The sequence below is a fragment of the Streptomyces sp. PKU-EA00015 genome (genome assembly GCF_013387495.1).
Classification (GTDB): domain Bacteria; phylum Actinomycetota; class Actinomycetes; order Streptomycetales; family Streptomycetaceae; genus Streptomyces.
On sequence record NZ_JABZEE010000007.1, the window covers coordinates 1 to 54,733 of the forward strand.

Consider the following 54,733-nt stretch of genomic DNA (forward strand, 5'->3'; position numbering starts at 1 on the left):
TTCCGGGGCTTTCCTGCGTTCCGGGGTCGCATAAGGTCGGCGGCATGCGCTACGACCTCGTCATCTTCGACAACGACGGCGTGCTCGTCGACAGTGAGCCCCTCTCGAACACGATCCTCGCCGGCTATCTCACCGAGCTCGGCCACCCCACTTCGTACGAGGACTCCCTGCGCGACTACATGGGGGCCGCCGTCCACCGCGTCCACGACCTCGTCCGGGAGCGGACCGGGCAGGCGCTGCCGGCGGACTTCGACGAGACGCTGCACGCGCGTGTCTTCGCCGCCTTCGAACGGGAGCTGGCCGCCGTCGACGGCGTCACGGACGTTCTGGAGAAGCTCACGGCCGACGGTGTGCCGTACTGCGTCGCGTCCTCCGGAAGTCATGAGCGGATCCGTGTCGGGCACCGCACCACAGGGCTCGACCGGTGGTTCACCGACGACGTCCTGTTCAGTGCCCAGGACGTGGGCCGGGGCAAGCCCGCGCCCGATCTCTTCCTTCACGCCGCCGCGCGCATGGGGGTGGCGCCCGAGCGGTGCGTCGTCGTCGAGGACAGCCGCCTGGGGGTGCAAGCGGCCCTGGCGGCCGGTATGGACGTGTACGGGTTCACCGCCATGACGCCCGCCGACAGACTCGCCGGGGCCAGGGGCTGCTTCGATGCAATGGCGGAGCTGCCCGCATTGCTCGTGTGACGTGTCTACCCACCGGTAGTTCACGTCCGTACGCTGTGCCGCCATGACGGATGCGCGGTTGGGCCACGGGCGGGCCTCCTTGGCGTTCAGCTTCTTCTCCCAGGGTGTCGCGTTCGCTCTGCTCGTGACGCGTATCCCCGCCGTGCAGGACCGCTACGGGATATCCGACGGGCTGCTGCCGCTCTTCCTCGCGGCCGTGCCGATCCTCGCCGGGGTGGGCAGCGTCCTGACCGGGCGCATGGTCCGCCGGGTCCCGGCGAGCGCGGTGCTGCGGTGGTCGCAGCCGCTCGTGCTGCTGTCGCTCCTCGGCGTCGCCGCGGGCGACCGGATGTGGCAAGTGGGCGTCGGTCTCGGGGTGTTCGGGCTGGCCGTCGGTGCGCTCGACGCCGCGATGAACATGCTGGGCGTCAGTCTCCAGCGCGCGTACGGGCGGAGCGTCATGCTCGGCTTCCACGCGGCGTACAGCCTCGGCGGGATCGCGGGCGCGTCGCTGGCGTGGGCGGGTGCGCACTTCGATCTCGCGCTGGTCGTGTCGTATCTGCCGGTGGTCGCGGTCCTGATGCCCGCGGTGCTCGCCGCGAGCCGGTGGTACGTCGACGGCGAGCAGGCTCCGGAGCCCCGCCGGGCGGAGGCTGCCGGGGGCGGGGTGGCCTTCAAGGTGCTGGCGCCGCTGTGTCTGGTCATGACCTTCGCGTACATCGGGGACTCGACCGTCTCCAACTGGAGTGCGAAGTACCTGCAGGACGTCCTGGGAAGCTCCGAGGAGCTGGCGACCGTGCCGTACAACGCGTACATGGTGACGACGCTGATGGGCCGGGCCGTCGGGGATCTCGCGGTGCGGCGCTTCGGGGCCGTGGCCGTCGTCCGGGGCGGGGCGGTGCTGGCGGCGGCCGGGTTCGCGGTGGTCGCGGGGGCGCCGGGTGCGTGGGCCGGGATGCTCGGGTTCACACTGCTGGGGTTCGGGCTGTGCGTGATCGTGCCGCAGACGTTCGCGGCGGCGGGCCGGCTGGCGCCGGGGGACAGCGATGCGGCGGTGGCGCGGCTCAACGTGTTCAACTACGTCGGCTTCCTGGTCGGGTCGCCGTTGGTCGGGGCGCTCGGGGACGTGTGGAGCTACCGGGGCGCGATGCTGGTGCCGATGGTGATGGCGCTGGTCACGTTGGCGTATGCCCGGTCGTTCGGGGCGGAGCCCGCCCGATACGGTGGCGGGCATGAGCGGCCGCGGGTTGTTGATGTGGGACGAGGCGGTAACGAAGTATGACTTCGGAAGCAGCCATCCGATGGATCCGGTCCGGCTCGCGCTGACCATGGGGCTGGTGCGCGCGTACGGGCTGGACCGGGCCATGGACGTGGTGGCCGCCAGGCCGGCGGGCGACTCGACGCTCCGGCTCGTGCACCGCGAGGACTACGTGGCCGCGGTACGGGCGGCATCCGAGGACCCGGCGAGCGCGGACCAGTCGTACGGACTCGGCACGGTCGACGACCCCGCCTTCGCGGGGATGCACGAGGCGTCGGCGCTGATCGCCGGGCAGTCGGTGGGCGCCGCCGAGGCGGTGTGGCGGGGGGAAGCCGCGCACGCCGTCAACTTCGCCGGCGGCCTGCACCACGCGATGCCGGGAGCCGCGTCCGGGTTCTGCATCTACAACGACGCGTCGCTGGCCGTCGCCCGGCTGCTGGAGCTGGGTGCGGAGCGCGTCGCGTACGTGGACGTGGACGTCCACCACGGCGACGGGGTCCAGGCGGCGTTCTGGGACGACCCGCGCGTGCTGACGATCTCCCTGCACGAGCATCCGCGCACGCTGTTCCCGCAGACCGGCTGGCCGGAGGAGACGGGCGGCACCGGGGCCGCCGAGGGCTCGGCGGTGAACGTGGCGCTGCCCGCCGGGACGGGCGACGAGGGGTGGCTGCGCGCGTTCCACGCGGTGGTGCCCGAGCTGCTGGCCGGCTTCCGGCCGCAGGTGCTGGTGTCGCAGCACGGCGCGGACACGCACTTCGAGGACCCGCTCGCTCATCTTGCGGTGTCGCTCGACGCTCAGCGTGCGGTGCAGGAGGCGTGTCACGAGCTCGCGCACGCGCACGCGGACGGGAAGTGGGTGGCGCTCGGCGGCGGGGGCTACGAGGTCGTGTACGTCGTTCCCCGGTCGTGGACGCACCTCGTGGGGATCGCCGCGCACCAGCCGGTGGCCCCGGAGTCGGTGATCCCCTCGACGTGGCGCGACGAGGTGTACGCGCGGACGCGCCAGTTGGGGCCCGCGCGTATGACGGACGGGCGGTGGCCGGTGCGCCTGCGGTCCTGGGAGGACGGCTACGACCCGGCGGACCGGCTCGACCAGTCGATCCTGGCGACGCGTCGGGCCGTGTTCCCGCTGCGCGGGCTGCTGGCGTAGCGGCGGGCACCGCAGGGGCGATTACGCCAACTGTGCGGAGCACACGCGTTTCGGGCCTGCCGCAGGGCCCGGTGCGTCAGCATCGGAAGGGTGTTGAGCACCGGAACGCCGCGGGTACAGCTGCGGGCGCATCTGCTGGCGTCGGGGTTGGCGGGGGACGTGGCGACCTCGCGGGAGGCCGCCCTGCGCAGTTATCGCGCGTTCGCCGCGCGGGACCCGCGGGTGACCCTGGGGCTCGATCCGCGGTGGTCGTGGAGCGAGCGGGACCTGATTGCGCTGATGTCCAGGAGATGCGGGGTGTCCGCCGATCCGGCGTGTGTGGGCGGAGGCGACGTCATCGACCCGGAGCTGACGCTGTGTGCACTGGACGCGTTCGCCGGGCGGTTGGGGGACGTGGCGCGGCGGCGGGCTCCCGTGCTGTTCGGCACGGGGCATCCGCACCGGTTGCTGGGGTTCTACGCAGACCTGGCAGACGCGGTGTCGGCGGCGGGGTGTTCCGTCCTCACCCCCGCGCAGGGGCGATGTGTCGACATAACGACCCGGTTCGGCGTACGCACGCACCGACTCGTGTACGTACGGGGGGTGGCCTCGCTGTACGAAAAGGGAGCGCGCGAGACGGGCGCGCACAGCCATTCCCCTCTGCCGGTGAGGGTGGCGCTCCAGGCCGCCGCGGAAGCGGGCGGCCCTCTGCCCGAGCTCGTCGTCGGAGACCACGGCTGGGTCTGCGGGGCAGGTCAGCTGGGGATCGAGGCCATGGGCCTCGCGGACACGGACGATCCCGCGCTGTTCGTCGGCGAGGCGGAGGGGCGGGTGTCGGTCGCGGTTCCGCTTGATGACGCCGTTCGGCCGGAGTACTACCGGCCTCTGACGCGCTATGTACTCAATCGAGCGTGTCTGTCACAGTAGGCGGCCGATTGCAGCTCCTCTTCCCCACTCGCACCACCCGCCCCTAGTCTGGGCAGTGAGCGCACAGCGACGAAGAGTCACCGGAGGGGAAGCCGGTGCGCGTCGGGTGCGGAAGGTACAGGTGGGTCATGGCTGCTGGCAGCGAGAGGCCTCTGAACGAGGTCAAGTTCCTTACCGTGGCGGAGGTTGCCTCGGTGATGCGGGTGTCGAAGATGACCGTGTACCGCTTGGTGCACAGCGGTCATCTGCCGGCGATCCGGGTGGGGAGGTCCTTCCGGGTACCGGAGCAAGCGGTGCACGAGTATCTCCGCGAATCCTTCGTGGGGGTGGAATCCGCGTAACGGGGACCGGGACGGTCGCCCTCGGATTACAAGCTCGGCGCTCTGGCGGGTAGGCTAGGCCGACGTAGGTCGTGTGGGCCCAGACGCCCCGCACCGAGTGAAGAGAAGTGAGCGAGGGTAGTCGTGGGCTCTGTTATCAAGAAGCGGCGCAAGCGGATGGCGAAGAAGAAGCACCGCAAGCTGCTCAAGCGCACCCGCGTTCAGCGTCGCAACAAGAAGTAGGCGACAGCTGTACGTGTTTTCTCGGCCCTTCCACCAGCCTGGTGGAGGGGCCGAGGTGCGTTGTTGGGCCGGTGTGGACGAGAAGTGGGGGCGGGAGAAGGAAGCACGTGGCAAAAGTGCGCCGTGCGGTCATCACAGTGCAACACCGACGCGCTACGGTGACGCCAGGACCTGGACCTAGGGGAAGGCGCTGATCTTGGGCAAGGTCGTGCTCGTCACCGGTGTGGCCCGGCAGCTCGGTGGCCGTCTCGTGCGGCGCATCCAGCGCGATCCCGAGGTGGACCGCGTGATCGGTGTGGACGCGGTGGGGCCCGGACATCATCTGGGCGGGGCCGAATTCGTGCGTGCCGACATCCGCCAGTCGGCCATCGCCCGCGTCCTGGCCGAGCACGCCGTCGACACGGTCGTGCACATGGACGTGACGGGTACGCCGCTGGGCGCCGGGGGACGCACGGCCGTCAAGGAGACCAACGTCATCGGCACCATGCAACTGCTGGGAGCCTGCCAGAAGTCGCCGACGGTCAAGCGGCTGGTGGTCAAGTCCAGTACGAGCGTGTACGGCTCGGCCCCGCGCGACCCCGCCGTCTTCACGGAGACCACCCCGCCCAAGTCGCTGCCGAGCGGCGGCTTCGCGAAGGACGCCGTGGAGGTCGAGGGCTACGTGCGCGGGTTCGCCCGGCGACGCCCGGACGTGGCCGTGTGCGTCCTGCGGTTCGCGAACATCCTCGGCCCGTGCGCCGACTCGCCGCTCGCCGAGTTCTTCTCCCTGCCGGTCATGCCGACCGTCTTCGGCTACGACCCGCGTCTGCAGTTCGTCCATGAGGACGACGTCATCGACGTGCTGCGGATCGCGCTGCACGAACCGCGCCGCGGGACGCTGAACAGCGGCACGTTCAACATCGCGGGCGACGGTGTGCTGACGCTGTCCCAGTGCTCCCGGCGACTGGGGCGGCCGACCATGCCGGTGCCTCTGCCCGCCGTCACCTGGGTCGGCTCCGCGCTGCGCACGGTCGGCATCACGGACTTCTCGCCGGAGCAGATCCGGCTGCTCACCCACGGCCGCGTGGTCAGCACGGTCCAGATGCGCGAGACACTGGGGTTCCGTCCGCGGTTCACCACCGCCGAGACGTTCGCGGACTTCGCACGCAGCCGGGCTCCCGGGCTGCTGCCGCCCGAGTCCGTGGCCAGGGCCGTGGACCGGGTCGCGGCGGCGCTGCCCGTCGGCCGGGGCGCGGGACCCGCCGTGGAGACGACGACCGGTGAGACGACGCGCGGCGAGACGACGCACAGCGCCGGATGAGCCCTGAGGGGCCCGGATAAGGAGCGCAGCCAACGATGGCGGACGCCAAGGTCATTCCGTTCGACGACGACCGTTCGCGCGGTGGTGCGCAGCGACCGGCGCGGCGGCGCCCCGGCGGGTCCGCGCGCCGCATGGCCGACCCGGCCGCGGCGGGCGACTCCGTGGTGCGCGAGGCGCCGGACCCGGCGGCACGGGAGACGGCGATGTCGGAGGCGGCCGTGCGGGACGCCGCCGTGAGCCCGCTGCCGGACCGGGGCGTCGTGGCGGCAGCCCGCGACACGGCCGCCGGGGAGCCGGCATCGGCGGGCGGGGGGAACTGGGACCGCCGGATCGCGGGCGGACTGGCGTTCCTGCGCCGACGGCTGACCGGTGACTACGAGGTCGACGAGTTCGGATACGACGCCGAGCTGACCGACAACGTCCTGATGTCGCTGCTGCGGCCGTTGGCCGACAAGTACTTCCGTGTCGAGGTGAAGGGCATCGAGAACATCCCGTCGGACGGCGGCGCCCTGGTGGTGGCCAACCACTCGGGGACGCTGCCGCTGGACGGGCTGATGCTGCAGGTCGCCGTCCACGACAACCACCCGGCCGGACGCCACCTGCGGCTGCTCGCCGCCGACCTGGTGTTCATGCTGCCGGTGGTGAACGAGCTGGCGCGCAAGGCCGGGCACACGCTCGCGTGCGCGGAGGACGCGGAACGGCTGCTCCAGGGCGGCGAGGTCGTCGGGGTGATGCCGGAGGGCTTCAAGGGCATCGGGAAGCCGTTCAGCGAGCGGTACAAGCTCCAGAGGTTCGGGCGCGGCGGCTTCGTGTCGACGGCGCTGCGGGCGGGCGTGCCGATCGTGCCGTGCTCGATCGTCGGCGCGGAGGAGATCTACCCCATGCTCGGCAACGCGAAGACACTGGCGCGGCTGCTGGGCTTCCCGTACTTCCCCATCACCCCGACCTTCCCGTGGCTGGGGCCGCTGGGGGCGGTGCCGCTGCCGACGAAGTGGACGATCCAGTTCGGCGAGCCGATCGCCACGGACGGGTATCCGCCCGAGGCGGCCGAGGACCCGATGCTGATGTTCAACCTGACGGACCAGGTGCGCGAGCAGATCCAGCACACGCTGTACAAGCTGCTGGTGCAGCGCCGCTCCGTCTTCTTCTGAGCCGTCCTCTTCCGAGCCCGTGCACGTGTGAGGGGCGCCCCCGGCCGGGGGCGCCCCTCACACGCGTGTCCTGGACGTCGGTCCTATTCGTCGTCGCTGTCGATGCCGAGGCCCGGGAGGATCCCCGGCAGCAGGGGCGGGATGGTGACGTCCGGAGCAGTCGACTCCGAGTGCCTGCCGGACGCGGAGGGGTCGGCGTCCTGCGCCGGCGGGTCGAACAGGCCGCCGGTGTTTCCGCCGAGCAGCCCGTCGTCGGCGGCGGAGCTGGAGCCGGACGGACGGGGGCTGCTGTCCTGGCCCGTGTGACCGCCGCCCGTGTCGGGCGCGGACGGTGTGCTGCTGCCCGCGCCCGTGGTGCGCCCGTCGTCCCCGGGAACGTCCACGTCCCGCGAGCCGCGGTCGTCGGTCTCGGGTGCGCGCGGCAGCAGCGACTCCAGCGGGCCGACCTGTTGATCTATGGCGTCGAACGCCGAACTGACCTCTTCGCCGACGTCGGTGAGCTGGGCGGGAAGCCGGTCGCGCAGTCCGTCCCATGCGTCCCGGTGGGAGCGGGAGAAGGAGTTGAGCGTGGCGATCGGACCGAGCGAGCCGTCGCGCTCGTAGGCGGCGCTGAGCAGTCGGTGGCCCTCGCTGACGTCGTGCCGCATGCCGGTGAGCGTGCGGCGGACCTCACCGAGCGATTCGTGGTCCAGGTGACCGGAGCGGCCCCGCTCCATCAGGCGGCGGGCCTCGCTCAGGCGCGTCGACGCCTGGTCGAGGTAGAGCTCGCCGCGGTCGGATGCGTCGTCCGCCATGCCGCGCTTGAGGTCCTCCATGCCGCGCTTCAGCCCGTACAGCGAGTCACCGGGCAGGGCGTCGGAACTGGCAGCGGCCACCCCGCTGAAGGCGCCCGCGGCCACACCGACGGTCAGGCCGCCGGCCGCGAGCCCCTTCGACCAGCGGGAGCGCGGTCGCAATTTCCGGAGCCGGGAGGCCCGGTGGGCACCGCGGCCATGGGTCCGCTGCTCCGGCACCGTAGGGCCCGCGGATGCACCTCCCTGCGCCGTGCCTTGTTGAAGCATCGCTTCCATGGCGGCCACGAGCTGGGCCCGCTGCACCACCTTGACCTCGGGGTCCAGCTCCGGCTTCGGCAGTTCGCCGAGACCGTGAGCCAGACTCAACAGCCTTTCCTGCTCGGTCGATTCGACCGACTCCGCCTGCTGATCGGCCGCCTGGTCTTCCAAGGCCTGGGCGAAGGCGCTCGCCCGCCGGTGCGCCGATACGTTCGCGATCACTGGCGGCACCTCCTCTCGTCATGACGATCGACTCCCCTGGGCGTCTGGAGGGTTGCACGCCTTGAGCACATCCACACGAAAGAGTGAGTGTCTGCGGGCATGGCGTGTCCACAGGGAGTCCGCATTCCGCACAACGAGCGGCGCGGCACTTGGGTTACGCGCGAAAGATGATCGGACCAGTGCGTCATCGAGGCGTCACCGAGGGTGAGTTGGGTGCAGGGTCGCAGGGGGTGCGCGCGGGGCTCAGCGTGCGTCGTCGGGGAGCAGCCGGGCGAGGGTGCGGACGGCCCGGTACTGCAGGGTCTTGATCGCGCCCTCGTTCTTGCCCATGGCCCTGGCGGTCTCGGCGACGGACAGGCCCTGCAGGAAGCGGAGGGTGACGCACTCCTGCTGCTGGGGGTTGAGCTTGCGTACGGCTTCGAGCAGTGCGGCGTTCGACAGGGACTCCAGGACCGAGTCCTCCGGGCTGCGCTCGACCTCGTTGGCGTCGAGCATCTCGCCGGTGGTCACTTCCAGGCGGAAGCGGCTCGACTTGAAGTGGTCGGCGACGAGGTTGCGGGCGATCGTCACGAGCCAGGCGCCGAAGTCGCGCCCCTGCCAGGTGAAGGTGGAGATCCTGCGCAGCGCCCTGAGGAAGGTCTCGCTGGTCAGGTCCTCGGCGGTCGCCTTGCCGCCGACGCGGTAGTAGATGTAGCGGTAGACGGTGTCGCTGTACTGGTCGTAGAGCCGCCCGAAGGCCTCGGCCTCACCCGCCTGGGCGCGCTCGACGAGCTCCATCATGCGCGCGCTGTCGCTGTCGGCGGTGGGCCGGCGGGCGGTGGCTGCGCCGGAGCTGCCGCGTCCGCCCCGTCTGCCGACGGCCGTCCGCCCGTCGTCCTGGCGCCGCCCGTCATCGACGGCGCTTCGGGCCGGTCCCTTCTGCATGCCGTTCGGGATGCCGTCGGCCAGGGCATAGCAGGGGGCGGCCGGGCCGCTGACGGCGAGGCCGGACGTGGCGAGTGCGGGGACGGCGTACGCGGTGGGGACAAAGCCGCGCAGGTGGTCGAGGACCGCCGCGCGCAGCGTAGCCAGGCCCGAGGCGTCAACCCCGACGTGTGGGTACACGGGACTCCCAGAGGCAGAGCTTCCATCACGTGCAGTGCGGGACCGTTCACCCGTCGTGATGACTGGTGGGGTCCGTCATGCGTCTGAGGAGAATAACGCTTCGTACAGGCAGCGCTACACCGAGTTGCTCAAATCGCCGTTTCCGTCGCTTCTCTTATGAGTTGACGACTGATCACGTGGCACATTGTGAGCGGTTGTTGATCGAATTACTTCGTGATCTGTCTGATCGCGGGGTGACTTGTGGTCGCGGCGGGGGAACGGGACTGGCCGGGGGTGTGGAGGGGTAAGAACGGCGGAATGCCCGCCGACACGCGGGGGCGTGCGTGGGGGCTCTGGGGGCGCTGCCTGTGGGGCGCTGCCCCCGGCCTCGCGTCTCGAGCGCCGGCGGGGCTGGATGTGACCCGGCGGGCGCAGGTGGCCGGTGGCGCGGGCAGGTCGGCCTGGGGCGTGCGGCGGTCCTGCGCGGGGCGCTGCCCCCGAGCCCCGCGCCTCGAGCGCCGGCGGGGGCTGGAGACGCCCGGCGGCCGGGGACCGTGCCTGATCTGCCGGCGATGGGTGTCGCCGGGCGACCGCGGTCGGGCCGGTCCGGTGTGCGCGGCGGTCCTGCGGGGCGCTGCCCCGGGCCCCGCGCCTCGAGCGCCGGCGGGGCTGGACATGGCCCCGCGTCGTGTCAGCGGCGGCGGCGGTGGAGGGCCACTGCTGCTGCCGTGCCGCCCGCCAGGGCTCCCACGCCCGCTGCCGCCGGGATGCCGACCTTCGCCGCCTTGCGGCCCGTCCGGTAGTCCCGCAGGCGCCAGTCGCGTTCGCGCGCGTGCTTCCTCAGCTTCGTGTCCGGGTTGATCGCGTACGGATGGCCGACCAGCGACAGCATCGGGATGTCGTTGTGGCTGTCGCTGTACGCCGCGCAGCGGGCCAGGTCCAGGCCCTCCGCCGCCGCCAGCGCCCGTACCGCCTCCGCCTTCGCCGGGCCGTGCAGCGGTTCGCCGACCAGTTTGCCCGTGTACACGCCGTCGACCGACTCGGCGACCGTCCCGAGCGCGCCGGTCAGCCCCAGCCGGCGGGCGATGATCGTCGCCGTCTCGACCGGCGCGGCCGTCACCAGCCAGACCTTCTGGCCCGCGTCCAGGTGTGCCTGGGCCAGCGCCCGGGTCCCCGGCCAGATGCGGTCCGCCATGTACTCGTCGTAGATCTCCTCGCCGATGCTCATCAGCTCCGAGACCCGGTGGCCCTTGACGATGGACAGGGCCGACTCGCGGACGTCCTGCATGTGGTCCGGGTCCTCGACACCGGCCAGCCGGAACCACGTCTGCTGCCAGGCGAACCGCGCCAGTTCGCGGCGCTGGAAGAACTTCCGTTTGTACAGCCCGCGGCCGAAGTGGAAGATCGCCGCGCCCTGCATCACGGTGTTGTCGAGGTCGAAGAACGCGGCGGCGCGGACGTCGCCGGCGACCGGGAACTCCGGTTCCCGGGCACGGGGTCCTTCCTCGAGTGCTTCGAGTGCCTCGATGGTCTGCGAGGACTTGCGCGCTGCCTCGGCGGCGGCTTCGCCCGCCAGCACGCTGCGAGCGGTGGCGGAGCGCCTACGCGGGGTGAGCCATCCCAGAGCGGCCATGACGTGAGCATAGCCAGTCTGTCAGGGACTTCCCGACTCACCGGGATGCGACGACGTGAACACTCCGCGACCGCGGTGTTAAACGGGCCGGCGGTCGGCGGGGCGAGAATGGGCTCATGAGTCCTGTGCTGCGGCGTACGAAGAAGAAGCCCGAGGAGCGCGTGGTGACGCTCATCGGCAAGCCCGGCTGCCATCTGTGCGACGACGCGCGGGCCGTGGTCGAGAAGGTCTGCGCCGAGACCGGCGCCTCCTGGGAGGAGAAGGACATCAACCAGGACACCGAACTGCACCGCGCCTACTGGGAGCAGATCCCCGTCGTCCTGGTGGACGGGGAGCAGCACACCTTCTGGCGTGTGGACCCCGACCGGCTGCGCCGCGCGCTCGGGAGCTGACGCCCCGGAAGGCGGGTACCATCATGGTCGTTTTGCTTGGATTTCTCCGCCGCGCACGCCTCTTTCGGGGCCGGACCGTGACAGGGCAGAGTGGGCGGAGTCAGGCGGTCTCGGGGGCGTAGATCGTAAGGAGTGTGTACGACTTTGCCCCCTTTGGCGCCTCAACGGACCGGGGTGGTCCGCGGTTCCAGGATCCGTCCACCGGATTGCGTGACCCCGGTCACTTTGCACGGACAAAGCGGACACAATCTTTGTGCACGCGTTCACAAAGACATAGCCTGCATTCGACGGGGCGGTCTTGGGACACTCGGCCGCCTGCAGCCTCGCTCATCCCGCAGGAGCACCGTGGCAACTGGCCGAAATCACCGACCGGCGACCCGTAGCCGAGGAATCCCCGAGGCCACCGTCGCCCGGCTTCCGCTCTACCTGCGCGCCCTGACGGCGCTCTCGGAGCGGTCCGTGCCGACGGTCTCCTCCGAGGAGCTGGCCGCTGCCGCGGGCGTCAACTCCGCGAAGCTGCGCAAGGACTTCTCGTACCTCGGCTCGTACGGGACCCGGGGTGTCGGATACGACGTCGAGTACCTCGTCTACCAGATCTCCCGCGAGCTCGGTCTGACGCAGGACTGGCCGGTCGTCATCGTCGGTATCGGAAACCTCGGCGCCGCCCTCGCCAACTACGGCGGCTTCGCGTCCCGCGGTTTCCGGGTCGCCGCGCTGATCGACGCCGACCCGACCATGGCCGGCAAGCCCGTCGCCGGCATCCCCGTCCAGCACACGGACGAGCTCGAGAAGATCATCCGGGACAACGGGGTGTCGATCGGCGTCATCTCGACGCCCGCCGGCGCCGCCCAGCAGGTGTGCGACCGCCTGATCGCGGCCGGCGTCAGCTCCATCCTCAACTTCGCCCCCACCGTGCTGTCCGTGCCGGACGGTGTCGACGTGCGCAAGGTCGACCTCTCGATCGAGCTGCAGATCCTCGCCTTCCACGAGCAGCGGAAGGCCGGCGAGGAGGCCGAGGCCACGGGCCGGAAGGGACCCGACGGGGACATGCCCGCCGTGATGCCGGTATGAGTCTCCTTGTCGTCGGCCTGAGCCACCGCAGCGCTCCCGTGAGCGTGCTGGAGCGTGCCTCGCTGTCCGCCGATGCGCAGGTCAAGCTGCTGCACGACACCCTCGCGGCGGAGCCCGCGACGGAGGCGACGGTCCTCGCCACCTGCAACCGCATCGAGCTGTACGCGGACGTGGACAAGTTCCACGCCGGTGTCGCCGAGCTGTCCACGCTGCTCGCCCAGCACAGCGGGGTCGGGCTCGAGGAGCTCACTCCCTATCTCTATGTGCACTACGAGGACCGGGCCGTCCACCACCTCTTCTCGGTGGCCTGCGGCCTGGACTCCATGGTCGTCGGCGAGGGCCAGATCCTCGGCCAGATCAAGGACGCCCTCGCACGCGGGCAGGAGCTGCACACCGCGGGACGGCTGATCAACGACCTGTTCCAGCAGGCGCTGCGCGTCGGCAAGCGCGCCCACAGCGAGACCGGGATCGACCGGGCCGGGCAGTCGCTCGTCACCTTCGGTCTCGAACAGCTCGCCGCGGGCGAGTCCGTCGAGGCGTGGGCCGCTGACAAGCGTGCCCTGGTGATCGGCGCCGGCTCGATGTCGTCGCTCGCCGCGACGACGCTGGCGCGCCTGGGCGTACGCGAACTGGTCATCGCCAACCGGACGACGGAGCGAGCGGAGCGGCTGGCCGCGGTCCTCTCCGAGTCGGGCGGCGTGCGCGCCCACGCGGTGCCGATGCGGTCCGTCGCCGATGAACTGACACGTGCCGACGTGGCCGTCTCCTGCACCGGCGCGACGGGTCTGGTCCTGACCGCCGAAGCGGTCGCGACGGCACTCGCGCAGCACGTGGTGCCCGAGGCCGTTCCGGGCAGGGACCTGCGCGCCCCCGGGGGCAGCGTGGTCGCCCGTCTGGCCGCGGTGGCGGCCCGCGACGGCCGCGTGACCGAACTCCCCGTGGACGGCCCCGAGGTGGTCCCGGCCGCCCCCGGCACGGTTCTGGACGCGCCCGAGGCGGGCGCCGGCACGGCACAGGCCGGTCCGACCGCCGCCGGCCGGGTCGTCGGCGAGGACGCGGTCTTCGACGGCGCGGACGTTGCCCCAGGCTCCGAGTGCCCCGTCGGGCTCGACGACTCCCTCGCGCAGCACGGCGCCTGGGTCGACAACGCCTCCCGCACCCGCGCCGCCTCCGCCCGCACGGCCGCCGTGCGGCACGCCGACGGCAACGGCCCCGTCCGGCTCGCGCTGCTCGACCTGGCCATGCCCCGGGACATCGACGCCGCCGTCCACCGCCTCGCCGGCGTACGGCTCGTGGACATCGAGTCGCTCGCCGAGGCGTCCGCCGACGCGCCCATGGCCGCCGACGTGGACCAGGTCCGCTCGATCGTCTCCGACGAGGTCGCCGCCTTCGGCGCGGCCCAGCGCGCCGCCCACATCACCCCGACCGTGGTCGCCCTGCGCACCATGGCCGCCGATGTGGTCTCCAGCGAGATGGCCCGTCTCGACGGCCGGCTCACCGGCCTCGACGAGAAGCAGCGCGCCGAGATCACCCAGACCGTGCGCCGCGTGGTGGACAAGCTCCTGCACGCGCCCACCGTGCGGGTCAAGCAGCTCGCCAGCGAGCCCGGCGGCGCCGGGTACGCGGACGCGCTGCGGACCCTCTTCGACCTCGACCCGGAGACGGTCGCCTCCGTCAGCCGGGCCGACCTGAATGACGCAGACGTCAAGAACCGAGGGCGAGTATGACCGAGAGGGCACTGAGGCTCGGGACCAGGCGCAGCAAGCTCGCCATGGCCCAGTCCGGGCATGTGGCTGAGGAGGTGCGCCGGCTGACCGGCCGCGACGTCGAGCTCGTCGAGATCACGACGTACGGGGACGTCTCCCGCGAGCACCTGGCGCAGATCGGCGGCACGGGCGTGTTCGTCGCGGCCCTGCGCGACGCGCTGCTCCGCGGCGACGTGGACTTCGCCGTCCACTCGCTGAAGGACCTGCCCACCACGCCGCACGAGGGTCTGACACTGGCCGCGACCCCCAAGCGGGAGGACCCGCGCGACGCGCTCGTCGCCCGCGACGGCCTGACCTTCCACGAACTGCCGGACGGCGCACGCATCGGCACCGGTTCGCCGCGCCGGATGGCGCAGCTGAACGCGTACGCCCGCTCCCACGGGCTGCGCATCGAGACCGTGCCGATCCGCGGAAACGTCGACACCCGGATCGGATACGTACGCAGCGGGGAGCTCGACGCCGTCGTGCTCGCCGCTGCCGGACTCCACCGCATCGGCAGGATCGACGAGGTCACCGACTTCCTGTCGGTCGACTTCGTCCTGCCCGCCCCCGGCCAGGGGGCCCTGGCGATCGAGTGCAGGGCCGGGGCCGACGGCCACGACACTGCCCTCGCCGCCGCGCTCGGGCAACTCGACGACCCGCACACGCGGGCCGCCGTGACCGCCGAGCGTTCCCTGCTCGCCGCCCTGGAGGCCGGCTGCTCCGCACCCGTGGGTGCGCTGGCCGACCTGCTGGCCGACGGCCAGGTTGCCACCGAAATGCGCCTGCGGGGGGTCGTCGGCACACCCGACGGCTCCGCGCTGGTGCAGCTGTCCACCACCGGTCCCGTACCCACGTCGCACGGCGACGCCATCGCGCTCGGTCGCGAACTCGCGTCCGAGATGCTCGCCAAGGGTGCGGCCGGTCTTATGGGGGAGCGAGCACTTTGAGCCCCACCACCTCGAACCTTCCGGGCCTCGCGGCACACGGGCACGTCACCTTCCTGGGTGCCGGTCCCGGCGACCCCGGTCTGCTGACTCTGCGCGCCGTCGAGGCGCTCGCCGACGCGGACGTGCTGATCGCCGAGCCCGCTGTCCTCGATGTCGTTCGCGGCCATGCGCGGGCAGGCGTAAGCACGCCTGAGCTGACGGTTGTTGACGACGCGTCAGCCTCCGCCGGGATCCCGGTCCTCAGGGATGCGGCCAATCTTGTCATGGAGGCCGCGAGGGGCGGCAAGCGGGTCGTCCGTGCGGTGACCGGCGACCCGGGCATGGACACCGACGCCGGCCGGGAGATGCTCGCGTGCGCGTCCGCGGGCATCCCCTTCGAGGTCGTGCCCGGTGTGGCGACGGCCGTCGGCGTACCGGCGTACGCCGGTGTCCCGCTCCGCGACGAGCAGGGCACCGACGTCCGTTTCGTCGACGCCCGCACCGCGTCCGACCGGTGCTGGACCGAGGTCGGCGCGAGCGACGGCACGGTCGTCGTCTCCACGACGCTGGAGACGGTCGCCGCCGCCGCGGGTGAACTGGTCGCCGCGGGCCGCAAGCCCGACACCCCGCTGACCGTCACCGTCGCCGGTACGACGACGCGCCAGCGCACCTGGACCGCGACGCTCGGCACCATCGCGCAGACGCTGAAGCAGGCGAAGGTGCTGCCGTCCCCCGAGGGGCACCAGCCGGTCATAGCCGTGGTCGGTGAGCGCAGCGCCGCCGCCCAGCGCGACCAGCTCGCGTGGTTCGAGTCCAAGCCGCTGTTCGGCTGGAAGGTGCTCGTGCCGCGTACGAAGGAGCAGGCGGCCTCGCTCTCCGACCAGCTTCGTTCCTACGGCGCGGTGCCGCACGAGGTCCCGACGATCGCGGTCGAACCGCCGCGCACGCCGCAGCAGATGGAGCGCGCGGTCAAGGGACTCGTGACCGGACGCTACGAGTGGATCGCCTTCACCTCGGTGAACGCGGTGAAGGCCGTGCGGGAGAAGTTCGAGGAGTACGGGCTCGACGCCCGCGCCTTCGCCGGGATCAAGGTCGCCGCGGTCGGCGAGCAGACGGCCGCCGCGCTGGTGGACTTCGGCGTGAAGCCGGACCTCGTGCCGAGCGGTGAGCAGTCCGCGGCCGGGCTGCTGGAGGACTGGCCGCCGTACGACCCGGTCTTCGACCCGATCGACCGCGTCTTCCTGCCGCGTGCCGACATCGCGACCGAGACGCTGGTCGCGGGCCTCATCGAACTCGGGTGGGAGGTCGACGACGTGACCGCCTACCGGACCGTGCGTGCGTCGCCGCCGCCGGCGGAGACCCGCGAGGCGATCAAGGGCGGCGGTTTCGACGCGGTGCTGTTCACGTCGTCGTCGACCGTGCGGAACCTCGTCGGCATCGCGGGCAAGCCGCACAACGTGACCGTGATCGCGTGCATCGGCCCGGCGACCGCGAAGACCGCGGAGGAGCACGGGCTGCGGGTCGACGTCCTGTCGCCCGAGCCGTCGGTGCACAAGCTGGCCGAGGCGCTGGCGGAGTTCGGCGCGCGGCGGCGGGCGGCGGCCGTGGAGGCGGGCGAGCACGTGACGCGCCCGTCGGAACGGCGTCCCGGCGGACGGCGGCGGCGTACGACGACGTGACGTACGCGGTGACATGAGGTGACCGGCGTGGCCGGGCGGGAGAGGCTCCCGCCCGGCCACGCCGGGTTCCCGGGTGTTCGACATGAGGGCCGCCGAGGCGTACACCGGAAGCACGGTGGTGCTACACGAGTGGGTGACGGTCATGGGCTCCAGGACTCTGCATGTCGATCCTTCCAACGCCGAGCAGGCGCGGACCTGGGACGGTGACCAAGGGGCGTACTGGGCGGAGCACGCCGCGGACTTCGACCGGGCGGTCCACGCCTACCAGCAGCCCTTCCTGGACGCGGCGCACCTCCAGCGCGGTGAGCGGGTCCTGGACATCGGCTGCGGGGCCGGGCTGACCTCGCGTGCCGCCGCACGGCTCACCGCGGGCGGGCCCGTGCTCGGCGTCGATCTGTCCGGGCCGATGCTGAGGGTCGCCCGCCGCGAGGCGGAGCGCCAAGGGCTCGACAGCGTCCGCCACGAGCAGGCCGACGCGCAGACCTACCCCTTCGACGAGGCGTCCTTCGACGTCGCGATCAGCCGCGCCGGTGCCATGTTCTTCGCCGACCCCGTGGCCGCCTTCCGCAACATCGCCCGCGCCCTGCGGCCCGGCGGCCGGCTCGTGCTGCTCGTCTGGCAGGACATCTCCCGCAACGAGTGGTTCCGGTCGTTCGTGACCGCCCTCGCCGACGGGCGCGACCTGAGCGCCCCACCCCCGGACGCTCCCGGCCCGTTCTCCCTCTCCGACCCCCACGTCGTCCGCGAACGGCTCGTCACCGCCGGCTTCCGCACGCCCCACCTGGACGACTTCGACCTCCCGATGATCTTCGGCCGTACCCCCGACGACGCCTTCGCCTTCGTCTGCGGCATGCTCGCGTGGATGGTCGAGGACCTCGACGAGGCCGGCCGCGCCCGGGCACACGCCGCGCTGCGCGCCGATCTCGAGGCTCACGCGACCCCCGAGGGTGTCCGCTACGACTCCGCCGCCTGGGTGGTCACGGCGACGCGTCCGTAGGCCGCTACCGCCGACGAGGTGTCGGTAATTGCCCGCCCCGGGCAGGCGTAGCGTGGCCCGTATGACTGCGTACGGATCCTTCCCCGGTGCCCGCCCCCGGCGGCTCCGGACCAGCCCTGCCATGCGGCGCATGGTCGCCGAGACCCGGCTGCACCCGGCCGATCTGATCCTCCCGGCCTTCGTCCGCGAGGGCATCTCCGAGCCGGTGCCGATCCAGGCCATGCCCGGCGTCGTGCAGCACACCCGCGACACCCTCCGCAAGGCCGCCGTCGAGGCGCGCGAGGCGGGCGTCGCCGGGATCATGCTCTTCGGGGTACCGGAGGACGCCAAGAAGGACGCGCTCGGCACGGCGGGCACCGACCCCGACGGCATCCTCCAGGTCGCGATCCGGGACGTGCGGGCCGAGGTCGGGGACGAGCTCGTCATCATGTCCGACCTGTGCCTGGACGAGTACACCGACCACGGCCACTGCGGCGTCCTCGACGCCGAAGGACGGGTCGACAACGACGCCACGCTGGAACGTTACGCCGAGATGGCCCAGGTCCAGGCCGACGCCGGCGTCCACGTCGTCGGCCCCAGCGGCATGATGGACGGCCAGATCGGCGTCGTCCGCGACGCGCTGGACACCATCGGCAAGGAGGACGTGTCGATCCTCGCGTACACCGCGAAGTACTCGTCCGCCTTCTACGGCCCCTTCCGCGAGGCCGTCGGCTCGTCGCTGCGCGGCGACCGCAAGACCTACCAGCAGGACCCGGCCAACGTCCGCGAGTCGATGCGCGAGCTGGCGCTCGACCTCGAAGAGGGCGCCGACATGGTCATGGTCAAGCCGGCCGGGCCCTACCTCGACGTCCTGGCGCGCGTCGCGGAGGAGGCGGACGTGCCGGTCGCGGCGTACCAGATCAGCGGCGAGTACGCGATGGTCGAGGCCGCCGCCGAGAAGGGCTGGATCGACCGGGAGAAGGCCATCGCGGAGACGCTGCTCGGGATCAAGCGCGCGGGCGCGAGCATGATCCTGACCTACTGGGCGACCGAGGTCGCCCAGCGGATCGGCGCAGGTCGCTGACCCAAGACTTCCCCGACGGCCCGGTGCGCGCGTGAGCACCGGGCCGTCCGCCGTTCGTGCACGGTGGTCCCGGCGCCGACCGGTCAGGCGACCGCGTAGTCGGCGAGGGCCGGTGCGAGCAGGTCGAAGGCGCGGGCGGCCTCGGCCGCGACGGTCTGCGCGATGTCGTCGTTGGACCGGCCCGCGAGGGTGAGCTCCTGGATGCGCCCGAACAGGACCCGGTGCACCGCGCCGAGCAGCGCCGCGGCCGTACGGGGAGTGATGTCGCCGGAACTCGACCCCGTGGTCCGGGCGAGGGCTTCGGCCAGAGCATCCTCGCGCCGGTCGTGCAGACCCCGCAGGCACGCCGAGAGGGTCGGGCTGTCGTCGATCATGCGGGAGAAATCAGGGCCCGCGAATCCGGCGACCGGGTCCTGGGCAGCGACAGCGGCCTCGAACGCGCGGCGCAGTGCCGCGAGGGCCGATTCACCGGCGGACCGGCCTGTGACGGTGTCCGCCAGGCTCGCGACGAAAGCCTCCTGGTGGTCCAGCGCCATGTCCTCCTTGCGCGGGAAGTAGTTGGTCACCGTCTTCTTGGCGACCCGCGCGGCGTCGGCGATCTCCGCGATGGTCGTCCGCTCGAAGCCCTGGGCCATGAACAGCCTGGTCGCGTGATCGGAGATCAGCTGCCGTGTCTCGCGCTTCTTCGACTCCCGAAGACCCGCCGGCGCGGCGTGCGCCGGGGTGCCCTCCGCTGTGCTCGTGTCGTTGCTCATGAGGGAATCTTACATCCGTAGCAAATTTATGTTGACACCCCCGGTTCGGTCGGTCTAAGTTTACGTCCAACGTAAGTTTCTACCGAGGGGAACATCGCATGCAGCGCATCGATCTCGCCCGGCTTCTCGCGGACCAGGCCGAGAACCCGCCCGCCGGCGGACGGCGGCAGGAGGGCCGACGGCCCGTCCAGCTCCACCCCGTCCGCTTCCAGGACCACAACCGTCGCGCACGCAACCTCCCGCGCCGCAGCTCCTACTGACCGACCCGACCGCCACCGTGGCGCGCCGGCTTCCCCGACCTCCGGAAAAGGACACCGCCTTGCAGATCACCGCCTCCACCGTCTCGCTCACCGTCGACGACGTGGCCGCTTCCCAGGCCTTCTTCACCACCCACCTCGGCTACCAGGAGCAGGCCGCCGCCGACGGCTTCGCCTCCCTCACCCGGGCCGACGCCGCAGTCGACATCGTTCTGCTGCGGCGCGGCATCGAGGTCCTGCCCGCAGAGCAGCGAGACCAGCGGGTCGGCGGGCTGATCCTCGCCTTCACCCTCACGGGGCTGGAGGCCGAGGAGAAGCGGCTGCACGGCGAGGGCGTCGAGATCACCATGCCGCTGCGCGAGGAGCCGTGGGGCGAGCGGCTCTTCCAGATCACCGACCCGAACGGGGTGATCGTCCAGTTCGTCGAATGGGTCACCCCCGCCGCCGACAGTGCGGAGGAGAACGCATGAGAACACTGAGCACCGCGGCCCTCGTGGCCTCCACCGTGGCGACCGGGCTGATGGCCGGTCTGTTCGCCGCCTTCGCCTATGCGGTCATGCCGGGTCTGGCCCGCTCCGGCGACCAGGCGTTCGTCCAGGTCATGCAGCACATCAACCGCGCCATCATCAACGGCTGGTTCCTGGTGCCCTTCCTGCTGCCGCTGCCCCTGCTCGTCCTCGCGGCGGTCCGGCCGGGGGACGGGCACGTCGGAGGGGCCCGCTGGTGGATCGTCGCCGCGCTCGTCCTGTACGTGGTGGCGTTCCTGGTGACCGGCACGCAGAACGTGCCGCTCAACGAGGCGCTCGACAAGGTGTCGCTCGCGGGCGACACCGCTCAGCTCGAGGCCGCTCGGGCCGCCTTCGAGGACACGTGGGTCAGGTGGAACACCGTCCGGGCCGTCCTGCACACGGCGGCCTTCGGCTGCCTCGCGTGGGCCCTGTACGTCCAGGGCGCGCAGGGCCTCAGCGCAGGTCGCTGACGAAGGCCGTCCAGGCGGCCGGGGCGAGCGCCAGCACCGGGCCGCCGGGGGTCTTCGAGTCGCGGACGTGGACGGTGGTGGGATGCGCGGCGACCTCGACGCACTGACCGCCCTCGTCGCCGCTGTGGCTCGACTTGTGCCAGTCGTACGCCACTTCGAGGCAGGCGCCGCCCTCGCTGCCGCTGTAGCTGGACTTGAACCACTTCGATGCGGTGCTCATTGCTCTCCCAGCAGCCGGTCCAACAGGCCCGTGCTGTCTTCCGGGTTGAGGGCCTGTGCCCGCAGCATCGCATACTTCTGCGCCAGGATGCTGACCTCGTCGGGGTCCGTGAGCAGCTGGCTCCCGCGCTGCCCCTCGGCGTATCCGAGGAGCTGGTGATCGGGAGTCTCGACCAGGATGAAGGGGCCGTCCAACCCCGCATGGCAGGTGCGGCCGAACGGCATCACTTGCAGCGATACGCCCGGCAATTCGGCGCACGCGCGTAAGTGACGCACCTGCTCCTCGTGCACGTCGTCGCCGCCGATGCGGTCCATGAGGATGGCCTCCCACATCACGAAGCTGATCGTCGGCGGCCGGGTCCGCGCCAGGATCTCCTGGCGTGCGACGCGCGCGGCGACCTGTGCCTCGATCTCGTCCGCGTTGAAGACGGGCACCCGGCTGCGGAAGACCCCACGCGCGTAGCGCTCGGTCTGGAGCAGGCCCGGGACGACCTGGTTGTCGTACCAGGACAGCGCGATCGCCTCCCGCTCCAGGTCCATGTACTCCTCCGCCCACGCCGGGATCAGGTCCACCTCCGGCATGTGCTCGACCGCCACCGACAGCGCGCCCTTCGTGTCGAGGCGGTCGTCGAGTCTCTGCGCGAGGTCCGGCTTCAGCGGACGACGGCCCTGTTCGATCGAGGCGACCGTCTCCTCCGCGAGGTTGAACGCCGTCGCGAGTTCGCGTTGGGTGAGGCCCGCGGCCTCGCGGAAGCGGGCGAGCTGGCGGCCGACCATGCGCATCGCCGAGGCGTTCTTCCGGTGGCGTCTCCTGGGGTGCATACCTCACCAACTCCCCGGACGCCTCCGTACGTTACGCCTCGCCGACCCGTACAAATGAAACGTACGGGTCGGCGGGGTGCAGCCGGGCCGTCACACGACGCGACGCTCGTCCCGTGGACAAGACGATGCAACACGAGGACCTTCGCGAGCTGTTCTGCCGACGCGATCGTCGATCTGTCGCGGCCGCACGGGAGTTCGCGCGCGCGACGCTCACTGCGTGGGACTGGGGCGCGCGGGCCGACGATGTCACCCTCTGCGTGAGCGAGCTCGCGACGAACGCGCTGGTGCACGGCGTACCGCCGGGGCGCGGGTACCTGCTGCGGATGTGGCTGTACGAACGCGGCGCCGTGCTGCGGGTCGAGGTGCACGACAGCGGCGACGGACGGCCGTGCAGGCGCGCCCCGGACGGGGAGTCGGGGCGCGGCCTGCTGCTGGTGGACGCGCTGGCCGACGGGTGGGGCGTGGGGCCGCGCGAGCCCGGCAAGGTGGTGTGGTGCGAGTTCGCGCGGCCGTGAACCGGGCGCCTTACGACGCGTCGAGCACCGTGCCGGTGAGGACCGGGCCCTGCGGCTCGCCCTCCTCCGTGTTGCCTGTGCCGGTGCGTGCGCATGGAGCGGCCGCGGACCCGGGGTGTGTGTGCTCCCGGGGCCGCGGCCCGTTCATGAGGTGACCGGGACGGTCAGCAGTACAGGTTGCCGCCCGGTGACACACCCAGGATCTGGGTGAACCGCTGGTAGTTGTTGGCGCGGCTCTGGACCTGCGCCGGGTTCTTGCCGTCGCACTCCAGGGAGCCGTTGATGGAGCGGATGGTCTGGCCGAAGCCCGCCTGGTTGACCATCGCGTTGTGCGGGGTCATGGTGCCGGGGCCGGTCTGGGTGTTCCAGTACCAAAGGCCCGTCTTCCAGGCGACGGCCGCCTCGCGCTCCACGCGCCACGGGTTGTTCAGCAGGTCGATGCCGAGCGCGTCCCCCGCGGCCTTGTAGTTGAAGTTCCAGCTCAGCTGGATGGGGCCGCGTCCGTAGTACGCCGCCTGGCCGGCGGGACAGCCGTAGGGCTGGCTCCGGTCGCAGTAGTGCGGGTAGTTGGCGGTGTTCTGTTCGACGATGTGGACGAGCCCGCCGGTCTCGTGGCTCACGTTGGCCAGGAAGGCGGCGGCCTCCTGCTTCTTCACCGTGTCGCTGCCGGTGTTGGCGAAGCCGGGGTAGGCGCTCAGGGCCGCGGTGAGGCCGCTGTACGTGTAGAAGGAATTCCGGTTCGGGAACATCTGGTTGAACTGGGCCTCGCTCACCACGAAGCCGGACGGCGACGGCGCGCCGCCGCAGTTGTACGGGTCCCAGTACCAGGTGCTGATCGTCGGGTCGTAACCCGGGTTGTCGTGCTCGGCGATGTAGTAGGCGCCGTTGTACCTGACAACGTTGCCAGTCGTGTACCAGGCGCCCTGCTGCCAGTTGGGGGCGGTGTCGCAGGGCGAGGCGGCGGAGGCGGAAGGCATCAGGATCCCGGCGAGGCCGGTGGCCATGAGGACCGCGGCGAGCAGAGCCGCGAGGCGTGTTCTCAGCACTCGATCACTCCTTTGAGCGCAACGGCTCGCCCTGGAGCGGTAGTTGGCCTTCGGGCGAGCCGCGGTGGGGGGCTGTGCCGCTTACTCAAGCGCGATGTCATGATCGAGTCAAGGTATAGACCAATGAGAACCGTGGGTAACATTCACATTCGGTCGTTACGGAACAGGCGCCACCCTGCAGGCCGACAGGCACCACCCTGCAGGCCGGCAACCGGGCGTTCAGCCCTCGTCGTCGAGCAGCTCCACGAGCCGGGACAGGCCGTCGGCGGAGTGGCCCTCGGCGATCGAGCGGTCGAGGAGCTTCTGGAACGGCTCGAACAGCTGCGTGCTGACGCCCTGTTCGCGGTAGGTGGCCGTGAGGTTCGGGAAGGCGGCCTGGTTGACGGCGAGGCTGGAGACGTCCGTGAGATGCCGGCCGGAGTCGACGGCCTCGGCGATGCCCGGCACGACGCCCTCGAGCATCGCGGAGACCCAGGCATGCAGCGGCCCGGCGAACTCCGAGGCGGTGACGCCCGCCGAGCGGACCAGCGCGAGGGCCTGCGTCACACCGATGAGCATCCCGTACATGCTGGTCAGCAGCGCCAGGTCGTGCAGCGCGGCGCGACCGGGATCCGTACCGACCCACTTCGTGCCGCCGAACGCGGCGAGCACCGGCTCGTGCGCCTCGTACGCCTGCTCGTCGCCGCTGTAGAGGACGTACGCGGCCGGGGTCGCGATCATCTGCGGGACGGCCATGATGCCGCCGTCGATGTAGCGCGCGCCCTGCTTGTGCGCGTACGCCGCGAGGTCGCGGGCCTGGGCGGGCGTCCCGTTGGTGAGGTTGACCAGCACCGTGCCGGTGAGGTCGGCCGGCGCCAGCGCCTCGCGGACGTCGTCGTTCGTCGTCAGGCACACGATCACGAGCGGGGCGGCGGCCACCGCGTCGGCGACGGTGGAGGCGGGCAGCGCGCCCTGGGCGACCAGCGGGCCCGTCTTCGCGCTGGTTCTGTTCCACACGGTGACGGAGTGGCCCGCGCGCAGGAGGGCGGCGGCGAGGGCGGAGCCCATCATGCCGAGGCCCAGCACGGAGACATGGCTGACCTGCGTTTTCTCAGATGTCGAAGGCATGCCTCGATCCTTGTCCGGCCCGGATGGCCGGACAAGTACCGACTAAAAAGTCAGATACGCACCAACTGGTAAGTGCTGTGGTGATCAGCGGACGTGCGGCGCACCCTGGAAGGGGTACGCGTACCGCTGGAGGTGATCCGCCATGAAGACACTCGTCGGATGGCACATCGAGATGGAGTTCCAGGAGGAAGGCGACCGGACCAGGGCGGCCGCCCTGGTGAGGCTCGGTGACGGGACGGAATACCGGGGGCACGGAAGCGCGAATCGTCACCACTCCGACCAGCCGCAGCTGCTGGTCGGCGAGGAGATCGCGGGTGCCCGCGCCCTGATGGACCTCGCGTCCCAGCTGCTGCAGAAGGCGCACACGGAGATCGACGAGGCGTCCGGGAGGACGTCGCACCCGATCCGCTGACCCGCGCACGCAAGGGGGCCGTGAGCTGCTCACGAGCAGCTCACGGCCCCCTGTCGCGCGTCGCGCAGTCGCTGTCGCTCAGAGGCGCTCGGGCGTGCGGATGCCCAGCAGCGCCATGCCCTGGTGCAGCGTGCGGCCCGTGAGGTCGACGAGGAAGAGGCGGTTCTCCACGAGCTCCGCCGGGTTGTCGTCGCTCAGCACCTGGCACTGGTCGTAGAACGTGGTCAGGTGCGAGGCCAGCTGGTACAGGTACGCGGCCAGCTTGTGCGGCTCGTACGCCGATGCCACCTCCGCCAGCACCTCGCCGAACTGGTCCAGGTGCAGACCCAGCGCCCGCTCCGCCGGGGCCAGTTCGAGCTCGGGGTGGGCGACCGGGCGGCGGTCACCCGCGTTCCGCTTGATCGACTGGATACGGGCGTACGCGTACTGGAGGTAGACCGAGGTGTCACCGTTGAGCGAGACCATCTGGTCCAGGTCGAACTTGTAGTCGCGCACCGCGGACGTCGACAGGTCGGCGTACTTGACCGCGCCGATGCCCACGTACCGGCCGTTGTCGGCGACCTCCTGGTCGGTCAGGCCGACCTTCTCCCGCTTCTCGGCGACGACGGCCGTCGCCCGGTCGATCGCCTCGTCGAGGAGGTCCACCAGCCGGACCGTCTCGCCCTCACGGGTCTTGAACGGCTTGCCGTCCTTGCCGAGCACGGTGCCGAAGGCGAGCTGCACGGCCTTGACCTTGTCACCGAGCCAGCCGGCCCGCCGCGCGGTCTCGAAGACCATCTTGAAGTGCAGGGACTGACGGGCGTCCACCACGTACAGCAGGGTGGAGGCGTCCAGGTTCTGCACGCGGTCGCGGATGGCGGACAGGTCGGTGGCCGCGTAGCCGTAGCCGCCGTTGGACTTCCTGACGATGAGCGGGACCGGGTTGCCGTCGGGGCCCTTCACGTCGTCGAAGAAGACGCACAGCGCGCCCTCGGAGCGCACGGCGACACCGGACTCCTCGAGGATGCGGCACGTCTCGTCGAGCATGTCGTTGTAGCCGGACTCGCCGACGACGTCGGGGTCGCGGATCTCCATGTCGAGCTTGTCGAAGACCGAGTAGAAGTAGATCTTCGACTCGTCCACGAACTTCTGCCACAGCGCGAGGGTCTCCTCGTCGCCCGACTGGAGCGCCACCACGCGGTCCCGCGAGCGGGCCTTGAACTCCTCGTCGGAGTCGAAGAGGGCACGGGCCGCCTTGTAGAGGCGGTTCAGGTTGGACATCGCCTCCTCGCCGGAGGCGCCGTCCTTGTGGTCCAGCTCGTGCGGGTGCTCGATCAGGTATTGGATGAGCATGCCGAACTGGGTGCCCCAGTCGCCGATGTGGTGCCGCCGCACCACCCGCTCGCCCGAGAACTCCAGGATCCGCACCATCGCGTCGCCGATCACCGCGGAACGCAGATGGCCGACGTGCATCTCCTTGGCCACGTTCGGCTGGGCGTAGTCGATCACCGTCGTGCCGGGCTCGGCGGCCGTCGGCACGCCGAGCCGGGTGTCCGCGGCGCGGGCGGCCAGCGTCTCGATGATCGCCTTGTCGGTGACCGTGATGTTCAGGAAGCCAGGGCCGGAGACCTCGATGTCCTTCAGCACGTCGTTCGCGCCGATCGCCTCCACGACCTTGGTCGCCAGCTCGCGCGGGTTGCCCTTGAGCCGCTTCGCGAGCGCCAGGATGCCGTTGGCCTGGAAGTCGGCCCGGTCGCTTCGTCGCAGCAGCGGGTCGGCGGAACCGGCCTCCGGCAGCGCTGCTGCCAGGGCGTCCGCGAGGCGCTGCTGCACGGTCGAAGCGAGGGAAGGGACCGAGGCCATGAGCTTCCGTTCCTGTCGAGGGGGATGTTCCAGTGGTCAAGTGTCCCACGGCCGGGCAACCGGTTTGCCGGGACGCGGGGCGCGTCCCGGCGCGGCGCGGGAACTCTGTGGGATCCGGTTTCCCGGTCTGGGAGAATGGTGTACGCGAGTTTCCCGACGTATTTCGACCCCGAGGAATCAAGGACGTGCCGACCGTGGCTCAGAGCAGCACCGAGACCGACTGGGTCTCCCGTTTCGCGGACGAGGTCATCGCCGAGTCGGAGCGACGTGCGCCTGGCAAACCGGTCGTCGTCGCCTCCGGACTGTCGCCCTCCGGCCCCATCCATCTGGGCAACCTCCGTGAGGTCATGACCCCGCACCTGGTCGCCGACGAGATCCGGCGCCGCGGGTACGAGGTCCGTCACCTGATCTCCTGGGACGACTACGACCGCTACCGCAAGGTCCCGAAGGGGATCGACGGCGTCGACGAGTCCTGGGCCGAGCACATCGGCAGGCCGCTGACCTCGGTCCCCGCGCCGAAGGGCTCCTCCTTCCCGAACTGGGCGGAGCACTTCAAGGCCGCCATGACCGAGTCCCTGGCCGAGCTGGGCGTCGAGTACGACGGCATCAGCCAGACCGCGCAGTACACCTCCGGCGCCTACCGCGAGCAGATCCTGCACGCGATGAGGCACCGCGGCGACATCGACGCGATCCTCGCGCAGTACCGCACCAAGAAGGACCCGAAGGCGCAGGCCGAAGCCCAGGCGAAGAAGTCGCAGAAGCCGGTCGACGAGGCCGAGCTGGAGGCCGCCGAGGGCTCCGGCGCGGCGGCGGAGGACGACGGCACCGGCTCCGCGGGCTACTTCCCGTACAAGCCGTACTGCGGCTCGTGCGACAAGGACCTGACCACGGTCACGGCGTACGACGACGACACCACCGAGATGACGTACACCTGCACCGCGTGCGGGTTCTCGGAGACGGTCCGGCTGAGCGAGTTCAACCGCGGCAAGCTGGTCTGGAAGGTCGACTGGCCGATGCGCTGGGCGTACGAGGGCGTGGTCTTCGAGCCGTCCGGCGTCGACCACTCCTCGCCGGGCTCGTCGTTCCAGGTCGGCGGCCAGATCGTCTCCATCTTCGACGGCAAGCAGCCGATCGGCCCCATGTACGCCTTCGTCGGCATCTCCGGCATGGCGAAGATGTCGTCGTCCCGCGGTGGCGTGCCCACCCCGGCCGACGCGCTGAAGATCATGGAGCCGCAACTGCTGCGCTGGCTGTACGCCCGCCGCCGGCCCAACCAGTCCTTCAAGATCGCCTTCGACCAGGAGATCCAGCGGCTGTACGACGAGTGGGACAAGCTGGAGGCCAAGGTCGCCGACGGCACCGTCCTGCCCGCCGACGCCGCCGCCCACTCCCGCGCCGCCCGCACCGCCGCCGGCGACCTGCCGCGCACGCCGCGCCCGCTGCCGTACCGCACGCTCGCCTCGGTCGTCGACATCACCGCCGGCCACGAGGACCAGACACTGCGCATCCTCAGCGAGCTGGACCCGGCGAACCCGGTCACGGACCTCGACGAGGTCCGGCCGCGGCTGGACCGCGCCGAGAGCTGGATCTCGACGCACGTCCCGGCCGACGCGCGGACCGTCGTGCGCTCGGAGCCCGACACCGAGCTGCTCGGCTCGCTGGACGACGAGGGCCGCGAGTCGCTGCGGCTGCTGCTGGAGGGTCTCGACACGCACTGGTCCCTGGACGGGCTCACCACGCTCGTCTACGGAGTGCCGAAGGTCATGGCCGGCCTCACGCCGGACGCCAAGCCGACGCCGGAGCTGAAGGTCGCCCAGCGCGCCTTCTTCGCGCTGCTGTACCGCCTGCTGGTCAGCCGCGAGACCGGCCCGCGCCTGCCCACGCTGCTGCTCGCCGTCGGCGCCGACCGCGTGCGCAAGCTGCTCGGGGCCTGATCACCCCGACGTACGCGGAAGGGCCCTCACCCCGCACGGGGTGAGGGCCCTTCCGCATGGGGCCGTTCCTCAGGCGATGTGCTCGGCCTCGAGATCGGCCTGATGGCGCTTCTGGAGGCCCGGCATCAGTCGCTTGAGCAGCGCCGTGCTGTTCGGGTGGCGGACGCCGTACCGGTCGGCGAGAAGTATGTCGAGCGTCCGGGCGTTCGGATAGACCTGGTGCTCGTCCACGTAGTCCTTGTACGCCGGGTACGCCAGCTCCTCGAACTCCTTGTCCTCGGGCGTGAACTCGGCCACCGCCTCGGCCACCGCCTCCGGCACGGGCTGCGCGTACTGCTCCTCGTACTCCTGGGCGTACGGCTGGTCGAACGCCTGCGGGTCGGGACCCTGCCCGAGCGGGCGCGTCCGGCCGCCGGGGCCCGCGGGGACCGGCACCGGCACGGGCTCGAAACCCTCGGCGTACGTCGGGTCGTACGTGCCCTGGTAGGCGTCCTGCGCGGCCTGCGACGCGGCGAACCAGGGGCTCTCGTAGGCGCCCGGGGCCCTGGGCCCCTCCTCGTCCCGCGCCTGCTGCTCGTCGTGGGGCTCCTCCACGGGCAGCGCCGCCGGCTCGCCGGCGATCGCCTCCCGCGGGCCCGGACGCCGCCCGGCGCCGGTCGGCAGCTCGGGCTGGCCGGCCTGCGTCGTCACCGGCGCGGGCGGGAGCAGCGCCGGCTCGATGCCCGCGGCCGCGAGGCCCGCCGGGGCCGTCTCGGCCAGCGGAACGCCGTACTTCGCCAGCCGCAGCGGCATCAGCGCCTCGACGGGCGCCTTGCGGCGCCACGCCCGGCCGAAGCGCGCCTGAAGACGGGCCTGGTAGATCAGCCGGTCCTGCTCCAGCTTGATCACCTGCTCGTAGCTGCGCAGCTCCCACAGCTTCATCCGCCGCCACAGCCTGAACGTCGGCACGGGCGAGAGCAGCCAGCGCGTGAGCCGCACGCCCTCCATGTGCCTGTCCGCCGTGATGTCCGCGATCCGGCCCACCGCGTGGCGAGCCGCCTCCACGGCGACGACGAACAGCACCGGGATCACCGCGTGCATGCCGACACCGAGCGGGTCGGGCCAGGCGGCCGCGCCGTTGAACGCGATCGTCGCGGCCGTCAGCAGCCACGCCGTCTGACGCAGCAGCGGGAACGGTATGCGCATCCACGTCAGCAGCAGATCGAGCGCCAGCAGCACACAGATGCCCGCGTCGATGCCTATGGGGAAGACGACGGAGAAGGCGCCGAAGCCCTTGCTCTCCGCGAGCTCGCGCACCGCGGCGTACGACCCCGCGAAGCCGATCGCGGCAATGATCAGCGCTCCCGCGACGACGACACCGATGAGCACTCGGTGCGTGCGTGTCAGCTGCATCGCGGCCACGGCGTTCCCCTCCCCATCCAAAATCTGCGGGGCACAGCCTGGCACATGCCCCCGGAGTCCGTCCCTCCGCCCTCGGTACGGCAAAGGGCGGAAGGCGACGGGCAGTCGGCCGGAAGCCGGCCGAAGCCGGCCGGAAGGACGTCGGCACCGGTGGGGGAACGGTGCGCCGGCGAACGGGGCCGGCTCGGCGCACCGTCCGCCTGTCGGCTACTTGTTGGCCTCGGCCACGGAGGCGACGGCCTCCTTCGCCGCCTTCAGCGCGTCCTTCGTCAGGTCCCCGGACGAGGGGTTCTTCGCGCCCGCGTAACCGGTGCCGTTGTAGGTGAGCGTCACCAGACCGTTCTCGGTACGCGCCACGACCACCGCGTACGTGAAGTTCTCACCGGTCTTCTTCAGCGTGTAGTTGATGGTGGTCGCCTCGTCGCCGATGCCGGGCGCCGGGCTGGACTTCACGTCCTTCGCGCCCTCGGTGGCCTGCGTCTTGGCGACCTCCTTCGCGTAGTTGTCCTTCGCGCGCTGCTCACCGCTGACGGCGAGCGTGGCGTCGGAGTCGTAACGCAGGAAGGAGACGTCCAGCCAGCGGTACTGCGAACCCTTCACACCGTTGTCGTCCAGGCCGTTCCAGGAGCAGCTGCCGCGGCTGCCGGCGTCGGAGGACCGGCCGGCCGCACCGGACTTCGCGCCCGGCACCAGGTCCTTGATCGTCTTGCGGGCGATCGACTCGCACGGGTCGGGCAGCTTCGTGAACTTCGCGGGCGCGACCTCCGGCGTCTTCTTCGCCTCGGGGGTGGGGGAGGCGGACGCCGATCCCTCGGGCTTGCCGTCACCGGAGTCCGAGGAGCAGCCGGCGACGACGAGCATCACCGGAACGGCTGCGCAGGCGAGTATGCGGGTGAGTCGCGGGGCTGAACGGTGCATGGTTCCTTCACTCGGTCGTTCGGTCTGTCCGTCGGGCGTCGGCTCCGTCGGGCGTCGGGTCCGTCAGGCCGGTCACGGCCGTCACGGCCGCCAGGCCACCGTACGCGGCCGCGCGGCGGCTGGGGGTCCGGACGCCGGACCGGCAGCCGGCCGCCGCGGCCGGTCACTCGTCGAAGAGCTCCGCCAGCCGGCGGGCCACACTCTGCGCCTTTTCCTGCAGTTCCTTGCTGTCCGGGACCTCCGCCGCCGGCGCCGGCTGCTCGGCGTAGACGACCGTGACGAGCACGTTCGATGTGCGGAACACCACGCTCACGGTGCGGCGCTGCGCGGTGGACCCGGCACGGTCGAGCACGTCGTCGATGAAGGCGGCGTCGCCGAGCCCCTCCAGGACGCGCGGCTCGAGCCCCGTGGTGGACCCGCCCGGGGACGGGCTGCCGCCGGCGCCCTCCGCGGAGCCGCCGGGGGAGGCGTCGCCCGACGGCTGTCCGGAGCTCGGCGGGTCCTCGGGAGCCTCGGACTCCTCGGCCTTCCCTCCAGCCCTGCCTGTCTTTCCGGCCTGGACCTCCAGGTCCGGGGTCGCGCCCGGTCCGGTGCTCGCGCTCGCGGTGGGCGAGACGGTCGCTTCGGGGCCGGGGATGACGGGCACGGAGGTCGCGGACTGCTTCCTCGTGAACACCTCCTGCGCCCGGTTGTCGTCGCTGACGGCCGGGTCGTAGGAGACGACCCGCTCGAAGTCGACCCGCAGCTGGTGGGAGGAGTCCGGCGCCTGCCCCTTCCAACTGCAGGCGGCACGGCGGTCGGTGTCGTACGTCACGGCCGGCGTACCGCCGAGCACCTGCTGCTGCTGGTCCTGGGGGAGCGTGAGCACGCCGGGCAGCAGGTTCTTCAGGGTGCTCCGCTCGACGGAGCCGCAGGGCTCCAGCAACGTGCGGTACCTGCCGGGAGGTGCGGCCGAGGCCGGGACGCCATTGGCCTTGGCGTCGGGCGCCGAACCGTCCTCCCCACCGCCCGAGGTGCAGCCGGTGAGGCCGGTGACCAGCGCCGCGAGGAGCGCCGCCGCGCCGGGGACGTACGCCTTGCGTTGCACGTGCCTGGCTCCCTTCTCCATGGGTCCCTCTGTCCGGTCCGCGCCGCCGCGCCGGGGAAAAACGGTTGTCGGCCGCTGAGGGCCGATGGACACAATGTCTATCGCACGCGCTGCCCCGGATGCCGGGCCGCCGAGCCTTACGCGGCCATTGGCCGGGCATTTGCGTTACATGTCTTTTCGGGGGAATTGAGGAGTTATGTCGTTTGTAGAGGTGCCGGGCGCGAAGGTCCCGATCCGGCTGTGGACCGACCCCGCGACGGTCGAGGACGTAGCGATGCGGCAGCTGCAGAACGTCGCCACGCTGCCCTGGATCAAGGGCCTCGCCGTCATGCCGGACGTCCACTACGGCAAGGGCGCGACGGTCGGCTCGGTGATCGCGATGCACGGCGCGGTGTGCCCGGCGGCGGTCGGTGTGGACATCGGCTGCGGCATGTCGGCGGTGAAGACGTCCCTGACGGCGAACGACCTGCCCGGCGACCTCTCCCGCCTGCGCTCCAGGATCGAGCAGGCGATCCCGGTGGGCCGGGGCATGCACGACGAGATGGTGGACCCGGCGCGGGTGTTCGGCTTCCCGGCGGGGGGCTGGGACAGCTTCTGGGACCGTTTCGACGGGGTGGCGGACGCGGTCAAGTTCCGTCGGGAGCGGGCGACGAAGCAGATGGGGACGCTGGGCAGCGGAAACCACTTCTGCGAGGTGTGCATCGATGACCAGGGGTCGGTCTGGCTGATGCTGCACTCCGGTTCCCGGAACATCGGCAAGGAGCTGGCCGATCACCACATCGGCGAGGCGCAGAAGCTGCCGCACAACCAGGGCCTGGTCGACCGTGACCTCGCGGTGTTCGTCTCGGACACCCCGGAGATGCACGCCTACCGGAACGACCTCTTCTGGGCGCAGGAGTACGCGAAGTACAACCGCGCGATCATGATGGGGCTCCTCCAGGAGGTCGTGCGCCGCGAGTTCCGCAAGGCGAAGGTGTCGTTCGACCCGGTCATCTCCTGCCACCACAACTACGTGGCGGAGGAGCGGTACGACGGCATGGACCTGCTGGTCACCCGCAAGGGCGCGATCCGGGCGGGCGCCGGCGACTACGGGATCATCCCGGGGTCGATGGGCACCGGCTCGTACATCGTGAAGGGCCTCGGGAACGAGGCGTCCTTCAACTCCGCTTCCCACGGGGCGGGCCGCAAGATGAGCCGCAACGCGGCGAAGCGGCGCTTCTCGACGCGGGACCTGGAGGAGCAGACGCGCGGGGTCGAATGCCGCAAGGACTCGGGCGTGGTCGACGAGATCCCGGGCGCGTACAAGCCGATCGAGAAGGTGATCGACCAGCAGAGGGACCTGGTCGAGGTGGTGGCGAAGCTCAAGCAGGTCGTCTGCGTGAAGGGCTGAGACGGCCGCTGTGGGCCCCGGACCGGAGCGGTCCGGGGCCTTTGCGCGTGCCCGGTGTCAGGCCGTGCGGTGGCTGCGGTCGTCAGGTGGCGGGCACGCGGCTCGTCGCTCGTCGGGGCGGCGAGGTCCTCGGGGCGCACCCGGTCGCCCGCGACGTCACGCTTCCGGGCCGGCCTGCACGCCCGTGAGCTCCGCGGTCCGCTCCGGGCCCTGCGGCGCCGGCTGGAGGGTCTTGTGGAAGAACGTCGTCGGGCGCAGGACGCCGGAAGGGTCGGCGGCGTAGTCGGGGACCGTGCCGAGCGCGGTCCAGCCCGCCGAGCGGTAGAGGCGCTCGGCCGTGCTGCCCGTCTGCGTGTCCAGCATGAGCAGGGTGCGTCCCGTCGAACGCGCGAACTCCTCGGCGGTGGTGAGCAGTCGGCGTGCGATGCCGCGTCCGCGGGCGGAGCGGTGCACGACCAGCTTGGCTATCTCGGCGCGGTGCCGTCCGTTGGGCGAGGTCTCGCACCTGAGCTGGACGGTGCCGACGAGCCGGTCGCCGTCGCGGGCGGTCCACGCGGCGATCCGCTCGTCCGACAGGGCGGGTGCCAGGTCCGACCACCAGGCGGCGGCCTTCTCGGGCGTGAGCGCGGAGGTGAAGCCGACCGACGCGCCGTCGTCGACCGCGTCGACGAGGAGGGCGGCGAGTCCGGGGGCGGCGGCCGGCAGATCGGCGGCGGCGAGGCGCGAGACGGCGATGCGCTCGTTCATCAGAGCTCCCTGTGAACCTTGGAGTTGGACGCCTGGGCGCGGGGGCGGACCACGAGCAGGTCGATGTTGACGTGGGACGGCCGGGTGACGGCCCAGGTGATGGTGTCGGCGACGTCGTCGGCGCTGAGCGGTTCGGCGACGCCCGCGTAGACCTTGGCGGCCTTCTCGGTGTCGCCGCGGAAGCGGGTCGTGGCGAACTCCTCCGTCCGGACCATGCCGGGTGCGATCTCGATGACGCGGACGGGGGTGCCGACGATCTCCAGGCGCAGGGTCTCGGCGAGGACGTGGGCGCCGTGCTTGGCGGCGACGTAACCGCCGCCGCCCTCGTAGGTGGCGAGGCCCGCGGTGGAGGACAGGACGACGACGGTGCCGTCGCCGCTCGCGGTGAGCGCGGGCAGGAGCGCCTGGGTGAGGTTGAGCGTGCCGATCACGTTGACCTCGTACATGCGGCGCCAGTCGGCCGGATCGCCGGTGGCGACCGGGTCGGCGCCGAGCGCGCCGCCCGCGTTGTTGACGAGGACGTCGCAACGGTCCAGGGACGCCGCGAAGGAGTCGACGGCCGGCCGGTCGGTGACGTCCAGCGGGTGGGCGGTGGACTGGTGGCCGGCGGCGGTGATCTCGGCGGCGACGGCCTCGATGCGGTCCTTCCGGCGGGCGGTGAGGACGACGTGGAAGCCCGCGGCGGCCAACTGCCGTGCGGTGGCTGCGCCGATGCCGCTGCCGGCTCCGGTGACGACGGCGACGGGGGTCCGGGCGGTTGTCATGTCGTGGCTCCTCGCGCGTGTGATCGAACTGCGGTCAGGATAGGTCGGCGAGGTGACGCGCCGATCTCCGCACAGGGCGCGCACCGGCCCCGCGTTTGTGAGGCCGTACAGGGGCCGCGGGGGCGGGTGGGATGCGCCGGGCCGTGTAGCGCATGCCCGGGCCGGCCGGCGACGCGGGCGGCCGGGACGCGCCGGAGTGACGGGCAATCAGGTGCGTAACGGGAGAATCGGTATCTTCGGTTCATGTGTGTGATGCGTAGGGTGCTGTCGGCCGGGGTCGCGGCGTTGGTGTTGGTGGTCGCCTCGGGTGCGGGCGCGCGTGCGGGCGGGGACTCGGGGCCGGGCGTCGGAGCGGCCGGGGCCGCGGCGGTGGCCGCCGGGGCCCCGGGCGCCGTGGCGCCGGAGGCGGACGTGGCCCACCACGGTCATGTCTCCTTGGGTGACGGGTGGCTCAGGATCTCCCTGATGACCAGCAACCACGGTCCCTCCAGCCTGGAGGACGCCACGGTGAGGCTGGCGTTCTCCCTGCGGCCGGTCGGCGAACTGCGGCTGCCCAAGCGCTGCCTGTGGGCGGGCGAACGGGTGGTGCTGTGCGGCATGGGCCCGCTTGGCGCAGACGGTATCGGCCACAAGACCTCCCTCCGGCTGGGCATCACGGGCGACCCGGCCGAGGCGGTGGTGAAGATCGGCACGGTGTGGAACGGCGGGGCGACCGACCGGGATCCGGCGAACAACAACCACAAGGTGATCGCGCCGGCCACCGGGGATCCTTACGCCTTCTGACCCGTAGGTCCTGTGACCTGTACGCCTTCTGACCTGTACGCCTTCTGACCCGTAGGCCCTGTGGCCCGTGCGCCTTCCGGTCCCGTACGTCCTCTGACCGGTATGCCTCCGGTCCGTACGCCTTCCGGTCCGTGCGCCTTCCGATTCCGGCCGTCCGGCCGACCGGTGCTTCACCGGCCGGTCAGACGGCCGACTCGCGTCCCGTCGCCCAGGCGATGTAGCCGTCGGGGCGGACGAGCAGCGCGGTGCGCCGGCCGGATGCCCAGTGCGCTTCTATGACGCGGCCGGGTGCGGCCGGGGCAGCGGCGGTCGCGGGGGCGGCCTCGTCGGCGGGGCCGATCAGCACGAACTCGCCCTTGCGCAGCAGCTCGTAGAGCCTGCCCTCGGCGAGTGGCAGGTCCGGGGCGCGCCGGCCGGTGAGGGGGTGCGCGCCGCGCGGTGCGCGATACGAGATGCCGATGCCGGAGACGACGCCCAGGGCCTTCCGTGCCGCAGGCCGGACGCTGCCCATGACGCGGGCGGCGAGCGAACGCGCCGCGCGCTGGAGGGGAGTGTGGGCCATGGCGAGGCGCACGATCGCTCCACTGCTGCGCAGGACCGTCCTGCCGACGGGATGCCGCTCCGACTCGTAACTGTCGAGCAGCGCCTCGGGGTCCGGGGCGAGGCCCTGGATCACCGAGGCGAGCTTCCAGGAGAGGTTGGCCGCGTCCTGCAGGCCGGTGTTCATGCCCTGGCCGCCGGCGGGGGAGTGCACGTGCGCGGCGTCGCCCGCGAGGAAGACCCGGCCGGCGCGGTAGGCCGGTGCCTGGCGTTCGTCGCTGTGGAAGCGGGAGATCCAGCGGGCGTCGTGCATGCCGAAGTCGCTGCCGAGGGCCCGGCGTGCGATCTCGCGCACTTCGTCGAGGGAGACGGGCTCGCTGTCGGCGACCTGCCGGGTCCGGTCCCACCCCATGACGCGGTACCAGCCGTCGCCGAAGGGGGCCATGAAGGCGAACGTGCCGCCCGCTCCGTTGACCGTGAGAAGGCCGGGAGGCTCCTCGGCGAGGCGGACGTCCGCGAGCACGATGGACCTGATGACGGACGCGCCCGGGAACGGCAGGCCGAGCGCAGTGCGCACGCCGCTGCGGACGCCGTCGGCGCCGACGAGGTAGCGGGCGCGCAGGGTGCTGCGGGTGCCGTCCGTGCCGCGGAGCTCGGCGGTGACCGACGCCGGGGTGTGGGCGGGGGACTGGTCGAGGCCGGTCAGCTCCGTCCCGTGGCGGAAGTCGACGCCCGCGGACCGGGCCCGGCGCTCGAGCAGCTTCTCCACCTCGTACTGCGGGGTGATCAGGAGGAACGGGAAGCGGGACGGGAGCGTGCCGAGGTCGAGGGAGAGCCGGCGGAACAGGCGCAGTCCGGTGATCGGCGTGCCCTTCGACACCAGCTCGTCGGCCAGGCCGCGGGCGTCCAGCAGCTCCAGCGTGCGGGCGTGGACGCCGAAGGCGCGGGTGAGGTTGCTGATCTCCTGGGGGCGGCGCTCGACGAGGGTGACCGAGACGCCGGCGCAGGCGAGGTCGCCCGCCAGGAGCAGGCCGGTCGGACCGGCCCCGACGACGATCACGTCCGTGTCGAACGGGGCGGGTCCGTCGGCGTGCTGGATCGGTGTGGTGCGGGCTGCGGTGCTGGGCTTGCCGGGCATGGCTGCCTCCGGTGGTCGACGGCTGTGGGTCAACACCTGTTGGTCAACGCTTGTTGGCAAATGTAGAGCGGTCGCCTCTGGCGTGTCAACACCTGTTGGCCTACAGTCGTTGGCATGACGACGGAAGCACCCGGCACTCCCCGCCGCTCCGATGCCACCAAGGCCGCGATCCTCGAAGCCGCCCGCGAGCGCTTCGCGGCCGACGGGTACGAGCGGGCGACGATCCGGGCCATAGCGCGCGACGCGGGCATCGACCCGTCGATGGTCATGCGCTACTACGGCAACAAGGAGGGGCTTTTCGCCGCGGCCTCCGAATTCGACCTGCGCCTGCCGGAGTTGGGCGCGCTGCCCGGCAGGCACGCCGGCGCGGTGCTCGTCGCCCACTTCCTGGACCGGTGGGAGCACGACGAGGTGCTCACGGCGCTGCTGCGGGCGGGTGTCACGAACGCCGCCGCAGCCGAGCGTGCCCGCTCGATCTTCCGGGAGCAGTTGGGTCCGGTCGTCGCGAGCCTGTCACCGGACCCGGCCGACGCCCCGCGCCGCGCCGCGCTCGTCGCCTCTCAGATCCTCGGCATGGCCCTGGCCCGGTATGTGCTGTGCTTCCCGCCCGCCGTCGAGATGACCAAAGAGGAGGTGGTGAGCTGGCTGGCCCCGACGGTGCAGCGCTACCTGACGGGTGAGCGCCCCTGATCTCGGGGAGTGGCCGCCCGGCAGACGCACCCGCTCCCCGGGACGGCCCGGCCTCCGGGCAGCCCGCCCGGGCGGCCGAGGCCCCGGCCTCTGCCGGTGAAGGTCACGGAGGACTGCTCCGTACACTTTCTGCATGACGCAGAAGAACTCGGACGGTGCCGCACGGGGCCGTCTCATGGAGGAGCTGTCCACGGCCTCGCGTCGCTACATGGCCTCGTACGCCCTGTTCAACCAGGCCCTCGCCGACCATCTGGGACTGCATCCCACGGATCTCCAGTGCCTGAACCTGCTCGAGCTCGAAGGCGGCCCGGTCACGACAGGGCGGGTCGCGGAGCTGACCGGGCTGACCACCGGCTCGGCGACCCGGCTGGTCGACCGGCTGGAGCGCGCCGGATATGTGACGCGGGAGCGTGACACGCACGACCGGCGCAGGGTTCTCGTGGCGTGCGTGCCGGAGCGGATGGCCGAGTTCGGGGCGCTGTGGGCCCGGCTGGGAGGGGCCTGGGTGTCGATGATCGACACGTACGCGGACGAGGAGATCGCACTGCTCACGGCCCATATGCAGCGGACGGTGGAGTTGAGCGCGACACAGGTGGAGCGGCTGCGCGCAGGTGACTTCGACGCGTAGGGGCGGCGGCCGGCCGGTGCGGCGGGTCCGCCCTTATGCCCCCGCCGTGCGCAGGGCCGATGCGACGATCGCCTCCAGGCGGGCGTGGTGGGCGCCGCGCCAGTAGACGCGGTCGCAGACGGTGCACCGGGCGAACACGTCGTACGTGCGCTGTGTGCCCTGTTCCAGCTGCTCCTGCACCGAGTCCTTGTCGGCGTCCGTCAGGGGCCCGTTGCACGCGGTGCACCGCGTCCAGGGCGCGAGCTCCGGCGCGAACCGTTCCAGGACGTCGGTGAGTTGGTCGTCGGGCCGGTCGCTGTAGACGTACGCGCCCGCCCAGATCTCCCGGCGCCGCAGCAGGCCCCGGTCGCGTGAGAGCAGCACCCGCCGCTCCTTCGCGGACAGGGCGGCCAGGGCGGGATCGCCGATGTCCTCGTTCTCGTACGCCGCGTCCACGCCGAGGAGGCGAAGCCGCCGCGCCAGCGTGCCCAGATGGACGTCGAGCAGGAAGCGGAGCGGCGCGCCGGGGACACGCTGGGGCCGGTCGACGCCGAGCACCTCGACATGTTCGCCTTCCCGCGGAATGTGCGAGACCGGCACCTGGCGGCCGTCGACCAGCAGGCGGCCCGCCTCCGTGAGCGGGACACCGAGCGACTCGACGACGTGTCCGAGCGTCGACGAGCCGTCCGTGACGACGGCGGTACGGCCCAGGCGGCGCTCCGGCGGGAGGAAGAGCCGCAGCTCAGGGGCGACGCTGAAGGTGATTTCCGGTCCGTTCACAGCGCCAGCATGTCACCGGCCGCACGGTGGCAGCCACCAGTTTGCTCAGCGTCCCGCGCTAGACGCGGAACGCGTCCGCGTGCTCCTCCGCCCACTCGGCGAACGTCCGCGCCGGCCGTCCGGTCAGTTCCTCGACGGTGCGGGTGAGCGGCGCGGGTGAACCGTCCGTCGACGCCCAGTAGTCGAGCAGGGCCCCCGCGAACGCGGGGGGCAGGTAGGCGGATACGGACTCCTGCCACTGCTCCGGCGTCACCGCGCGGATCTCGATGGGCGCCGCGCGGCCCGCGGCGCGTTCCAGGATCGCGATCTGCTCGGCGAAGGTGAGGGACTCGGGTCCGGTCAGGTGGTACGCCCGCCCCCTCGGCCCGGGATCGGTGAGCACGGCCAGAGCGGCCTCTGCCACGTCCCGTTCGTGGATCGGGTCGCCGTAACTGCCCGGGTAGGGAAGGTCGATGACGCCGGTGGTGCGCAGGGCGCGCGCCCACTGGAGCGCGTTTCCGGCGAACGCACCGGGGCGCAGGACGGTCGTGGCCACCGGTCCGGCGGCGAGGGCCTCTTCGACGGCGAGGTGGGGGCCCGCGACGGGGTCGGTGGCCGCGTCGGCGCCGAGGACCGAGCTGGACGACAGCAGGACGATGTGGGAGACGCCTGCGGTGTGCGCCGCGTCGACGAAGGCGTCGATGTGGGACGGCTCCGCGTACAGGAAGACGGAGTCGACGGCTTCGAGGGCCGCGGGGAAGGACGACGGGTCGTCGAGGGCCAGCCGTACGGGTTCGAGGCCGTCCGGCAGGGCGGCGAGTTTGTCCGGGGCGGCGGATGCGGCCCGGACCGAGGCGCCGCGCTCGTGCAGCAGGGAGAGCAGGGCCGAGCCGACCTTGCCGCGACTGCCGGTGACGAGGGTGGTCATGGGAGCTCCTCAGGCGAGAAAGTCTTCGATACGCATAATCTGTGTGACGCAGATAAATATTCGGGGAAAGGGCCCGCCTCGTCAAGCGGGCCCCTCGCCGTGCTTCCGATCGCCCGCTACGGCACGACGCGGAAGTGGGTCATGACACGGGCGCCGCCCTCGTCCAGGACGTGGAACGCGACGCCCGGCGGTGCGGTGCGGTCGGTCAGCGTCTCGCCGCTCTCCCACGGCAGGCGCAGCGTCGAGACGACCCCCGGGGCCACCAGTAGCGGCCGGCCCGCGAAGGTCGTCGCGCCGGCGGTGTGGGCGTGGCCGGTCAGGATCGCCGGGACGTTGTCCCGCCCGGCCAGCAGGTCCGCCAGGCGGTCGGCGTTCGTCAGATTCGTCGCGTCCAGGTACGGGTGGTGGATCACGGCCGGCGGGTGGTGGAAGGCAGGCAGGGCGGGGGTGTCGCCCAGGTCGTCGAGCGTGCGCTCCAGCCACCGCAGCGTCTCGTCGTCGAAGCGCCCGGCGTCCTCGCCGGGGATCGTCGAGTCGCACAGCAGGAGGGCGTAACCGCCCACACGGTGCAGCCGGTTGACGGGCGACTTCGGCGCGGCGGCGGACGTGTCGCCCAGCAGTACCTTGCGGTAGGCGGCACGGTCGTCGTGGTTGCCGGGGCAGGTGACGTGCGGTGCGCTCAGGCCGGACAGCAGCTCCGCCGCCTGCGCGTACTCCTCGGGCGCCCCGTGGTCCGCGATGTCGCCGGTGACCAGGACGGTGTCGGGCTGCCGGGACAGGGAGTTGAGATAGGCGATGGTGCGCACGGCGCGGTCGGTGGCCCGCTCCGTGCCGTCGAGATGCAGATCGCTGATGTGGGCGAGCAGCATGGATCCCCCTCGTCATGACTCGCGATTAATGGCTGGGGGAGTCTATTCCGTTAGTCGACTGCTCGTGAGGTCGAGGCGCCAGTCGTGGGAGCGCAGCACGTTCCCCGGCGGGTACTCGACCTCGCGCTCGCCGAGGAGCGTGAAACCGGCCTTGCGGCACACGGCGTTGGACGGGACGTTGTCCACGGAGGGGAACGCGTGCAGTGTGCGGTGCCGCCGCTCGGCGCGCGCCCGCTCGATCACCGCGAGCGTCCCGGCGGTCGCGATCCCGCGGCCCTGGAACGCGGGCAGCACGGCCCATCCCGTCTCGTAGATCTGCTCGCCGTCCCAGGTCTGCTCCCAGAAGCCGACGGAGCCGGCGGACCGGCCGGCGTCGTCCCCGTCAGCCAGGACGATGCGGAACATCCGGCCGCGGCCGGTGCGGTCGGCGCTCAGCTCCACATAGCGCTGATGCCGCATGATCAGCTGTTCCTCGGTCTCGGGGCCGCCGAGGTGGTCCATCAGCTCCGGCGCGTTCACGGCGCACAGCAGCTCGAAGTCGTCCTCGGACCACGGCTCGATCCGTACGTTCACTGTGTCGATGCCCATGCCCGGCACTGTAGGGGCGGGGCACGACGAGGGCCCGTACGGCGGGACTCAGTGCGCGGAACGTGCGTACGCGGTCGGCGGGACGCCCACCGTCGCGGTGAAGTCCCGTACCAGGTGGGCCTGGTCGCTGTAGCCGAGTTCGGCGGCGAGCGCGGACCAGTCGAGCGCGGCCGGATCCGTCTCGGCGCGCTCCAGCGCCTCGTGGATGCGGTAGCGGAGGATGACCCACTTCGGGCCCACGCCGACGTACGCGGAGAAGAGCCGTTGCGTCGAGCGCGTCGACACACCCTCCCTGGCGGCGAGTTCGGCGACGCGCCGGATCGAGCGGTCGGCGCGGACCCGGTCGACCAGGGCCATGGCCTGCGACGCCTGCGGGTCCGGCGCGGGGGCGAGGCCCAGGAGGAAGGCGTCCAGGGCGGCGACGCGGGCGTCCTCGTCGTCCGGGCCGACGACCCGGCGGACCTCCGCGGCGACGTGCGACGTCCCGGCCGCGACCGGCCCGACGGGTCCCTCCGATCCGTCCGGCTCGTCGGGGCCCCGTACCGGGCCCAGGTCCGCGTACGCCTGGGTCAGCGGGACCCGCCGGCCCGTCCAGTCCGACACCGGGCGGCCCGGTGCGAAGGGCCGGAACCCGCCCGGCCGGAACTGCACGCCGCACACCCGCCCTCGGCCCTCCAGCTTCTGCGTGAACAGACCCTGGCCGATGCCCGCGACCTCGGCCCACGGCTCCTCGTCGCCGTACTGCTGGAACACCAGGTTCACGGACGGGTGCGGCACGACGTGGGAGGCGTACGGCTCGGTCAGGTCCCAGTCGATGAGCCAGTAGTGCTCGAGGTAGGGGCGCAGTTCGGGGGCCGGCTCGCGGCGGCGGAAGTCGACGCGGGCGAGCAGCTCCCGGGCTTCGACGATGCCCCGGGTGTCGCGTCGCGGACCTGCCATGCGCCGATCCTAATCCGGCGACTGTCGCGTTTCTTCAAGACGGGGGAGGCGGCGCTGCCTACGGTCGGACGTATGACGAACACCATCAGCGACCTGTTGCGAGCAGCCGCCGAACGCTCCGTGCCGGTGGTGCGCGGCATCACCGACGACCGGCTCGGCGATGCGACGCCGTGCGCCGAGTACGACGTGCGGCAGCTGGTCGATCACCTCTTCCAGGTGGTGGTCAACTTCCAGCTGCTGGCGGCCAAGAAGGACGCCGACTTCTCCGCGGGGCCGGACCGCGCCGGGCACGGCGACTGGCGCGAGGAGTTCGCGGCGGAGGCCGAGGCGCTCGTCGAGGCGTGGGCTGCGCCGGGAGCGGACCAGGGCGCCACGGGCGCCATGAACATGTCGGCGAGCCTGGTCGGAAGGATGGCGCTCGGCGACCTCGCCGTACACGCCTGGGATCTCGCGCGGGCCACGGGACAGGAGTACACGCCGGATCCGGTGGTGGTCCGCGAGGTGCTGACCGCGTTCGGGGAGCTCGCCCCGACCGCCCGCGCGATGGGGGTCTTCGGCGAGGAGTACCGGCTGCCGGACGGGGGAGCGGGCGCGTCCGACCTCGACCGGCTGCTGGCGCTGACGGGGCGCGACCCGGGATGGCGCCGGCCCTAGCGAGCACGCGGGCCACGCGCTCCGGGCGCGAGCGGCGCGGATGAGGCGTGCGTCACCACCCCAGGTGACCGGCGAGCGCGCCCCGTACCGTGCACCGCCGCCGGTCACGGGCGGGTGCGCCCCCTGCACGTCCACGGCCGTCGGTCCGTGCGCGCGCCCGTGCGTGTTCACCTTCGTACATCTGCCGGACGGACACCGTTAAGCTCGCGGGTCACGACCGGCAACAGATGGAGATGTGGACGTGTCCCGAGCGCGTGTGGGTGTGGCCGTACTGACGATGGGCTCCCGCCCTGCCGAACTGCGGGCCCTGCTCGACTCAGTGGCCGCTCAGGACCATCCCCCCACCCGTGTCGTCGTGGTCTCCAACGGTGCCCCGCTGTCCGAACTGCCGGCAGGCGTCACGGGCGTCGAGCTGCCCGAGAACCTCGGCGTGTCCGGCGGGCGCAACGTCGCCATGGAGCGGCTGCGGGAGTTCGGCGACGTCGACGTGCTCGTCGACCTGGACGACGACGGGCTGCTCATCGAGACGGACGTCTTCAGCCGCATCGCCGCGATGTACGACACCGACCCCGCGCTCGGGATCGTCAGCTTCCGCATCGCCGACGAGACCGGTTTCACCCAGCGCCGGCACGTGCCGCGCATCGGCAAGGCCGATCCGCTGCGCGGCGGCCAGGTGACCACGTTCCTCGGCGGCGGGCACGCCCTGTCGATGCGGATGCTGGAGCGGGTCGGCGGCTGGCCGGACGACTTCTTCTTCACGCACGAGGAGACCGATCTCGCCTGGCGCGCCCTGGACGACGGCTGGAAGATCCTCTACGCCCCCGAGCTGGTGCTCCAGCACCCCCGTACGCCTCCCACCCGGCACGGCGTCTACTACCGGATGACCGCCCGCAACCGTGTCTGGCTGGCGAAGCGGAACCTGCCGGCCCTGCTCGTGCCCCTCTACCTGGGCTCGTGGACCGCGCTCACCCTGGCGCGCACCCGCTCGGCGCCGGGTCTGCGCGCCTGGTTCGGCGGATTCGCCGAGGGCGTCCGTACACCGTGCGGAGAGCGCCGTCCGATGCGCTGGAGCACGGTGTGGCTCATGGCCCGGCTCGGCCGTCCGCCGGTCGTCTGACCGGCGGACGAGGGGCGCGCGGGGTCAGGGCCACACCAGGCAGTACGGCTGGTGGCCCGCCTCGTGCAGACGATGGCTGAAATCCTGCCATTCGTGCAGCAATTGGTAGACGTTGAACGCGTCCCGGGGGCCGCCTCGGTCCGGGACCGTCGACCAGATGAACGCCGCTGCGCCCACCGACTCCTCGCCGATGCCCCGCAGCGGGTCGACCACGGTCATCGGGAGCTTCACCACCGCGTAGTCGGGGTGCAGCACGACGAGCTCCAGCGGCGGCACCTTGTGCAGCGGCATGCCCTGGATACCGGTCAGCACCATCGCGGCTATGGTCTCCGGCTTGATCTTGGTGAACATGCCGCCCATGCCGAGCTCGTCACCGCCCAGCTCCTCGGGGCGCATCGAGATCGGCACCCGTGCCGCCGTGGCGCCGTCGGGCGCACCGAAGTACTTGTACGTCACCCCCAACCGGCCGCTCCTGCCTCCCACGGGGTCATCCGCTTCGCCTCGCCGGTGCTTTCCGCGCCGGGCAGGCTCAGGACCCAGGTCGTCGGTCCCCTCGCCCAGTCCGCCACCGCGATGCATATCTCCACCCGACCACTCGCAGCCCCCGCCGCGCAACCAGATCATCGTGACAGTGACCTCCCCCACGAACGAGTGGTGAAACACCTGTCCGCAAGATCGCCCGGGCCTCTGAGACCATGGTTTCCGTGAGCTTTCCCTATGACGCCCCAGTTTCGCAGACGCTTTTCGACCGCGCGTCCCTCGTGACGCCCGGCGGCGTGAACTCTCCCGTCCGTGCCTTCCGTGCCGTGGGCGGTACGCCCCGGTTCATGGTGTCCGGCACCGGCCCGTACCTGACCGATGCCGACGGCCGCGAGTACGTCGACCTCGTCTGCTCGTGGGGGCCGATGATCCTCGGGCACTCCCACCCCGAGGTCATCGAGGCGGTGCAGGCGGCGGTCGCCCGCGGCACCTCCTTCGGCACGCCGGGCGAGGGCGAGGTCGCCCTCGCCGAGGAGATCGTGGCCCGTGTCGAGCCCGTCGAGCAGGTACGTCTGGTCTCCAGCGGCACCGAGGCGACGATGTCGGCGATCCGGCTGGCCCGCGGTTTCACCGGCCGGTCCAAGGTCATCAAGTTCGCCGGCTGCTACCACGGGCACGTCGACGCGCTCCTCGCCGCGGCGGGCTCCGGGGTCGCGACGTTCGCCCTGCCGGACACGCCCGGTGTCACGGGGGCTCAGGCCGGTGACACGATCGTGCTGCCGTACAACGACCTGGAGGCCGTGCAGGCGGCGTTCCACAACCACCCGGGCGAGATCGCCTGTGTGATCACGGAGGCCTCGCCGGGCAACATGGGCGTGGTGCCGCCGCGGCCCGGCTTCAACCAGGGGCTCAAGGACGCCTGCGCGAAGAACGGCGCGCTGTACATCTCCGACGAGGTGATGACCGGCTTCCGCACCTCGAAGGCGGGCTGGTACGGCGTCGACGGCGTGGTGCCCGACCTGATGACGTTCGGCAAGGTCATGGGCGGCGGGTTCCCGGCCGCCGCGTTCGGCGGGCGCCGGGACGTCATGGCGCACCTCGCGCCGGCCGGTCCCGTCTACCAGGCGGGCACGCTGTCCGGGAACCCGGTGGCGACCGCGGCGGGCCTCGCGCAGCTGCGCCTGCTGGACGACGCCGCGTACGAGAAGGTGAACGCGGTCTCGCGGCAGATCCAGGCGCTGGTGACGGACGCCCTGACCGAGGAGGGCGTGGCGCACCGCCTGCAGACGGCGTCCAACATGTTCTCCGTCTTCTTCACCCCGACCGAGGTCAGGGACTACGAGGACGCGAAGAAGCAGGAGGCGTTCCGCTTCAACGCGTTCTTCCACTCGATGCTCGCCGACGGGGTCTACCTGCCGCCGTCCGCGTTCGAGTCCTGGTTCGTCTCGACCGCCCACGACGAGCGGGCGATCGAGCGGATCGCGGCCGCGCTGCCCGCCGCCGCACGAGCCGCAGCGGAGGCCACCGCATGAGCACCAGGGACATCACCGTCGTCCATCTCGTGCGCCACGGCGAAGTGCACAACCCGGACGGCGTCCTCTACGGCCGCCGCAGCGGCTACCACCTCTCCGAGCTCGGCCGGCAAATGGCCGACCGGGTCGCGGAGCACCTGGCGGCCCGGGACATCACGCATGTCGTCGCCTCCCCGCTGGAGCGGGCCCAGGAGACCGCCCAGCCGATCGCCAAGTCGCACGGCCTGAGCCTCGAGACCGACGAGCGGCTGATCGAGGCGGCCAACGTCTTCGAGGGCAAGACCTTCGGCGTGGGCGACGGCGCGCTGCGCCAGCCGGCCAACTGGAGGCATCTGACGAACCCGTTCCGGCCGTCCTGGGGCGAGCCGTACGTGGAGCAGGTCGTGCGGATGTCGGCCGCGCTGGAGGCGGCGCGGGACGCGGCGCGCGGCCACGAGGCCGTGTGTGTCAGCCACCAGCTGCCGATCTGGGTCGTGCGCAGTTTCGTCGAGAGGCGGCGGCTGTGGCACGACCCGCGGCGCCGGCAGTGCACCCTCGCCTCGCTGACCTCGTTCACGTACGAGGGGAACAGGATCGTGTCGGTCGGATACTCCGAGCCGGCCCGGGATCTCGTCCCGCCGCACCTTCTCGCCGGCGCCAAACCCGTGAAGGGCAAGTCCAAGGCATTCGGCGCCTAGGGAAATGGCGTAGAAAAACCCGTCCCGCACATCAGGAACCCCCGCGTTCCACACGGCATCTCTCCCTGTGCCGGTTTGGAAAGGCTCCCCCCGACCAGGGGAGCGCGGATGGGGACGATATGCGCGACATCACTCGACGGGGATTGCTCGGAGCGGGACTTGGGGCCGCGGCCGCGGTCACCGTGGCGGGCTGCGGCTCCAGTGGCCCGGGCGGTGCCGGAGGTGGTGTGCCCGGCCGGGGCGGTGACCAGGGCAAGGGCGCGAAACCCTCACCTTCGGCGACGCGGGGCCGGCCGATCGGCGACGGCTCCACGTCCGACACCGGGAAGCAGCCCCATCAGCCGGAGCGTCCCGTTCCGCTGGAGCCCGGACAGACGCCGCCGCAATTCGTGATCTTTTCCTGGGACGGTGCGGGTGAGGTCGGCAACGGTCTCTTCCCGCGTTTTCTCGAACTCGCCAGGAACCACGGCGCGGCGATGACCTTCTTCCTCTCCGGTATCTATCTGCTGCCCGAGTCGAAGAAAACGCTCTACCGTCCGCCGAACAACTCGATCGGCGCCTCGGACATCGGTTATCTCACCGACGAGCACATCAAGGACACGCTGAAGCACATACGCCAGGCATGGCTCGACGGCCATGAGATAGGCACCCACTTCAACGGGCATTTCTGCACCGGTTCCGGATCGGTCGGCAACTGGTCGTCGGCGGACTGGCGCAGCGAGACCGACCAGGCTGTGAAGTTCGTCACCGAATGGCGTACGAACAGCGGCTGGCACGACATCGATCCCCTGCCTTTCGACTACCGCAAGGAACTCGTCGGAGGCCGCACGCCGTGTCTTCTCGGCCAGGCCGAGCTCCTGCCCGTCGCGAAGCAGCTGGGCTGGCGGTACGACGCCTCCTCGCCCGGCGGCCGCCAGATGTGGCCCGACAAGCGGCTGGGCATCTGGGATCTGCCGCTCCAGCAGGTGCCGTTCCCCGGGCACTCCTTCGAGGTGCTGTCCATGGACTACAACATGCTGGCCAACCAGTCCCACCATGCGACGCAGGGCGTGCCCTCGCGTTTTCCGGGCTGGCGCAAGCAGGCGACGGAGGCGTATCTCGGGGGATTCACCCGGGCCTACGAGTCCAATCGCGCACCGTTCTTCATCGGCAACCACTTCGAGCAGTGGAACGGCGGCATCTACATGGACGCCGTGGAGGAAGCGCTCAAGGGCATGGCCGGCAAGAAGGACGTACGGCTGGTCTCCTTCCGGCAGTTCTGCGACTGGCTCGACGTGCAGGATCCGCAGGTGCTCGCGAAACTGCGCACGCTTCAGGTCGGCGAGTCCCCCGCGGGCGGCTGGAACGCATTCCTCAAGGCTTCCTGACAAGGGGCCTTATCGGGCACGCAGGGGGGTGCGGAAGATCGCCGCCGGGGCCATGCGAAACTTTTCACATGAGCCTGAGCCGTGCCCCCCGCGCCGCCCTGTCGACCGCCCTGGTCGCCGCAGGTGCGCTCACCCTGTCGGCCTGTGGCGAGGGCGGGAAGTCCGGGGGCGGCGGCGACACCAACTTCGTCACCGGCTCCGGCGGCATCGACACCGTCGCCAAGGGGGAGCGGCAGTCCCCGAACGAACTCAAGGGCGAGACCCTGGAGGGCGAACCGCTCGACGTGGCCGGCCTCAAGGGCAAGATCGTCGTGATGAACGTCTGGGGATCATGGTGCCCGCCGTGCCGTTCCGAGGCCCCCTATTTCGCGAAGGTCGCCAAGGAGACCAAGGCGAAGGGCGTCGAGTTCGTCGGGATCAACACCCGGGACAGCAAGAAGGGCCCCGCGCTCGCTTTCGAGAAGGACTACGGAATCGAGTACCCGAGCCTGTACGACCCGATCGGCAAGCTGATCGTCAACGGCTTCCCCAAGGGCAGCCTCAATCCGCAGGCCATTCCCTCCACGATCGTGCTCGACCGGGACGGAAAGATCGCGGCCCGCTCGCTCAAGGCGCTCGACGACGAGGAACTCCACAAGATCATCGACCCGTTGATCGCGGAGAAGTGATCCCGTGACGTTCCTTGCCGCGGCACCGGACGTGTACGACACGGTCTTCGGCGGCGCCCTGCTTCTCGCTCTGCCCATCGCCGTGCTCGCCGGCCTGGTGTCCTTCTTCTCGCCGTGCGTGCTGCCGCTCGTCCCCGGCTATCTCTCGTACGTCACCGGGGTCACGGGCACCGACCTCGCCGAGGCGAAGCGCGGCCGGATGGTCGCCGGCGCCTCCCTGTTCGTCGTCGGCTTCACCGCCGTGTTCGTGTCCGGCGGGGCGCTCTTCGGCTACTTCGGCTCCACCCTCCAGGGGCACCGGGAGATCCTGTCCAAGGTCCTCGGCGCGCTGATGATCCTGCTGGGTGTCTTCTTCATGGGCCTGATGCCCTGGCTCACCCAGCGCGAGTTCCGCATCCACAGGCGGCCGGTGTCGGGCCTGCTGGGCGCGCCGCTGCTCGGCGCGCTGTTCGGGATCGGCTGGACGCCGTGCATCGGACCGACGTTGTCCGCAGTGACGGCGCTCGCCGCGAGCGAGGCCAGCGCCGGCCGCGGGGCGCTGCTGACCGTCGCGTACTGCCTCGGCCTCGGCCTGCCGTTCGTCCTCGCGGCGGTGGCGTTCCGCAAGGCGCTCGGTGCGTTCGCCTGGGTCAAGCAGCACTACGCATGGGTGATGCGGATCGGCGGCGTGATGATGATCGCGACCGGTCTGCTGCTGCTCACAGGTGTCTGGGACACCATGGTCCAGTCGATGCAGAGCTGGTCCAACGGTTTCACGGTGGGGATCTGAACGTCCATGAGCACGTACGACACCGACGAACGCGAACTCGGCGAGGCCGGCGCACAGCTGTCCACCGCCCCGACCGACAATGCGACGGACCAGGCCGTCGGCGGCCCCGCCCTCGGCGTGATCGGCTGGGCGCGCTGGTTCTGGCGGCAGCTGACCTCCATGCGGGTCGCACTGATCCTGCTCTTCCTGCTCTCGCTCGGCGCCATCCCCGGCTCCCTCGTCCCGCAGAGCAGCGTGGACGAGATGAAGGTGCAGGCGTTCAAGGACCGTCACGAGGTCCTCGGGCCCCTCTACGAGAAGCTGCAGTTCTTCGACGTCTACAGCTCGGTGTGGTTCTCGGCGATCTACATCCTGCTGTTCGTCTCCCTCATCGGCTGCATCGTGCCCCGCTCCTGGCAGTTCGTCGGCCAGCTGCGCGGCCGCCCGCCGGGCGCGCCGCGGCGGCTGACCCGGCTGCCCGCGTACACGACGTGGCGCACGCAGGCCGAGCCGGAGCAGGTGCGCCGGGCGGCGCTCGCTCTGCTGCGCGGACGCCGCTTCCGCGCCCACGAGGCGGGCGACGCGGTCGCCGCCGAGAAGGGCTACCTGCGCGAGGCCGGCAACCTGGTCTTCCACGTGTCGCTCATCGTGATGCTCGTGGCGTTCGCGGCGGGCCAGCTGTTCAAGTCCGAGGGCGGCAAGCTGGTCGTCGAGGGCGGCGGCTTCTCCAACACGCTCACGCAGTACGACGACTTCAAGTCCGGTTCGCTGTTCGACACCGACGACCTGTCCCCGTTCAGCTTCACGCTGGACAGCTTCACCGGCACGTACGCGAAGAGCGGCCCCCAGCGCGGCACGCCGCGCACCTACGAGGCCGCCGTGACCTGGTCCGGGCCCGGCGGCACCGAGAAGAAGCAGGTCATCGAGGTCAACAAGCCGCTGGAGGTGGACGGCACCAAGGTCTTCCTCAACGGCCACGGGTACGCCCCCGTCGTCACCGTGCGGGACGGCAAGGGCGAGGTTGTTTTCCAGGACGCGGTGCCGCTGCTGCCCATCGACAACAACGTCACCTCCACCGGCGCCATCAAGGTGATGGACGGCTACCGCGACAAGGACGGCCGCAAGGACCAGCTCGGCTTCCAGGCGTTCTTCGTGCCGACGTTCGCGGGAGACGGCAAGGGCGACATGTTCTCGCAGTTCCCGGGCCTCGAGTACCCCGTGCTGGCGCTCACCGGCTACCACGGCAGCCTCGGTGTCGACGCGGGCCTGCCGCAGAACGTGTACCAGCTCGACACCCGCAAGATGAAGCAGTTCACGAACGCCGACGGTGACATCCTCAAGCAGCGGATGCGCCCCGGCGAGACCATGAAACTGCCGGACGGCGCGGGCTCCATCACCTTCGAGGAGGAGGTCAAGGAGTGGGCGACCTTCCAGATCACGCGTCAGCCCGCCACCGGCTGGGCGCTGACCGGCGCGATCGCCGCCATCGCGGGCCTTGCCGCCTCGCTGTTCATCCAGCGCCGCCGCGTCTGGGTACGGGCCGTGCGCGGTGAGGACGGTACGACGGTCGTCGAGATGGCGGGCCTCGGCCGCAGCGAGTCGGCGAGGCTCCCGGAGGAACTGGCCGACCTGGCCGCGACCCTCCACTCAGAGGCGCCGACGGCGCCTCAGCCCGAAGACATCCCCGCCGTTCCTGCCGAAGGGGCTGAGAAGTGACTCTCGCCGCCGCAACCGCCGCCGCAGCCAACGAGAACCTGGCGCAGATCAGCAACTACCTGATCTATTCGTCGATGGCCGTCTACACGCTGGCCTTCTTCGCGCACATCGCCGAGTGGCTCTTCGGCAGCCGCAGCAAGGTGGCCCGCACGGCCGCCGCGCTCACGGCCCCCGCGGAGGAGGCCGCCGCCCCGCCGGTCACGGTCACGAAGGCGGGCGCGACCGCGGTCCTCGAGAGGCCGAAGGTCGTCACGCGGGCCGCGAGCGGCGCCCGGGACGTGCCCGACGGCCCCGGCGCGCACGGCGGCACCGAGCAGGGCGACCTGTACGGCCGCATCGCCGTGTCGCTCACCGTCCTCGCGTTCCTGCTGGCGGCGGCGGGTGTCGTCGCCCGTGCCCTGTCCGTGCAGCGGGCGCCGTGGGGCAACATGTACGAGTTCTCCACGACGTTCTCCACGGTCGCCGTCGGCGTGTACCTCGCCCTCCTGCTGGCCGGGAAGAACATCCGCTGGGCCGGCCTGCCGCTGGTCACCACCGTCCTGCTGGACCTCGGCTTCGCCGTGACGTACCTGTACACCGAGAGCGACCAGCTGGTGCCGGCCCTCGACTCGTACTGGCTGTGGATCCACGTCTCCACCGCGATCTTCTGCGGTGCCGTCTTCTACCTCGGCGCGGTCGGCGCGGTGCTCTACCTCTTCCGCGACGCCTACGAGCGCAAGCTCGCCCGCGGCGGGCAGCCCGGCACGTTCGCCACGTCGGTCATGGAGCGGCTGCCCTCGGCCGCCTCGCTCGACAAGTTCTCCTACCGCGTCAACGCGGCCGTCTTCCCGCTGTGGACGTTCACGATCATCGCGGGCGCGATCTGGGCCGGCGACGCGTGGGGCCGCTACTGGGGCTGGGACGCCAAGGAGGTCTGGTCCTTCATCACCTGGGTCGCCTACGCCGCCTACCTGCACGCCCGCGCCACGGCCGGCTGGAAGGGCCGCAGGGCCGCGTACATCGCGCTCGTCGCGTTCCTGTGCTTCCTGTGGAACTACTACGGCGTGAACATGTTCGTGAACAGCCTGCACTCGTACGCGGGCGTCTGAGGCCGCCCGTGAGGTAGCGCCCGCGCCGCCCCCGCGGGACGCTGGAGGCATGAGTGACGTGATCCCCCAGGGCACCGTCGAGACCCGGGACGACGGCACTCACCTGCTGCGGTACGAGCTGCACCTGCCGCATCCGGTGATCCGGGTATGGGCCGCCGTCGCCACTCCCGAGGGTCTGCCGACCTGGCTCTGCGCCGCCGACCTGCTCGAGCCCCGGGTGGGCGGCGCGGTCAGGCTGCGCTGGCTCAACACGGACGCGGAGGGTCGCCACACCTTCGCCGAGGGCCATGTCACGGCGTGGGACGTGGAGCGGGTCGCCGAGTACACGGTCACCGTGCACGGCCGCATCCGCTTCCACCTGGAACCGCACGGCGACGAGGCCACGGTGCTCCGCTTCACCAACGAACTGCGCTGCGACGACGAGGTGCTGCTCGACTGCCTGGCCGGCTGGCACAACCACTTCGAGCTGCTGGTCGCCGCGCTGGAGGGCAGGCCGACCACCGACTGGTCGACCTGGACCTCGGAGCGCTGGCAGCAGCTGCGGGACGCCTACGCGACCGCCTGAACGCGGAGCCGGTCAGTCCTTCCTGGCGATGCAGTCCACCGGCGGCGGCTTCTGGTCCGGCCAGGAGAACTCCTGGAACTGCAACGTCCCGTCGGCGGCGAGCCGCACGATCGGCACCGCCTTGTTCCGCGGGTTGCCGTAGTTGTCCAGGCAGATCCAGCCGCTGGCGCCGTTCACCCGGAGCGAGCCCGTCAGGTGCGGCCACTGCGCCGTCACATCGGCCAGCGCCGGAGCCTTCGCCGAGGTGCCGGTCGCGCGCCGGATGCCCTGCACGGCCGTCGCCATCGCGTCGTGCCCGATGATCGTCTGCCCGTCCTGGAGCTGGTTCGGCCCGATCTCGGCGCGCAACTCGGCGATCGCGTCGGCCAGTTGCCGGTACGCCGCCGCCGAGCCGCCCGTCGCGGGCAGCGACCGCCCGGGCGCCTCGACCCAGGAGTCCGGGTGGGCGAGCGCCGCGTACTTCAGCGTCACCCGCGGCTCGTCCTCGCCCGGCCGCAGCGCCAGCGCCTGCCGGTCCAGCCTCTCGTCCGAGCCCAGGTAGGACGCCTCGTCACCGGTCAGAACGGTGAAACCACGGCTCGCGCAGCCCGCCTTGCCGAGCTCGGAGACGAAGATCCGCAGCGGGGTGTGGCGGCCGGCGAAGAACACCGTGTGGGCGTCGGTGTCGCAGATGTAGTGGGCGATGCTGTTGAAGACGTTGCCGAGATTGCCCGGGTTGTCCGGCTCCTTGCTCGATGTGAACTGCGTCGGCTCGTAGACCTGGTCCGGCAGCTGCTCGTTGAACGCCTCGCGCAGCGTCTGCGCGTAGCGGTCGTCCGGATTCGTGTCGTACACGAGCAGCGCGCTGCGGTCGACGGACTTGGCGTGCGACACCAGCGCCCGGGCCTCGTCCCTGTTGGTCGGGGACACCCGTGCGAGGCCGGGGACGTTGGTGATGTCGTCGGCCGTGATCGTCGAGCCCACCATCGGGATGTGATGACGGGCCAGCAGGGCGACGGCCTGCTTGTTCGCGGTGTTGCTCGTCGCGATGCCGGTCACCGCGCGCAGCTGCTCGGGACCGTCCGCCATCGCGACCAGCTGGTTCGCCACGGTCTCCCAGTGGTGGCCGAGGTCGCCGGTGTTGGCCAGCAGGACACGGATCTTCGGCGGCCTGCCCTCGGCCCGGTTGGCGAGCTTCTGCTGGACGTACACCCCCTGGAGCTCGTGGCGCATCTTCGTCAGCT

At 71.4% G+C, this 54,733-nt stretch carries 57 protein-coding genes (1 of these 57 cut by a window edge); 35 read left to right on the plus strand and 22 right to left on the minus strand.

The annotated features are described in order from the left end of the window. The first annotated feature begins 44 nt into the window (after positions 1-44). The 8 genes from HW130_RS06380 (at position 45) to HW130_RS06415 (ending at position 6,996) form a co-directional block, all read left to right on the plus strand. The gene (locus tag HW130_RS06380; protein ID WP_177148445.1) at positions 45-689 is read left to right on the plus strand and encodes an HAD family phosphatase; all 645 of its coding nucleotides are present in this window, start codon (positions 45-47) and stop codon (positions 687-689) included. Positions 690-732: 43 nt separating this feature from the next. After that, positions 733-1,950 carry an MFS transporter gene (locus HW130_RS06385; protein WP_177148446.1) on the plus strand — a complete coding sequence of 406 codons (1,218 nt, stop codon included), beginning with the start codon at positions 733-735 and terminating at the stop codon, positions 1,948-1,950. Continuing rightward, entirely contained in the window at positions 1,901-3,076 is a 1,176-nt protein-coding gene (locus HW130_RS06390; protein WP_177148447.1) for an acetoin utilization protein AcuC, read from the plus strand. The genes HW130_RS06385 and HW130_RS06390 overlap by 50 nt, the downstream gene beginning before the upstream one ends. A gap of 90 nt (positions 3,077-3,166) precedes the next feature. Continuing rightward, positions 3,167-3,982 (plus strand): phosphatase, encoded by an 816-nt coding sequence (locus HW130_RS06395; RefSeq protein WP_177148448.1) that lies wholly within the window; start codon positions 3,167-3,169, stop codon positions 3,980-3,982. Positions 3,983-4,110: 128 nt separating this feature from the next. Further along, positions 4,111-4,323 (plus strand): helix-turn-helix domain-containing protein, encoded by a 213-nt coding sequence (locus tag HW130_RS06400; RefSeq protein ID WP_014046653.1) that lies wholly within the window; start codon positions 4,111-4,113, stop codon positions 4,321-4,323. A gap of 123 nt (positions 4,324-4,446) precedes the next feature. After that, complete coding sequence (locus tag HW130_RS06405) at positions 4,447-4,545, plus strand: 30S ribosomal protein bS22 (RefSeq protein WP_003948845.1); 99 nt, start codon at positions 4,447-4,449, stop codon at positions 4,543-4,545. A 196-nt stretch (positions 4,546-4,741) separates the two neighbouring features. Then, positions 4,742-5,845, plus strand: a complete 1,104-nt coding sequence (locus HW130_RS06410; protein ID WP_177148449.1) for an NAD-dependent epimerase/dehydratase family protein — start codon at positions 4,742-4,744, stop codon at positions 5,843-5,845. 35 nt (positions 5,846-5,880) lie between these two features. Beyond that, positions 5,881-6,996 carry a 1-acyl-sn-glycerol-3-phosphate acyltransferase gene (locus tag HW130_RS06415; protein WP_177148450.1) on the plus strand — a complete coding sequence of 372 codons (1,116 nt, stop codon included), beginning with the start codon at positions 5,881-5,883 and terminating at the stop codon, positions 6,994-6,996. Positions 6,997-7,079: 83 nt separating this feature from the next. Here HW130_RS06415 and HW130_RS06420 read toward each other — a convergent pair whose 3' ends face one another. From HW130_RS06420 to HW130_RS06430, 3 genes are all read right to left on the minus strand, one after another. Next, the gene (locus HW130_RS06420) at positions 7,080-8,270 is read right to left on the minus strand and encodes a DUF5667 domain-containing protein (RefSeq protein ID WP_177148451.1); all 1,191 of its coding nucleotides are present in this window, start codon (positions 8,268-8,270) and stop codon (positions 7,080-7,082) included. A gap of 243 nt (positions 8,271-8,513) precedes the next feature. After that, positions 8,514-9,374, minus strand: a complete 861-nt coding sequence (locus HW130_RS06425; RefSeq protein WP_177148452.1) for an ECF subfamily RNA polymerase sigma factor, BldN family — start codon at positions 9,372-9,374, stop codon at positions 8,514-8,516. 670 nt (positions 9,375-10,044) lie between these two features. Beyond that, a complete protein-coding gene (locus HW130_RS06430) occupies positions 10,045-10,986 on the minus strand; it encodes an HAD family phosphatase (protein WP_177148453.1) in 942 nt (313 codons plus the stop codon). 116 nt (positions 10,987-11,102) lie between these two features. On the opposite strand from HW130_RS06430, the gene HW130_RS06435 reads away from it, so the two are divergent. The 7 genes from HW130_RS06435 (at position 11,103) to hemB (ending at position 18,862) form a co-directional block, all read left to right on the plus strand. Then, positions 11,103-11,378 carry a glutaredoxin family protein gene (locus HW130_RS06435; RefSeq protein ID WP_177148454.1) on the plus strand — a complete coding sequence of 92 codons (276 nt, stop codon included), beginning with the start codon at positions 11,103-11,105 and terminating at the stop codon, positions 11,376-11,378. 345 nt (positions 11,379-11,723) lie between these two features. Beyond that, positions 11,724-12,449 carry a redox-sensing transcriptional repressor Rex gene (locus tag HW130_RS06440; RefSeq protein WP_177148455.1) on the plus strand — a complete coding sequence of 242 codons (726 nt, stop codon included), beginning with the start codon at positions 11,724-11,726 and terminating at the stop codon, positions 12,447-12,449. Continuing rightward, complete coding sequence (locus HW130_RS06445) at positions 12,446-14,176, plus strand: glutamyl-tRNA reductase (protein WP_177148456.1); 1,731 nt, start codon at positions 12,446-12,448, stop codon at positions 14,174-14,176. Before HW130_RS06440 ends, HW130_RS06445 begins: the two co-directional genes overlap by 4 nt. Further along, positions 14,173-15,144, plus strand: a complete 972-nt coding sequence (hemC, locus tag HW130_RS06450; RefSeq protein WP_177148457.1) for a hydroxymethylbilane synthase — start codon at positions 14,173-14,175, stop codon at positions 15,142-15,144. The genes HW130_RS06445 and hemC overlap by 4 nt, the downstream gene beginning before the upstream one ends. Next, entirely contained in the window at positions 15,141-16,802 is a 1,662-nt protein-coding gene (locus tag HW130_RS06455) for a uroporphyrinogen-III synthase (protein WP_177148458.1), read from the plus strand. The genes hemC and HW130_RS06455 overlap by 4 nt, the downstream gene beginning before the upstream one ends. An 82-nt stretch (positions 16,803-16,884) precedes the next feature. After that, the gene (locus HW130_RS06460; protein WP_256355929.1) at positions 16,885-17,799 is read left to right on the plus strand and encodes a class I SAM-dependent methyltransferase; all 915 of its coding nucleotides are present in this window, start codon (positions 16,885-16,887) and stop codon (positions 17,797-17,799) included. A 61-nt stretch (positions 17,800-17,860) separates the two neighbouring features. Then, positions 17,861-18,862 carry a porphobilinogen synthase gene (gene hemB / locus HW130_RS06465; RefSeq protein ID WP_177148459.1) on the plus strand — a complete coding sequence of 334 codons (1,002 nt, stop codon included), beginning with the start codon at positions 17,861-17,863 and terminating at the stop codon, positions 18,860-18,862. A gap of 83 nt (positions 18,863-18,945) precedes the next feature. Here the strand turns inward: hemB and HW130_RS06470 are convergent, their stop codons facing one another. Then, a complete protein-coding gene (locus tag HW130_RS06470; RefSeq protein WP_177148460.1) occupies positions 18,946-19,617 on the minus strand; it encodes a TetR/AcrR family transcriptional regulator in 672 nt (223 codons plus the stop codon). A gap of 98 nt (positions 19,618-19,715) precedes the next feature. On the opposite strand from HW130_RS06470, the gene HW130_RS06475 reads away from it, so the two are divergent. From HW130_RS06475 to HW130_RS06485, 3 genes are read left to right on the plus strand one after another with little or no spacing between them, the layout of a single operon-like run. Then, entirely contained in the window at positions 19,716-19,877 is a 162-nt protein-coding gene (locus HW130_RS06475; RefSeq protein WP_177148461.1) for a hypothetical protein, read from the plus strand. Positions 19,878-19,936: 59 nt separating this feature from the next. Then, the gene (locus HW130_RS06480) at positions 19,937-20,344 is read left to right on the plus strand and encodes a VOC family protein (RefSeq protein ID WP_177148462.1); all 408 of its coding nucleotides are present in this window, start codon (positions 19,937-19,939) and stop codon (positions 20,342-20,344) included. Then, positions 20,341-20,853, plus strand: a complete 513-nt coding sequence (locus HW130_RS06485) for a DUF1772 domain-containing protein (RefSeq protein WP_177148463.1) — start codon at positions 20,341-20,343, stop codon at positions 20,851-20,853. Before HW130_RS06480 ends, HW130_RS06485 begins: the two co-directional genes overlap by 4 nt. On the opposite strand, the gene HW130_RS06490 is transcribed toward HW130_RS06485, so the two are convergent. Further along, on the minus strand, positions 20,837-21,073 hold the full coding sequence (locus HW130_RS06490) for a DUF397 domain-containing protein (RefSeq protein ID WP_177148464.1): 237 nt from the start codon (positions 21,071-21,073) through the stop codon (positions 20,837-20,839). The genes HW130_RS06485 and HW130_RS06490 overlap by 17 nt on opposite strands. Further along, the gene (locus HW130_RS06495) at positions 21,070-21,894 is read right to left on the minus strand and encodes a helix-turn-helix transcriptional regulator (RefSeq protein WP_218183202.1); all 825 of its coding nucleotides are present in this window, start codon (positions 21,892-21,894) and stop codon (positions 21,070-21,072) included. Before HW130_RS06495 ends, HW130_RS06490 begins: the two co-directional genes overlap by 4 nt. A 125-nt stretch (positions 21,895-22,019) precedes the next feature. Here HW130_RS06495 and HW130_RS06500 point away from each other — a divergent pair, with 125 nt between their 5' ends. Then, the gene (locus HW130_RS06500; RefSeq protein ID WP_177148703.1) at positions 22,020-22,409 is read left to right on the plus strand and encodes an ATP-binding protein; all 390 of its coding nucleotides are present in this window, start codon (positions 22,020-22,022) and stop codon (positions 22,407-22,409) included. Between the two features lie 164 nt (positions 22,410-22,573). Here the strand turns inward: HW130_RS06500 and HW130_RS06505 are convergent, their stop codons facing one another. Continuing rightward, a complete protein-coding gene (locus HW130_RS06505; RefSeq protein ID WP_177148704.1) occupies positions 22,574-23,413 on the minus strand; it encodes a glycoside hydrolase family 19 protein in 840 nt (279 codons plus the stop codon). A 261-nt stretch (positions 23,414-23,674) separates the two neighbouring features. After that, a complete protein-coding gene (locus tag HW130_RS06510) occupies positions 23,675-24,562 on the minus strand; it encodes an NAD(P)-dependent oxidoreductase (RefSeq protein ID WP_177148465.1) in 888 nt (295 codons plus the stop codon). Between the two features lie 142 nt (positions 24,563-24,704). Between HW130_RS06510 and HW130_RS06515 the strand changes: the two genes are divergently transcribed. Further along, a complete protein-coding gene (locus HW130_RS06515) occupies positions 24,705-24,974 on the plus strand; it encodes a DUF1876 domain-containing protein (protein ID WP_177148466.1) in 270 nt (89 codons plus the stop codon). A 78-nt stretch (positions 24,975-25,052) separates the two neighbouring features. On the opposite strand, the gene argS is transcribed toward HW130_RS06515, so the two are convergent. Next, positions 25,053-26,816 (minus strand): arginine--tRNA ligase, encoded by a 1,764-nt coding sequence (argS, locus tag HW130_RS06520; RefSeq protein ID WP_177148467.1) that lies wholly within the window; start codon positions 26,814-26,816, stop codon positions 25,053-25,055. A gap of 185 nt (positions 26,817-27,001) precedes the next feature. Here argS and lysS point away from each other — a divergent pair, with 185 nt between their 5' ends. Further along, complete coding sequence (gene lysS / locus HW130_RS06525) at positions 27,002-28,750, plus strand: lysine--tRNA ligase (protein WP_177148468.1); 1,749 nt, start codon at positions 27,002-27,004, stop codon at positions 28,748-28,750. Positions 28,751-28,819: 69 nt separating this feature from the next. On the opposite strand, the gene HW130_RS06530 is transcribed toward lysS, so the two are convergent. From HW130_RS06530 to HW130_RS06540, 3 genes are all read right to left on the minus strand, one after another. Next, on the minus strand, positions 28,820-30,151 hold the full coding sequence (locus HW130_RS06530) for a DUF2637 domain-containing protein (protein WP_177148469.1): 1,332 nt from the start codon (positions 30,149-30,151) through the stop codon (positions 28,820-28,822). A gap of 207 nt (positions 30,152-30,358) precedes the next feature. Then, complete coding sequence (locus tag HW130_RS06535) at positions 30,359-31,069, minus strand: DUF3558 domain-containing protein (RefSeq protein ID WP_177148470.1); 711 nt, start codon at positions 31,067-31,069, stop codon at positions 30,359-30,361. A gap of 163 nt (positions 31,070-31,232) precedes the next feature. Continuing rightward, the gene (locus HW130_RS06540; RefSeq protein ID WP_177148471.1) at positions 31,233-32,156 is read right to left on the minus strand and encodes a DUF3558 domain-containing protein; all 924 of its coding nucleotides are present in this window, start codon (positions 32,154-32,156) and stop codon (positions 31,233-31,235) included. Between the two features lie 196 nt (positions 32,157-32,352). On the opposite strand from HW130_RS06540, the gene HW130_RS06545 reads away from it, so the two are divergent. Continuing rightward, positions 32,353-33,546 carry an RtcB family protein gene (locus HW130_RS06545; RefSeq protein WP_177148472.1) on the plus strand — a complete coding sequence of 398 codons (1,194 nt, stop codon included), beginning with the start codon at positions 32,353-32,355 and terminating at the stop codon, positions 33,544-33,546. Positions 33,547-33,702: 156 nt separating this feature from the next. Here the strand turns inward: HW130_RS06545 and HW130_RS06550 are convergent, their stop codons facing one another. Continuing rightward, a complete protein-coding gene (locus HW130_RS06550) occupies positions 33,703-34,293 on the minus strand; it encodes a GNAT family N-acetyltransferase (protein ID WP_177148473.1) in 591 nt (196 codons plus the stop codon). Continuing rightward, entirely contained in the window at positions 34,293-35,057 is a 765-nt protein-coding gene (locus HW130_RS06555; protein ID WP_177148474.1) for an SDR family NAD(P)-dependent oxidoreductase, read from the minus strand. The genes HW130_RS06550 and HW130_RS06555 overlap by 1 nt, the downstream gene beginning before the upstream one ends. Positions 35,058-35,300: 243 nt before the next feature. On the opposite strand from HW130_RS06555, the gene HW130_RS06560 reads away from it, so the two are divergent. Continuing rightward, complete coding sequence (locus HW130_RS06560) at positions 35,301-35,840, plus strand: hypothetical protein (protein ID WP_177148475.1); 540 nt, start codon at positions 35,301-35,303, stop codon at positions 35,838-35,840. A 181-nt stretch (positions 35,841-36,021) separates the two neighbouring features. On the opposite strand, the gene HW130_RS06565 is transcribed toward HW130_RS06560, so the two are convergent. Next, a complete protein-coding gene (locus HW130_RS06565) occupies positions 36,022-37,518 on the minus strand; it encodes an FAD-dependent monooxygenase (RefSeq protein ID WP_177148476.1) in 1,497 nt (498 codons plus the stop codon). 114 nt (positions 37,519-37,632) lie between these two features. On the opposite strand from HW130_RS06565, the gene HW130_RS06570 reads away from it, so the two are divergent. Continuing rightward, positions 37,633-38,208: a TetR/AcrR family transcriptional regulator gene (locus tag HW130_RS06570; RefSeq protein ID WP_177148477.1), complete on the plus strand. Its 576-nt coding sequence runs from the start codon at positions 37,633-37,635 to the stop codon at positions 38,206-38,208. 133 nt (positions 38,209-38,341) lie between these two features. Further along, positions 38,342-38,836: a MarR family winged helix-turn-helix transcriptional regulator gene (locus HW130_RS06575; RefSeq protein ID WP_177148478.1), complete on the plus strand. Its 495-nt coding sequence runs from the start codon at positions 38,342-38,344 to the stop codon at positions 38,834-38,836. A 33-nt stretch (positions 38,837-38,869) separates the two neighbouring features. On the opposite strand, the gene HW130_RS06580 is transcribed toward HW130_RS06575, so the two are convergent. From HW130_RS06580 to HW130_RS06600, 5 genes are all read right to left on the minus strand, one after another. Continuing rightward, complete coding sequence (locus tag HW130_RS06580; protein WP_177148479.1) at positions 38,870-39,595, minus strand: Mut7-C RNAse domain-containing protein; 726 nt, start codon at positions 39,593-39,595, stop codon at positions 38,870-38,872. 58 nt (positions 39,596-39,653) lie between these two features. Then, complete coding sequence (locus HW130_RS06585; RefSeq protein WP_177148480.1) at positions 39,654-40,502, minus strand: NAD(P)H-binding protein; 849 nt, start codon at positions 40,500-40,502, stop codon at positions 39,654-39,656. A gap of 116 nt (positions 40,503-40,618) precedes the next feature. After that, the gene (locus tag HW130_RS06590; RefSeq protein ID WP_177148481.1) at positions 40,619-41,371 is read right to left on the minus strand and encodes a phosphodiesterase; all 753 of its coding nucleotides are present in this window, start codon (positions 41,369-41,371) and stop codon (positions 40,619-40,621) included. Positions 41,372-41,413: 42 nt separating this feature from the next. Further along, complete coding sequence (locus HW130_RS06595; RefSeq protein ID WP_177148482.1) at positions 41,414-41,959, minus strand: GNAT family N-acetyltransferase; 546 nt, start codon at positions 41,957-41,959, stop codon at positions 41,414-41,416. Between the two features lie 48 nt (positions 41,960-42,007). Further along, positions 42,008-42,898: a helix-turn-helix domain-containing protein gene (locus tag HW130_RS06600; RefSeq protein WP_177148483.1), complete on the minus strand. Its 891-nt coding sequence runs from the start codon at positions 42,896-42,898 to the stop codon at positions 42,008-42,010. A gap of 72 nt (positions 42,899-42,970) precedes the next feature. Here HW130_RS06600 and HW130_RS06605 point away from each other — a divergent pair, with 72 nt between their 5' ends. Together HW130_RS06605 and HW130_RS06610 are read left to right on the plus strand one after the other, a co-directional pair. Further along, positions 42,971-43,552: a TIGR03086 family metal-binding protein gene (locus HW130_RS06605; protein ID WP_177148484.1), complete on the plus strand. Its 582-nt coding sequence runs from the start codon at positions 42,971-42,973 to the stop codon at positions 43,550-43,552. Between the two features lie 241 nt (positions 43,553-43,793). Further along, positions 43,794-44,669: a glycosyltransferase family 2 protein gene (locus HW130_RS06610; protein WP_177148485.1), complete on the plus strand. Its 876-nt coding sequence runs from the start codon at positions 43,794-43,796 to the stop codon at positions 44,667-44,669. A 24-nt stretch (positions 44,670-44,693) separates the two neighbouring features. On the opposite strand, the gene HW130_RS06615 is transcribed toward HW130_RS06610, so the two are convergent. After that, complete coding sequence (locus HW130_RS06615; RefSeq protein WP_177148705.1) at positions 44,694-45,248, minus strand: hypothetical protein; 555 nt, start codon at positions 45,246-45,248, stop codon at positions 44,694-44,696. Between the two features lie 116 nt (positions 45,249-45,364). On the opposite strand from HW130_RS06615, the gene hemL reads away from it, so the two are divergent. From hemL to HW130_RS06655, 8 genes are all read left to right on the plus strand, one after another. Continuing rightward, on the plus strand, positions 45,365-46,681 hold the full coding sequence (gene hemL, locus HW130_RS06620; protein WP_177148486.1) for a glutamate-1-semialdehyde 2,1-aminomutase: 1,317 nt from the start codon (positions 45,365-45,367) through the stop codon (positions 46,679-46,681). Further along, the gene (locus tag HW130_RS06625) at positions 46,678-47,358 is read left to right on the plus strand and encodes a histidine phosphatase family protein (protein ID WP_177148487.1); all 681 of its coding nucleotides are present in this window, start codon (positions 46,678-46,680) and stop codon (positions 47,356-47,358) included. The genes hemL and HW130_RS06625 overlap by 4 nt, the downstream gene beginning before the upstream one ends. A gap of 119 nt (positions 47,359-47,477) precedes the next feature. Next, a complete protein-coding gene (locus HW130_RS06630) occupies positions 47,478-48,725 on the plus strand; it encodes a hypothetical protein (protein WP_177148488.1) in 1,248 nt (415 codons plus the stop codon). 68 nt (positions 48,726-48,793) lie between these two features. Then, positions 48,794-49,393: a TlpA disulfide reductase family protein gene (locus HW130_RS06635; RefSeq protein WP_177148489.1), complete on the plus strand. Its 600-nt coding sequence runs from the start codon at positions 48,794-48,796 to the stop codon at positions 49,391-49,393. A 4-nt stretch (positions 49,394-49,397) separates the two neighbouring features. After that, complete coding sequence (locus HW130_RS06640; protein WP_177148490.1) at positions 49,398-50,162, plus strand: cytochrome c biogenesis protein CcdA; 765 nt, start codon at positions 49,398-49,400, stop codon at positions 50,160-50,162. Between the two features lie 6 nt (positions 50,163-50,168). Then, positions 50,169-51,857 carry a cytochrome c biogenesis protein ResB gene (locus HW130_RS06645; RefSeq protein WP_177148491.1) on the plus strand — a complete coding sequence of 563 codons (1,689 nt, stop codon included), beginning with the start codon at positions 50,169-50,171 and terminating at the stop codon, positions 51,855-51,857. Continuing rightward, positions 51,854-52,945 (plus strand): c-type cytochrome biogenesis protein CcsB, encoded by a 1,092-nt coding sequence (gene ccsB, locus HW130_RS06650; RefSeq protein WP_177148492.1) that lies wholly within the window; start codon positions 51,854-51,856, stop codon positions 52,943-52,945. Before HW130_RS06645 ends, ccsB begins: the two co-directional genes overlap by 4 nt. A 49-nt stretch (positions 52,946-52,994) precedes the next feature. Next, positions 52,995-53,510 (plus strand): SRPBCC domain-containing protein, encoded by a 516-nt coding sequence (locus HW130_RS06655; protein WP_177148493.1) that lies wholly within the window; start codon positions 52,995-52,997, stop codon positions 53,508-53,510. 12 nt (positions 53,511-53,522) lie between these two features. Here HW130_RS06655 and HW130_RS06660 read toward each other — a convergent pair whose 3' ends face one another. After that, positions 53,523-54,733, minus strand: partial view of an ABC transporter substrate-binding protein gene (locus HW130_RS06660; RefSeq protein WP_177148494.1) — the 3' portion only. It continues 295 nt past the right edge of the window; only the last 1,211 of its 1,506 coding nucleotides appear in the window; its start codon lies off the right edge, out of view — the gene reads right to left on this strand; it ends in the stop codon at positions 53,523-53,525.

Coding starts and splice junctions, on each gene's coding strand:
- HW130_RS06515 (WP_177148466.1), top strand. CDS start 24,705: ATGAAGACACTCGTCGGATGGCACATCGAGATGGAGTTCCAGGAGGAA.
- HW130_RS06575 (WP_177148478.1), top strand. CDS start 38,342: ATGACGCAGAAGAACTCGGACGGTGCCGCACGGGGCCGTCTCATGGAG.
- HW130_RS06570 (WP_177148477.1), top strand. CDS start 37,633: ATGACGACGGAAGCACCCGGCACTCCCCGCCGCTCCGATGCCACCAAG.
- hemC (WP_177148457.1), top strand. CDS start 14,173: ATGACCGAGAGGGCACTGAGGCTCGGGACCAGGCGCAGCAAGCTCGCC.
- HW130_RS06380 (WP_177148445.1), top strand. CDS start 45: ATGCGCTACGACCTCGTCATCTTCGACAACGACGGCGTGCTCGTCGAC.
- HW130_RS06430 (WP_177148453.1), bottom strand. CDS start 10,986: ATGGCCGCTCTGGGATGGCTCACCCCGCGTAGGCGCTCCGCCACCGCT.
- HW130_RS06495 (WP_218183202.1), bottom strand. CDS start 21,894: ATGCACCCCAGGAGACGCCACCGGAAGAACGCCTCGGCGATGCGCATG.
- HW130_RS06565 (WP_177148476.1), bottom strand. CDS start 37,518: ATGCCCGGCAAGCCCAGCACCGCAGCCCGCACCACACCGATCCAGCAC.
- HW130_RS06600 (WP_177148483.1), bottom strand. CDS start 42,898: ATGGCAGGTCCGCGACGCGACACCCGGGGCATCGTCGAAGCCCGGGAG.
- HW130_RS06435 (WP_177148454.1), top strand. CDS start 11,103: ATGAGTCCTGTGCTGCGGCGTACGAAGAAGAAGCCCGAGGAGCGCGTG.
- argS (WP_177148467.1), bottom strand. CDS start 26,816: ATGGCCTCGGTCCCTTCCCTCGCTTCGACCGTGCAGCAGCGCCTCGCG.
- HW130_RS06385 (WP_177148446.1), top strand. CDS start 733: ATGACGGATGCGCGGTTGGGCCACGGGCGGGCCTCCTTGGCGTTCAGC.
- HW130_RS06445 (WP_177148456.1), top strand. CDS start 12,446: ATGAGTCTCCTTGTCGTCGGCCTGAGCCACCGCAGCGCTCCCGTGAGC.
- HW130_RS06415 (WP_177148450.1), top strand. CDS start 5,881: ATGGCGGACGCCAAGGTCATTCCGTTCGACGACGACCGTTCGCGCGGT.
- HW130_RS06550 (WP_177148473.1), bottom strand. CDS start 34,293: ATGAACGAGCGCATCGCCGTCTCGCGCCTCGCCGCCGCCGATCTGCCG.
- HW130_RS06625 (WP_177148487.1), top strand. CDS start 46,678: ATGAGCACCAGGGACATCACCGTCGTCCATCTCGTGCGCCACGGCGAA.
- HW130_RS06595 (WP_177148482.1), bottom strand. CDS start 41,959: ATGGGCATCGACACAGTGAACGTACGGATCGAGCCGTGGTCCGAGGAC.
- HW130_RS06615 (WP_177148705.1), bottom strand. CDS start 45,248: ATGCATCGCGGTGGCGGACTGGGCGAGGGGACCGACGACCTGGGTCCT.
- HW130_RS06560 (WP_177148475.1), top strand. CDS start 35,301: ATGTGTGTGATGCGTAGGGTGCTGTCGGCCGGGGTCGCGGCGTTGGTG.
- HW130_RS06545 (WP_177148472.1), top strand. CDS start 32,353: ATGTCGTTTGTAGAGGTGCCGGGCGCGAAGGTCCCGATCCGGCTGTGG.
- HW130_RS06505 (WP_177148704.1), bottom strand. CDS start 23,413: ATGGCCACCGGCCTCGCCGGGATCCTGATGCCTTCCGCCTCCGCCGCC.
- HW130_RS06630 (WP_177148488.1), top strand. CDS start 47,478: ATGCGCGACATCACTCGACGGGGATTGCTCGGAGCGGGACTTGGGGCC.
- HW130_RS06475 (WP_177148461.1), top strand. CDS start 19,716: ATGCAGCGCATCGATCTCGCCCGGCTTCTCGCGGACCAGGCCGAGAAC.
- hemB (WP_177148459.1), top strand. CDS start 17,861: ATGACTGCGTACGGATCCTTCCCCGGTGCCCGCCCCCGGCGGCTCCGG.
- HW130_RS06400 (WP_014046653.1), top strand. CDS start 4,111: ATGGCTGCTGGCAGCGAGAGGCCTCTGAACGAGGTCAAGTTCCTTACC.
- HW130_RS06635 (WP_177148489.1), top strand. CDS start 48,794: ATGAGCCTGAGCCGTGCCCCCCGCGCCGCCCTGTCGACCGCCCTGGTC.
- HW130_RS06555 (WP_177148474.1), bottom strand. CDS start 35,057: ATGACAACCGCCCGGACCCCCGTCGCCGTCGTCACCGGAGCCGGCAGC.
- HW130_RS06590 (WP_177148481.1), bottom strand. CDS start 41,371: ATGCTGCTCGCCCACATCAGCGATCTGCATCTCGACGGCACGGAGCGG.
- HW130_RS06390 (WP_177148447.1), top strand. CDS start 1,901: ATGAGCGGCCGCGGGTTGTTGATGTGGGACGAGGCGGTAACGAAGTAT.
- HW130_RS06500 (WP_177148703.1), top strand. CDS start 22,020: ATGCAACACGAGGACCTTCGCGAGCTGTTCTGCCGACGCGATCGTCGA.
- HW130_RS06605 (WP_177148484.1), top strand. CDS start 42,971: ATGACGAACACCATCAGCGACCTGTTGCGAGCAGCCGCCGAACGCTCC.
- HW130_RS06490 (WP_177148464.1), bottom strand. CDS start 21,073: ATGAGCACCGCATCGAAGTGGTTCAAGTCCAGCTACAGCGGCAGCGAG.
- HW130_RS06655 (WP_177148493.1), top strand. CDS start 52,995: ATGAGTGACGTGATCCCCCAGGGCACCGTCGAGACCCGGGACGACGGC.
- HW130_RS06535 (WP_177148470.1), bottom strand. CDS start 31,069: ATGCACCGTTCAGCCCCGCGACTCACCCGCATACTCGCCTGCGCAGCC.
- HW130_RS06585 (WP_177148480.1), bottom strand. CDS start 40,502: ATGACCACCCTCGTCACCGGCAGTCGCGGCAAGGTCGGCTCGGCCCTG.
- HW130_RS06460 (WP_256355929.1), top strand. CDS start 16,885: ATGAGGGCCGCCGAGGCGTACACCGGAAGCACGGTGGTGCTACACGAG.
- HW130_RS06645 (WP_177148491.1), top strand. CDS start 50,169: ATGAGCACGTACGACACCGACGAACGCGAACTCGGCGAGGCCGGCGCA.
- hemL (WP_177148486.1), top strand. CDS start 45,365: ATGGTTTCCGTGAGCTTTCCCTATGACGCCCCAGTTTCGCAGACGCTT.
- HW130_RS06470 (WP_177148460.1), bottom strand. CDS start 19,617: ATGAGCAACGACACGAGCACAGCGGAGGGCACCCCGGCGCACGCCGCG.
- HW130_RS06485 (WP_177148463.1), top strand. CDS start 20,341: ATGAGAACACTGAGCACCGCGGCCCTCGTGGCCTCCACCGTGGCGACC.
- HW130_RS06510 (WP_177148465.1), bottom strand. CDS start 24,562: ATGCCTTCGACATCTGAGAAAACGCAGGTCAGCCATGTCTCCGTGCTG.